Source organism: Acetobacter cibinongensis (genome assembly GCF_000963925.1).
Classification (GTDB): domain Bacteria; phylum Pseudomonadota; class Alphaproteobacteria; order Acetobacterales; family Acetobacteraceae; genus Acetobacter; species Acetobacter cibinongensis.
In genome coordinates this window covers 1-55,987 of record NZ_BAMV01000025.1, presented here as the reverse complement: position 1 = coordinate 55,987, position 55,987 = coordinate 1, and the positions used below count along the sequence as shown (strand labels likewise).

At 50.9% G+C, this 55,987-nt stretch carries 45 protein-coding genes and 1 pseudogene; 41 read left to right on the top strand and 5 right to left on the bottom strand.

The annotated features are described in order from the left end of the window. Window positions 1-789: 789 nt before the first annotated feature. The 11 genes from Abci_RS12670 (at window position 790) to Abci_RS12620 (ending at window position 14,560) form a co-directional block, all read left to right on the top strand. A complete protein-coding gene (locus Abci_RS12670; RefSeq protein ID WP_048839546.1) occupies window positions 790-1,701 on the top strand; it encodes a dihydrodipicolinate synthase family protein in 912 nt (303 codons plus the stop codon). Further along, window positions 1,694-3,187, top strand: coding sequence for an aldehyde dehydrogenase (locus Abci_RS12665; protein ID WP_048839545.1), 1,494 nt, complete (start codon window positions 1,694-1,696; stop codon window positions 3,185-3,187). Before Abci_RS12670 ends, Abci_RS12665 begins: the two co-directional genes overlap by 8 nt. A gap of 133 nt (window positions 3,188-3,320) precedes the next feature. Next, entirely contained in the window at window positions 3,321-4,640 is a 1,320-nt protein-coding gene (locus tag Abci_RS12660) for an NAD(P)/FAD-dependent oxidoreductase (RefSeq protein ID WP_048839544.1), read from the top strand. A gap of 52 nt (window positions 4,641-4,692) precedes the next feature. Beyond that, window positions 4,693-6,021 carry an MFS transporter gene (locus Abci_RS12655; RefSeq protein WP_048839543.1) on the top strand — a complete coding sequence of 443 codons (1,329 nt, stop codon included), beginning with the start codon at window positions 4,693-4,695 and terminating at the stop codon, window positions 6,019-6,021. Window positions 6,022-6,105: 84 nt separating this feature from the next. Continuing rightward, on the top strand, window positions 6,106-7,638 hold the full coding sequence (locus Abci_RS12650; RefSeq protein WP_048839542.1) for an alginate export family protein: 1,533 nt from the start codon (window positions 6,106-6,108) through the stop codon (window positions 7,636-7,638). Between the two features lie 192 nt (window positions 7,639-7,830). Then, window positions 7,831-9,084, top strand: a complete 1,254-nt coding sequence (locus Abci_RS12645; protein ID WP_048839541.1) for a sarcosine oxidase subunit beta family protein — start codon at window positions 7,831-7,833, stop codon at window positions 9,082-9,084. 23 nt (window positions 9,085-9,107) lie between these two features. Beyond that, window positions 9,108-9,401, top strand: a complete 294-nt coding sequence (locus Abci_RS12640; protein WP_048839540.1) for a sarcosine oxidase subunit delta — start codon at window positions 9,108-9,110, stop codon at window positions 9,399-9,401. Next, on the top strand, window positions 9,398-12,394 hold the full coding sequence (locus tag Abci_RS12635) for a sarcosine oxidase subunit alpha family protein (RefSeq protein ID WP_048839539.1): 2,997 nt from the start codon (window positions 9,398-9,400) through the stop codon (window positions 12,392-12,394). Before Abci_RS12640 ends, Abci_RS12635 begins: the two co-directional genes overlap by 4 nt. Next, window positions 12,387-12,917: a sarcosine oxidase subunit gamma gene (locus Abci_RS12630; RefSeq protein WP_048839538.1), complete on the top strand. Its 531-nt coding sequence runs from the start codon at window positions 12,387-12,389 to the stop codon at window positions 12,915-12,917. The genes Abci_RS12635 and Abci_RS12630 overlap by 8 nt, the downstream gene beginning before the upstream one ends. Before the next feature lie 27 nt (window positions 12,918-12,944). Further along, entirely contained in the window at window positions 12,945-14,060 is a 1,116-nt protein-coding gene (locus Abci_RS12625; RefSeq protein ID WP_048839537.1) for an S-(hydroxymethyl)glutathione dehydrogenase/class III alcohol dehydrogenase, read from the top strand. Next, the gene (locus tag Abci_RS12620; protein WP_048839536.1) at window positions 14,060-14,560 is read left to right on the top strand and encodes a prolyl-tRNA synthetase associated domain-containing protein; all 501 of its coding nucleotides are present in this window, start codon (window positions 14,060-14,062) and stop codon (window positions 14,558-14,560) included. The genes Abci_RS12625 and Abci_RS12620 overlap by 1 nt, the downstream gene beginning before the upstream one ends. A gap of 343 nt (window positions 14,561-14,903) precedes the next feature. On the opposite strand, the gene Abci_RS12615 is transcribed toward Abci_RS12620, so the two are convergent. Beyond that, the gene (locus tag Abci_RS12615; protein ID WP_048839535.1) at window positions 14,904-15,983 is read right to left on the bottom strand and encodes a hybrid-cluster NAD(P)-dependent oxidoreductase; all 1,080 of its coding nucleotides are present in this window, start codon (window positions 15,981-15,983) and stop codon (window positions 14,904-14,906) included. Next, a complete protein-coding gene (locus Abci_RS12610) occupies window positions 15,984-17,228 on the bottom strand; it encodes an aromatic ring-hydroxylating dioxygenase subunit alpha (protein WP_048839551.1) in 1,245 nt (414 codons plus the stop codon). 175 nt (window positions 17,229-17,403) lie between these two features. Between Abci_RS12610 and Abci_RS12605 the strand changes: the two genes are divergently transcribed. From Abci_RS12605 to purU, 5 genes are all read left to right on the top strand, one after another. Then, window positions 17,404-18,306 carry a LysR family transcriptional regulator gene (locus Abci_RS12605; protein ID WP_048839534.1) on the top strand — a complete coding sequence of 301 codons (903 nt, stop codon included), beginning with the start codon at window positions 17,404-17,406 and terminating at the stop codon, window positions 18,304-18,306. 338 nt (window positions 18,307-18,644) lie between these two features. Then, entirely contained in the window at window positions 18,645-19,937 is a 1,293-nt protein-coding gene (gene glyA, locus Abci_RS12600) for a serine hydroxymethyltransferase (protein WP_048839550.1), read from the top strand. 21 nt (window positions 19,938-19,958) lie between these two features. Beyond that, window positions 19,959-21,329, top strand: coding sequence for an L-serine ammonia-lyase (locus Abci_RS12595; protein WP_048839533.1), 1,371 nt, complete (start codon window positions 19,959-19,961; stop codon window positions 21,327-21,329). 285 nt (window positions 21,330-21,614) lie between these two features. Next, the gene (locus Abci_RS12590; protein ID WP_244877683.1) at window positions 21,615-22,607 is read left to right on the top strand and encodes a GlxA family transcriptional regulator; all 993 of its coding nucleotides are present in this window, start codon (window positions 21,615-21,617) and stop codon (window positions 22,605-22,607) included. A gap of 17 nt (window positions 22,608-22,624) precedes the next feature. Next, window positions 22,625-23,479 (top strand): formyltetrahydrofolate deformylase, encoded by an 855-nt coding sequence (purU, locus tag Abci_RS12585; RefSeq protein WP_048839532.1) that lies wholly within the window; start codon window positions 22,625-22,627, stop codon window positions 23,477-23,479. Window positions 23,480-23,624: 145 nt separating this feature from the next. On the opposite strand, the gene Abci_RS12580 is transcribed toward purU, so the two are convergent. Then, a complete protein-coding gene (locus tag Abci_RS12580) occupies window positions 23,625-24,281 on the bottom strand; it encodes a TetR/AcrR family transcriptional regulator (RefSeq protein ID WP_048839531.1) in 657 nt (218 codons plus the stop codon). A 252-nt stretch (window positions 24,282-24,533) separates the two neighbouring features. Here Abci_RS12580 and Abci_RS12575 point away from each other — a divergent pair, with 252 nt between their 5' ends. The 14 genes and pseudogenes from Abci_RS12575 (at window position 24,534) to Abci_RS12510 (ending at window position 42,490) form a co-directional block, all read left to right on the top strand. After that, window positions 24,534-26,033 carry an aldehyde dehydrogenase family protein gene (locus Abci_RS12575; RefSeq protein WP_048839530.1) on the top strand — a complete coding sequence of 500 codons (1,500 nt, stop codon included), beginning with the start codon at window positions 24,534-24,536 and terminating at the stop codon, window positions 26,031-26,033. Then, window positions 26,030-27,625, top strand: a complete 1,596-nt coding sequence (locus Abci_RS12570) for a GMC family oxidoreductase (RefSeq protein ID WP_048839529.1) — start codon at window positions 26,030-26,032, stop codon at window positions 27,623-27,625. Before Abci_RS12575 ends, Abci_RS12570 begins: the two co-directional genes overlap by 4 nt. Window positions 27,626-27,748: 123 nt before the next feature. Then, complete coding sequence (locus tag Abci_RS12565) at window positions 27,749-29,320, top strand: acyl CoA:acetate/3-ketoacid CoA transferase (RefSeq protein WP_048839528.1); 1,572 nt, start codon at window positions 27,749-27,751, stop codon at window positions 29,318-29,320. Between the two features lie 92 nt (window positions 29,321-29,412). Continuing rightward, window positions 29,413-30,555 (top strand): acyl-CoA dehydrogenase family protein, encoded by a 1,143-nt coding sequence (locus Abci_RS12560; RefSeq protein WP_048839527.1) that lies wholly within the window; start codon window positions 29,413-29,415, stop codon window positions 30,553-30,555. Then, a complete protein-coding gene (locus Abci_RS12555; protein ID WP_048839526.1) occupies window positions 30,552-31,319 on the top strand; it encodes a 3-ketoacyl-ACP reductase in 768 nt (255 codons plus the stop codon). Before Abci_RS12560 ends, Abci_RS12555 begins: the two co-directional genes overlap by 4 nt. An 8-nt stretch (window positions 31,320-31,327) precedes the next feature. Next, window positions 31,328-32,479 carry a dihydrodipicolinate synthase family protein gene (locus tag Abci_RS12550; RefSeq protein WP_048839525.1) on the top strand — a complete coding sequence of 384 codons (1,152 nt, stop codon included), beginning with the start codon at window positions 31,328-31,330 and terminating at the stop codon, window positions 32,477-32,479. A gap of 2 nt (window positions 32,480-32,481) precedes the next feature. Next, window positions 32,482-33,339, top strand: coding sequence for a sugar phosphate isomerase/epimerase family protein (locus tag Abci_RS12545; RefSeq protein ID WP_048839524.1), 858 nt, complete (start codon window positions 32,482-32,484; stop codon window positions 33,337-33,339). 15 nt (window positions 33,340-33,354) lie between these two features. Continuing rightward, a complete protein-coding gene (locus Abci_RS12540; protein ID WP_048839523.1) occupies window positions 33,355-34,116 on the top strand; it encodes an electron transfer flavoprotein subunit beta/FixA family protein in 762 nt (253 codons plus the stop codon). Further along, window positions 34,116-35,051, top strand: coding sequence for an electron transfer flavoprotein subunit alpha/FixB family protein (locus Abci_RS12535; RefSeq protein ID WP_048839522.1), 936 nt, complete (start codon window positions 34,116-34,118; stop codon window positions 35,049-35,051). The genes Abci_RS12540 and Abci_RS12535 overlap by 1 nt, the downstream gene beginning before the upstream one ends. 401 nt (window positions 35,052-35,452) lie before the next feature. Further along, window positions 35,453-36,976, top strand: a complete 1,524-nt coding sequence (locus Abci_RS12530; protein WP_146806942.1) for a carbohydrate porin — start codon at window positions 35,453-35,455, stop codon at window positions 36,974-36,976. Between the two features lie 91 nt (window positions 36,977-37,067). After that, window positions 37,068-38,324 (top strand): MFS transporter, encoded by a 1,257-nt coding sequence (locus Abci_RS12525; protein ID WP_048839520.1) that lies wholly within the window; start codon window positions 37,068-37,070, stop codon window positions 38,322-38,324. A 161-nt stretch (window positions 38,325-38,485) separates the two neighbouring features. Next, window positions 38,486-39,159 (top strand): annotated as a pseudogene (locus Abci_RS14225) (IS5/IS1182 family transposase); the annotation flags it as partial. A gap of 181 nt (window positions 39,160-39,340) precedes the next feature. Beyond that, complete coding sequence (locus tag Abci_RS14220; protein WP_306302106.1) at window positions 39,341-39,556, top strand: alpha/beta fold hydrolase; 216 nt, start codon at window positions 39,341-39,343, stop codon at window positions 39,554-39,556. A gap of 681 nt (window positions 39,557-40,237) precedes the next feature. Further along, window positions 40,238-42,490 carry a TonB-dependent receptor gene (locus Abci_RS12510; RefSeq protein WP_244877682.1) on the top strand — a complete coding sequence of 751 codons (2,253 nt, stop codon included), beginning with the start codon at window positions 40,238-40,240 and terminating at the stop codon, window positions 42,488-42,490. Between the two features lie 127 nt (window positions 42,491-42,617). On the opposite strand, the gene namA is transcribed toward Abci_RS12510, so the two are convergent. Next, the gene (namA, locus tag Abci_RS12505; RefSeq protein WP_084597667.1) at window positions 42,618-43,688 is read right to left on the bottom strand and encodes an NADPH dehydrogenase NamA; all 1,071 of its coding nucleotides are present in this window, start codon (window positions 43,686-43,688) and stop codon (window positions 42,618-42,620) included. A 122-nt stretch (window positions 43,689-43,810) separates the two neighbouring features. Here namA and Abci_RS12500 point away from each other — a divergent pair, with 122 nt between their 5' ends. Then, entirely contained in the window at window positions 43,811-44,161 is a 351-nt protein-coding gene (locus Abci_RS12500) for a winged helix-turn-helix transcriptional regulator (protein WP_048839518.1), read from the top strand. A 30-nt stretch (window positions 44,162-44,191) separates the two neighbouring features. Here the strand turns inward: Abci_RS12500 and Abci_RS12495 are convergent, their stop codons facing one another. Further along, the gene (locus tag Abci_RS12495; RefSeq protein ID WP_048839547.1) at window positions 44,192-45,595 is read right to left on the bottom strand and encodes an aminotransferase-like domain-containing protein; all 1,404 of its coding nucleotides are present in this window, start codon (window positions 45,593-45,595) and stop codon (window positions 44,192-44,194) included. A 442-nt stretch (window positions 45,596-46,037) separates the two neighbouring features. On the opposite strand from Abci_RS12495, the gene Abci_RS12490 reads away from it, so the two are divergent. The 10 genes from Abci_RS12490 (at window position 46,038) to Abci_RS12445 (ending at window position 55,583) form a co-directional block, all read left to right on the top strand. Further along, window positions 46,038-46,520 (top strand): MSMEG_0572/Sll0783 family nitrogen starvation response protein, encoded by a 483-nt coding sequence (locus tag Abci_RS12490; protein WP_006559294.1) that lies wholly within the window; start codon window positions 46,038-46,040, stop codon window positions 46,518-46,520. Between the two features lie 23 nt (window positions 46,521-46,543). After that, window positions 46,544-47,527: a Nit6803 family nitrilase gene (locus tag Abci_RS12485; protein WP_048839517.1), complete on the top strand. Its 984-nt coding sequence runs from the start codon at window positions 46,544-46,546 to the stop codon at window positions 47,525-47,527. Further along, window positions 47,524-48,633, top strand: coding sequence for an MSMEG_0568 family radical SAM protein (locus Abci_RS12480; RefSeq protein WP_048839516.1), 1,110 nt, complete (start codon window positions 47,524-47,526; stop codon window positions 48,631-48,633). The genes Abci_RS12485 and Abci_RS12480 overlap by 4 nt, the downstream gene beginning before the upstream one ends. Next, window positions 48,630-49,193 carry an MSMEG_0567/Sll0786 family nitrogen starvation N-acetyltransferase gene (locus Abci_RS12475; protein WP_048839515.1) on the top strand — a complete coding sequence of 188 codons (564 nt, stop codon included), beginning with the start codon at window positions 48,630-48,632 and terminating at the stop codon, window positions 49,191-49,193. The genes Abci_RS12480 and Abci_RS12475 overlap by 4 nt, the downstream gene beginning before the upstream one ends. Continuing rightward, entirely contained in the window at window positions 49,193-50,164 is a 972-nt protein-coding gene (locus tag Abci_RS12470; RefSeq protein ID WP_048839514.1) for a sll0787 family AIR synthase-like protein, read from the top strand. The genes Abci_RS12475 and Abci_RS12470 overlap by 1 nt, the downstream gene beginning before the upstream one ends. Next, on the top strand, window positions 50,161-51,333 hold the full coding sequence (locus Abci_RS12465; protein ID WP_048839513.1) for an MSMEG_0565 family glycosyltransferase: 1,173 nt from the start codon (window positions 50,161-50,163) through the stop codon (window positions 51,331-51,333). Before Abci_RS12470 ends, Abci_RS12465 begins: the two co-directional genes overlap by 4 nt. After that, window positions 51,326-51,613: an MSMEG_0570 family nitrogen starvation response protein gene (locus tag Abci_RS12460; RefSeq protein ID WP_048839512.1), complete on the top strand. Its 288-nt coding sequence runs from the start codon at window positions 51,326-51,328 to the stop codon at window positions 51,611-51,613. Before Abci_RS12465 ends, Abci_RS12460 begins: the two co-directional genes overlap by 8 nt. A 14-nt stretch (window positions 51,614-51,627) precedes the next feature. Continuing rightward, window positions 51,628-52,875: an MSMEG_0569 family flavin-dependent oxidoreductase gene (locus tag Abci_RS12455; protein WP_048839511.1), complete on the top strand. Its 1,248-nt coding sequence runs from the start codon at window positions 51,628-51,630 to the stop codon at window positions 52,873-52,875. A 13-nt stretch (window positions 52,876-52,888) separates the two neighbouring features. Continuing rightward, a complete protein-coding gene (locus tag Abci_RS12450; RefSeq protein WP_048839510.1) occupies window positions 52,889-54,664 on the top strand; it encodes an AMP-binding protein in 1,776 nt (591 codons plus the stop codon). A gap of 475 nt (window positions 54,665-55,139) precedes the next feature. Beyond that, window positions 55,140-55,583, top strand: coding sequence for a hypothetical protein (locus Abci_RS12445; protein WP_048839508.1), 444 nt, complete (start codon window positions 55,140-55,142; stop codon window positions 55,581-55,583). The last annotated feature ends 404 nt before the right edge of the window (window positions 55,584-55,987 follow it).

The following is a 55,987-nucleotide window of genomic DNA, read 5'->3' as shown; positions in this document are numbered from 1 at the left end:
CTTTTCCCCGCCATATCGGACGGACAAAAGGCGGTATGAACTCGAAACTTCATCCGTGTGCTATGATCAGGGCCTGCTTGTCCGCCTTCACCTGACTGCTGGACAGGTTAGTGATTTCAAAGGTGCTGCTGTGCTGCTGTGCTGCTGGCGCACCTGTCAGATAAGGCAGAGGAAGTGATGGTGGTGAGACAGCGATAAAATCAGACAGTCTTTCGCAGGCCGGAACATCACCGCCTGTATTCCACCAAAGAAATACAGGAAATCAAAGCCACCTTATAATTGGCATCTGTAAAAAAATGCCATCTGATCGAAAACATGTTCGCAAAGCTGAAAGACTGGCAACACGATATGACCGCTGAACTCACACATTCATGTCCGCAATCTATATCGCAGCAAGCTTCATCGTCTATTTTAAAGAATGAGTTCTGAGCCTAGTGTGGAGAGAAAGCTTCAATAAACCTAAAATTTAGTTCTATTTCTCTTTGGCACAAGAATATTGGCCGCAAAAACAAAAAATAAAATAATAGATTGCACAACTAAGACATTCTATTTGAATAGATCCGACAAAATTAAAAATATAAAGTATGAACGAAAATTTGTATTGACTTACTTGTTACGAAATCAACATGATGAGGGACAAACACACGAGATATGTTTCGGAAAGGCGTTATATAAAACCGTGTAACTTGACTGGTAGGTGCTTGCCTAGTGTGAGCACAAATCATCCTGAACCTACTGGTGGACCGGAATGCTTTTTCGCAATCTAATATTTTAAGGAGTGAGCGTCTTATGAAATTTCATGGAATATACACCCCGGCAGTAACCCCCTACCATGATGATGGAAGCATAAACTGGAAAGGATTTTCGGACTGTATTGAGCATCTTGCCGCGTCGGGTGTGCATGGCATTATTCTTGGTGGGTCCACTGGCGAATACTACGCCCAAACCGCGCAGGAACGCTATGACCTCAACACCCGCGCCAAAGATATCATCAAATCCACAACCAGCCTTATTGTTGGCACTGGTGCTATTCGAACAGAAGACTCCATAGAATATGGTAAAGCGGCTAAAGCTGCTGGCGCAGACGCCATTTTAATCACAACACCACCCTACGCCCTGCCTACAGAAGAAGAAAACGCAATCCATGCGCTTCGTGTTGATGAAGCAACTGGTTTGCCAATCATGCTTTATAATTATCCCGGTCGTATGGGTGTTACTATGGGTGAAGATTATTTCACCCGCGTCAGCAAATCACCTAATGTTCAGGCTATCAAGGAAAGTACTGGTAGCATGGAAAGCGTGCATATGCTGGCACGCCAGTTTCCAAATATTGCTCTGTCTTGTGGGTGGGATGATCAGGCTTTGGAATTCTTTGCCTGGGGGGCAACAAGCTGGGTCTGCGCAGGGTCCAACTTCCTGCCGTCCGAACATATTGCCCTCTACGAGGCCTGTGTTGTCGAAAAGAATTTTGACAAGGGTCGCCGTATTATGTCGGCATTTCTGCCTTTTATGAACTTTCTGGATGCCGGGAAATTTGTGCAGTCTATCAAGTTCGGTGTGAGCCTTGTTGGCTTGGATGCCGGCCCCCCGCGTGCGCCACTTCAGCCCCTCACTGGGGAAGAGCAGGAAAAATTGAAAGAAATTGTTCGTACCGTCAAAGCAGAAATTTCCGATATTTTGAAAGATACAAAAAATGGCTGACTCTTTAACGGCTTCTGAGTGTAAAGCCTTAGCAGAAAAACTAGCCGGTACAGTGCGTAATCAGGCCTTTATCAATGGTGAGTTTACACCGGCTGCATCAGGCCGTACTTACACCACAACCAACCCGGCAACTGGTGCGGTCATTACTGAAGTCGCTGGTGGAGATACCGCTGATATCGACCGTGCAGTTCTTCACGCCCGCAAATCCTTTGAAGATGGCGTGTGGAGTAAGCGTTCCCCAAGCGAGCGCAAAACGGTATTGCTGAAGTTCGCTGCCTTGCTGGAAGCGGAAGCAGCGTCTCTGGCGGTTCTGGAAAGTCTGGATAGTGGCAAGCCCGTGGGTGAGTGTCTGGCACTGGACGTACCAGACACCATTAATACCATTCGCTGGCATGCAGAGCTCATAGACAAAATTTATGACAGCACAGCTCCTTCTGGGTCTGATGCCATGACGTTAGTTGTGCGTGAGCCGATTGGTGTTGTCGGGTGCGTGCTACCCTGGAATTTTCCCCTCATGATGATTGGGTGGAAAATTGGCCCTGCTCTTGCGGCTGGTTGTTCTCTTATTGTTAAGCCCGCTGAGGATACATCTTTAACAGCACTTCGTGTTGCTGAGTTGGCTTATCAGGCAGGTATCCCCGCAGGGGTCTTTAATGTCGTGCCAGGGCTCGGGGCCGAGGCTGGTGCAGCACTGGGCCTCCATAATGATGTGGATATGGTCACCTTTACCGGGTCCACGCAAACCGGCAAACGCTTCCTGCGCTATGCGGCAGATTCAAACCTCAAGCGTGTCGTGCTGGAGTGCGGCGGGAAAAACCCGGCAGTTGTTCTAAAGGATGCACCAGACCTTAGTGTTGTCGCGGGTCATATTGTCAACGGCGCATTCTGGAATATGGGCGAAAATTGCTCAGCGACATCCCGTTTGATTGTACATGCATCTCTTAAAGATGAATTGCTTAAACATGTTATTGAACAAATCTCCTCCTGGAAAATGGGGGATCCACTTGACCCCTCAAATCAGTTGGGTGCACTTGTCAATAAAGCTCACTTTGAAAAAGTATCGTCCTATCTTGATATTGCCAAACAGGAAGGACTTACTGTCCTGACCGGGGGCAAGACACAAGAAGGCGTTTATGTTGAACCCACTATTATTGATAACGTCACACCTGAGAGTAAACTTTTCCGGGAGGAAATCTTCGGACCAGTCCTGACTGTGACAACGTTTGAGACTGTGGAAGAGGCAATTAGACTTGCCAATGACACATCTTACGGTCTGGCAGCATCTGTTTATACAGAAAGCTTAAGTAATGCAATTAAAGTTTCTCGTGCTATTCGGGCAGGATGCGTAACAGTAAATTGCTTTGGTGAGGGGGATGCCAGTACCCCATTTGGCGGCTATAAACAATCTGGCTTTGGTGGGCGTGATAAGTCCATTTTTGCCCATGACCAATATACTGAAATAAAAACGATCTGGTTTAGCGTGTAAAAACTAAAAATAAGTATAAACGCTAAGAGTCCATAAAAAATAATGAGTTTCCTCGGGTGAGGTGTGTGAAACACCTTGCCGGGGGAAATTTGAAAAGTATTCACTGCTGTTTAGCAGGGTCTGTGAGGTCGGAATGCTGAAAGTAAACTTCCTCCCCAATGATGATGCTGAGTGTGGATGGTACCATACCAGCAGAAAACGGCAGGTCACGGCCAGTGCATCAGGTGTGTGCAAAACACGCTGGACCATTATTGGCGCGGGCTTCACAGGTCTTGCCGCAGCGCGCCAGTTGGCGCGCAATTTCCCAAACGATAAAATTGTATTGGTCGAAGCACAGGAAGTAGGTTTTGGCGCATCTGGCCGTAATGCCGGCTTTGCCATAGATCTCCCGCACGATATTGGTGCCGAAGACTATATTGGGGATCTTGCGACCGCTAACTTGGCCATGAAGCTCAATCATCTTGGGCAGACGACCTTAAAAACTGAGGTCGAAAATAACAATATTGACTGTCACTTGCGGCAATCAGGAAAATATCAAGCCGCTATAGAAAATAGAGGTATGGCTGTTCTTGAGGCTTATCAGCGCGGGCTGGATAAACTGGGGCAGCCATACACAGTGATTGATGGTGAGGATTTGCCAGATCACATCGGAACATCATTTTATAGAAAAGCACTTTTTACACCGGGTACCATTCTGGTTCAGCCATCAGCCTTGGTAAAGGGGCTTGCTGACACGTTGCCTGAGAATGTCACTTTATATGAGCATACAGTCATTAGCGGTGTAGATTACGGAGAAAAAACAACTCTTTTTCATGAAAATGGTTCAATCGTTACAGACAAACTCATTTTAGCCAATAACGTCTTCGGCCCTCAGTTTGGATTTTTACAACGCACGTTACTGCCAATATTCCTGTATGGAAGTCTGACGCGCCCCCTTACAGAAGACGAAAAAAGTAAGCTGGGTGGGAAAGAGTTCTGGGGGGTTATTCCCGCAGATACATTTGGCACAACGCTCCGCCGTACGCATGATGACCGGATTTTTGTTCGCAATACATTCAGTTTTAACCCAAACGGGCAGAGTAACCCAAAGCATTTCAAGCGTGCTTTGAAACATCACAGACTATCCTTTTCAAGGCGCTTCCCCATGCTGGACGGCGTAGGGTTTGACTATAGCTGGAGTGGGTGTCTGGCTATGGCGCAGAACCATGAAGGATTTTTCGGTCAGTTGGCTCCAAATGTTTACGGTGCTTTCGGCTGTAACGGTCTTGGCGTAACCCGTGGCACAGCGACAGGAAAGCTGCTGGCAGACTGGTTGGCTGGTGAGACAAATGATCTCACTGCATATCTTCTGGCCTCTCCGGGGCCATCAAAAGTGCCTTCAGAGCCATTTTTGTCTTTGGGGGTCAATGCAACGCTCCGCTGGGGCGAATTCAAGGCAGGAAAAGAAGCCTGAGTCTTTCATGTAAAATCACACAAGAAAAACAAACACTAGAGAGAGGTAGGCTATGACGCATAACGCAATGTCAATCGAAGACGTGCCGATCAACAGGTTCCATCAACTTCTAACCCTTCGTTCAGGAGGGGGATGGTTTTTGGATGGTTATATTCTTAGTATTATAGGAATTACTATGATTCCTATGTCGGACTCATTACATCTCTCAAGTGAAGCCCAGGGGTCTATAGCCGCTGCGGCATTGTTTGGTATGTTTTTCGGTGGGTTTGTGGGTGGGAAATTAACAGATTATCTGGGGCGTAGAAGACTTTATTTCGTTCCCCCCATCATTTTTTGTATTTGCTCATTATTGCAATTATTTTCAGTATCGGTATTTGATTTTTTTTCATTACGATTTCTAATAGGGTTTGGTGTAGGTATAGAATATCCCGTTGCAGGCTCTTTGCTGGTTGAATTCCTGCCGCGTGAAAACCGAGGCCCCCGCTTGTCTATGTTGACAATACTTTGGTTTATTGGTGCTGCAGTTTCCTATATTTTAGGAACGGTTGTCATTGATTATGCGGGTCCGTCTTCATGGCGTTTGATATTGGCAAGTCCGGCCGTCCTCGGTGCGTTACTGTTTGTCCTGAGATTGGGTACGCCAGAATCACCACGCTGGCTTATTAAAAAAGGTCATAATAATAAAGCAGATACCATTATTAAAAGTATATATGGCCCTAATTTTTCTGTTCTCAGCATACCAGAAGGCAATAGTGAGCAGAAGGTCTCCATAACGTCGTTCCTCAAAGCTGGATATGGTGTGCGGCTCCTGTTTGTTTCACTGTTCTGGACATTGTCTATTATTCCGGTCTTTGCTGTATATGCCTTTGCACCTCAGGTGCTTATGTCTTTAAATTTTGGCGGAAGCTGGGGGCGTTACGGTGCCATCTTAATTACAATCATGTTTGTTGTAGGGTGCGTTATTGCAACATGGCTAATTAATGTTATGGGCAGACGCCCCATGCTCATTCATAGTTTTTTGTGGTCAGGGCTTTCTCTCGTAGCAGTGGGCTTTTTCTCAGCACAGTCAAAGTGGCTCATACTGGGGTGTTTGGCGGCATATGCCGTATCCATTGGGGGAGCGCAGGTTCTTTCCATAGTATATTCACAAGAATTATTTCCAACAGAATTCCGTCCGTTAGCATCCGGAATGGCAGCATCCTTATCAAGGTTAGGCGCTGCTGCGGGAACATGGCTTGCGCCACTTTCCCTGGAACAGTTTGGTGGTACATACACCATGTTTATTGCGGGATTTCTTTGTTTTCTGGGTTTTTTGTTGTCATATTACCTAGCGCCGGAAACACATCGGCTTAATCTTGATCAAGCATCATCCTTAAAATAGAAATTTTTTATCTCATTTTTCTAAATTAACCGTGTTGTGAGCAGAAAAGCGACAGTTTGTGCGTAGATAACGAAAGAGAAAAAAATGTTAAGATATAATTTTTTTTGTATCTTGTTGTTATCAATGTTTTCAGAAATTTATGTTTCTAACAGTATTTATGCTGATCAGAATATTTTTTCGTATAATAATTTCAGTATAAAGGGTGCGCTGGAAGTGGGGGGAGCTGGTTTTTACCTCCCCGATACCAATTTCGGTGTTGGATCTTATTCCCACTCTAAAACCCGCTATAAAAGCGATAAAAATACAAGTTTTGGTGAACTTTACGGAAAACCAATTCTTACAGCCCGTTGGAGAACACCTTTGGGCTATACTGTATTTGCGGAAGCATCTGCTGTTGGGTCTACAGAGTTAGGACATGGGGATGCTGAGGTTATCTCTCAGACATCCGGTACGCCCCGTATGGTCACGTTGGAAGATCTGCATGGGGGTGTTGAAATACCTGTGCAGTTTTCTCAGCAAGAGGGAAATATTATTGTAGATGGTGGACGGCAGAAGTTTGTTATTGATGATGGATTTTTAATAGGCCGCGGTGCGTATAGCTCCGGTAATCGCGGTGTCTGGTGGTATGCGTCTCGGTATGCATTTGCGGGGCCTGGCACAATAAGATTTGAGGGAAAATCTATCAGGTCCGACATTTTTATGTTGGAAAGCGATAGCGATAATGATGCTAATAGACAATTTGATAGACCTAAAACAAAGTTTGCAGGATTTGATGTAAGTTGGTTTCGTAGTAAGAAAGGCGGACATGGTGGTGCTGACTACGGTGACCGTTCAGCTTATGTCACGTTAACCTACTTCCATGTGCTTGAGTCCGATACCTCATCTCATTATGACTATAATACGAGGGGAAACCGGACGGGCGAGAATGTTCTCTCTTTAAGCTGGGGAGGAAATATTATCCCCATCAAAAAATATAATATTTCAAAAGATGTAACGTTCTACGGAAATTTTGTTGGGGAAAAAAGTAACCATTCAGGAAATGGTTATCAATCTGTAGAAGCCTATGGCTTTTATGTTGAACCAGGATACACTTTTTCCAAGCTTCCTTGGTCGCCCCATATTTTTTACCGCTACACAAAATTCAGTGGCAATAAAGATCAAAAGAGCAAAGTTAAAAGAAACTATGACCCTTTCTTCCTGATGGATGGCAAACGCGCTTTTTACGGAGGCTACTGGCCTGGTGAAGTTGAGTTATATCTGGTTTCGCTTTCTAATCTTATCATCCATCAGTTTGACATAACGGCTGTTACACCTTTGCATCTTTTCAGCAAAACTGACCAGCTAAAGATTGGAGCGCATTTTTACGATCTCTCTTTCGTGCACGCTTCTGGGTTGGGGTATCATTCCCCGTCAGGAAACCATATTTCCGATGAGGTGGATTTTACGACCGAATACGCTCTTGACTCCCAAACTTCCGGGGCATTGGTGGGCGGCGTAGCATGGGCAGGCCCAGCACAGCGTGCAATTTTGGCAGGGAGTGTGCCTGCGGGAGAATCTGTGTCTCGGGTTCATAATGCATCAGGGATTATTGAGGCTTTTTTCTACAAAAGGTTCTGATCAATTTCCTCTTAATATGTATCCGGTCATGGGCATGATTTTTCGCTAAAACAGCGTTCAAAACATTCCGGTATTAAAACAATGGCGCTTTTATACCGAAGAGATGTCCGGTTTGGCGGAGTATCCTGCAAGAAACAATAGCATCATCCTCCTGTTGTGCGCTGCAAGTTATAAGACCTGATAGGGATTGATATGCAGAAATTCTCCGCGTTTTCCTTGGCCCGTCAGGCGCTGGGGCGTCATCTGGGATGGACCCCCCAATGGCGCTCCGTTGCGCCTAAGCCAAGTTATGATGCCATTATTGTAGGTGGTGGTGGCCATGGCCTTGGCACTGCCTATTACCTGGCCAAACAACACGGCTTGCGTAATATCGCCGTTGTTGAAAAAGGCTGGTTGGCGGGCGGTAATACCGCGCGTAATACCACTATTATCCGGTCTAACTACTTGTTTGAGCAGAGTTCATCTTATTATGAACACGCGCTTAAATTGTGGGAAACCCTCTCTGAAGAGCTGAACTATAACGTCATGTTCAGTCAGCGCGGCTGCCTTATGATTGCACATACCGTGCATGACGTGCAGGTTTTCAAGCGCCATGTTTACGCCAACCGGCTTAACGGTATTGATAACGAATGGATGACACCGGAAGAGGCAAAGGCATTTTGCCCCCCGCTGAATATTTCCCCCAATATTCGTTATCCTGTGCTTGGGGCGTCCCTGCAGCGCCGTGCCGGCACCGCCCGTCATGATGCCGTGGCCTGGGGCTTTGCCCGTGCCGCGAGCGATATGGGCGTGGATATTATCGAAAACTGTGAAGTCACGGGTATTGACCGCGATGCCGCAGGCAATGTGACAGGCGTGCAAACAACCCGTGGGCCTATCCGCTCCAAAAAGGTTGGTGTGTCTGCGGCGGGTCATAGCTCTGTCGTGCTGGGTATGGCGGGTATTCGTCTGCCGTTGCAGGTCAACCCACTTCAGGCTCTGGTGTCTGAGCCGGTTAAGCCTGCTTTTCCCTGCGTTGTGATGTCCAACACCATTCACGCCTATATCAGCCAGTCTGATAAGGGCGAAATGGTAATTGGTGCTGGTACGGACTCGTATGTGTCCTACACCCAGCGCGGCGGTATGCACGTGCCCGCCCACACACTGGAGGCAATTTGCGAACTGGTGCCAGATTTCCGCCGCCTGCGTATGCTGCGCTCATGGGGTGGTATTACGGACAACACGCCAGACCGCTCCCCCATCACAGCCAAAACTTCCGTGCCGGGCCTTTACGTCAACTGTGGCTGGGGCACGGGCGGGTTCAAGGCAACACCGGGTGCTGCCAACCTGTTTGCATGGACCATTGCGCGTGATGAACCGCACCCCATCAATGCTCCGTTTACCATTGAGCGTTTCCGTGACGGCGCGCTCATTGATGAAGCTGCGGCAGCCGCGGTTGCCCATTAAGCCCTGAGAGCCGGAGAAAGATCATGTTGCTGATCGAATGCCCATATTGTGGCCCTCGGGCCGAGATTGAATTTTCCTATGGGGGCGAGGCCCATATTGACCGCCCCGGACCAGAGGTGAGCGAAGAGGAATGGGCAAGCTTCCTCTACCTGCGTGAAAACACAAAAGGTGTGTTGGCTGAACGGTGGCGCCACGCGCATGGCTGTGGCCGCTTCTTCAATGCCCTGCGTGACACGCGGACAGATGAATTCAAGGCCTTTTACGAGATGGGCGAAAAACGCCCTGATGCAGAGAAAAAGGAAGGGGAAGGCGCATGAGCAAGACCTTCCGGCTTAGCGGGTATGGGCGTGTTGACCGCTCTCGCCCGGTTACATTCCTGTTCGATGGCAAGCCAGTCAAAGGCTATGCCGGGGATACAGTCGCCTCTGCCCTGTTGGCGGATGGTCGCCACCTTATGGGGCGTTCCTTCAAATATCACCGGCCGCGTGGTCCGGTGTCCGCCGGGTCGGACGAACCAAACGCTCTGATTGGCGTTGGTGAGGGGGCACGTCACACGCCAAACCTGCGTGCAACACAGGTTGAAGTGCATGAAGGCCTAGTTGCCATCAGCCAGAACCGTCTGCCCAGCTTGCGGTTTGATGTGGGTATTGTGAACACGCTGGCTTCCCCATTTCTGCCAGCAGGTTTTTACTACAAGACCTTCATGTGGCCGCATGGGTTCTGGGACAAGGTTTACGAACCTCTTATCCGCCGAGCCTCTGGTCTGGGCAAAGCCCCAACCGCGCCCGACCCGGATGAATACGGCCTGCATTATGCACATTGCGATGTGCTGGTGGCAGGCGCAGGCCCAGCCGGTCTGGCTGCGGCTCTGGCCGCCGGGAAAACCGGCGTGCGGGTTATTCTGTGTGATGAAAACCCGGAATTTGGGGGGGCTCTGCTCAGTGACTCTCACAGCCTTATTGATGGCGTGGCCGCTGCCCAATGGGTGGCACGAACAGTGGCGGAGTTGGAAAAACTTCCCAACGTCCAGCTTCTGACACGCTGCTCTGCCTTTAATTACGGCCCCCATAACATGGTGGCGTTGAACCAGCGCCTGACAGACCATCTGGCGTCAGCGCCCGTTGGCATGCCAAGAGAGCGCATCTGGCAGGTCCGCGCCAAGGAAGTGGTGTTGGCTGCTGGCTCCCTTGAGCGGCCTCTGGTGTTTGAAGGCAATGACCGTCCCGGCATTCTGCTGGCCAGCGCAGCCCGTACCTACCTGCAACGCTATGGCGTGCTGTGTGGCCGTAAGGCCGTTGTCATGACCGCTGATGACGCAGCCTACCGTGTCGCCATTGAAATGGCTGAAGCAGGGCTGAAAATTGTTGCTGTGGCAGACCTGCGTGCAAACCCCGACAGCGCGGTTGTGGCAGAAGCACGGGCGCGGGGCATCAAGGTTCTGCCCTCAACCACCATTCAGCGTGCGCATGGTCATTACCGTGTGGGTGCTGTGGAACTGGCTCCCGTTAGTGCTGATGGTGCTGTGGGGAAAGGGCGCACCGTCTCCTGTGACCTTGTGCTGATGTCCGGCGGCTTTACGCCCAGCCTGCACCTGCACTGTCAGGCACGGGGTGCCCTGACCTATGATGATAAGCTGGGTGTTTATCTGCCGGGTGACAGCGTGGAACATGTGCGTTCCGCAGGCTCCTGCCGTGGTGTGTATGCTCTGGATGCCGTGCTGCGTGATGGTGCGGAAGCAGGATTAAACGCTGCGGGCGGTGAAGGTGACCTGCCAGTCTGGACTGTAACCCGGCAGGATCAGCCCGGAGAGGGCGGGTTTGCAGGGGCTCTGCCCCGGCGTGGCCCCGGCCATCTGGCACTGGCCTTTGTTGATTTCCAGAACGATGTGACGGCAAAAGACGTCAAACTGGCCGTGCGTGAGGGCTTCCAGTCTATCGAGCATGTCAAGCGTTACACCACGACCGGCATGGCGACCGATCAGGGCAAGAGTTCCAACGTCAATGCTCTGGCCATTGTGTCCAAAACCTTGCAACGCGCACCGCAGAAAGTGGGGCTGACAACATACCGCCCACCTTACACGCCTGTGACGTTTGGTGCCTTTGCAAGCCATGCACGGGGTGATCAGTTTGACCCGCTGCGCCTTGCCCCAGCAGATGGCTGGGCACGGGCGCATGGCGCTGTGTTTGAAGATGTCGGCCTATGGCGCCGCGCCCGGTACTTCCCGCGGGCGGGGGAGGATATGCTGGCCGCCGTTACGCGTGAATGCCGTATGGTTCGTAAGACGGCGGGTATTTTTGACGCGTCCACACTGGGTAAAATTGAAGTCGTAGGGCCAGATGCCGCCGAGTTCATGAACCGTTTTTACATTAATGGTTGGACCAAGCTTGGGGTTGGCAAATGCCGCTACGGCTTGGTGTGCCGTGATAACGGGTTTGTTTATGACGATGGTGTGGTGGGGCGTGTGGCAAAAGACCGCTTTCACGTCACCACCACAACAGGCGGTGCTGCTGGCGTTCTGAACATGATGGAGGACTACCTCCAGACAGAATGGGCAGATCTGGACGTCTGGCTGACCTCCATTACCGAGGAATGGGGCGTTATCGCCCTCCAGGGCCCCAAAGCACGCGAAATCCTGGCACCCTTGGTTGATGGTCTTGATATTTCTGCTGAAGCCATGCCGCATATGTTCCTCAAAGAAGGTACAATAGGCGGTATTCCCATGCGCCTTTTCCGTGTCAGCTTTACCGGTGAGCTGGGGTACGAAATCAACGTTCCATCCGGTCGGATGCGGGAAGTATGGGACCGGGTATGGGCTGCGGGGCAACCACATGGGCTAACGCCGTATGGCACGGAATCCATGCATGTTCTGCGGGCTGAAAAAGGCTATCTGATTGTGGGTCAGGAAACTGACGGCACAGCAACGCCGGGTGACGTAGGCTGTGGCTGGGCTATCAGCAAGATCAAGCCGGATTTCATAGGCAAGAAAGCCTTGGCTCTGCCTGCACTCAACGCACCTGACCGTTTGCAGATGGTTGGCGTGTTAACCGATGACCCGCACTATGTGCTGGAAGAGGGCATGCAACTGGTGGCAGCCCCTCAAATGCAGGCTCCGGCCTCGGCTGACGGGCACATTACGTCCTCCTACTTCAGCCCGGCGCTTAACCGCTCCATTGCCATTGCCATGGTTAAAGGCGGGCGGAGCCGTATGGGAGCAACCCTGTATGCCCCGCGTCTGGATGCAGCGGCTGTGCGCGTAACACTGGTTGACCCTGTCTTTTATGATCCTGAAGGAGCGCGAGTAAATGGTTGAGATTACCGAAGGCTGTGTTCTTTCCCGTCTTCCGGCATCAACCCGTTTGATCTTGCAGGGCCGCCAACCGGCCCTGCAAGCGGCGTGCGGTGCTTTGGGGGTGGAAACAGTGCCAGAAATGCTGTGTACCGCTGAGGGGGCAGGCGGGCATGCCTTGCGTGTGGGGCCATTTGAGCTGGCCCTTCAGCCAACAGGTGATGGGCTTGCACCGCTTGAGGCCGCATTGGCCTCTGTTCCCCACAGCCTGGTGGAGGTGAGCAACAGAAACGTGTCCTACACGCTTCAGGGCTGGCAGGCTGCGGATATTCTGGCTGCCCTATGCCCGCTGGACTTCTCTCTGGCGGCTTTCCCTGTGGGGATGGCAACGCGCAGTATTTTGGACAAGGCTGGCGCATTGATCTGGAGAACAGCAGACCAGACTTTTCATATTGAAGTCTGGCGTTCGTTCGCACCATATGTTGAAGGACAGTTGCATGAGGTTGCAAAGAGCATTTCATACAATATTCTGACGGTGCAACACTAAACCCAAAGTCGCTGGGAAGGACACAGAATGGACGTTATGGCAGCTCTGGCTCTAGAAGCCGGTCAACCTCTTGTTGTTGAAACAGTGCAACTTGAAGGCCCGCAGGCGGGGGAGGTTCTGGTTGAAATCAAGGCAACCGGCCTCTGCCATACCGACAAATTCACCCTCTCCGGTGCAGACCCGGAGGGGCTTTTTCCCGCAATTCTGGGTCATGAAGGCGCTGGGATTGTCAGGGAAGTGGGGCCGGGCGTTACATCCCTAAAACCGGGTGACCACGTTATTCCCCTCTACACGCCTGAGTGCCGGGAATGTAAGTCCTGCCTGTCCCGCAAGACCAACCTGTGCACATCCATCCGGTCCACGCAGGGTAAAGGGCTTATGCCTGACGGCACATCGCGCTTTTCTTACAAAGGGCAGATGGTCCATCATTATATGGGCTGCTCCACCTTTGCCAATTATACGGTTCTGCCGGAAATCGCTTTGGCAAAAATCCGTGATGATGCCCCATTTGATAAGGTTTGTTACATTGGCTGCGGTGTGACAACAGGGATCGGTGCGGTCATGTTTACGGCAAAAGTGGAACCTGATTCCACGGTTGTTGTCTTCGGGCTTGGCGGTATCGGGCTGAACGTCATTCAAGGGGCCAAAATGGTGGGTGCACGCCAGATTATTGGCGTGGATCTTAACCCTGCGCGTGAGGCGATGGGCCGCAAGTTCGGCATGACAGATTTTGTTAACCCCTCAGACCTCGGCCCGAATGGCGATCTGGTCGGTCATCTTGTGGAATTGACCGGCGGCGGTGCGGACTACACCTTTGAATGTGTCGGCAATGTCAAGCTGATGCGTCAGGCACTGGAATGTGCCCATCGTGGCTGGGGTGTCTCCTGCGTTATTGGTGTTGCGGGTGCCGGGCAGGAAATCAGCACACGGCCCTTCCAGCTTGTTACGGGCCGTCGTTGGATTGGGTCCGCCTTTGGTGGCGCACGCGGCAGGACAGACGTGCCAAAAATTGTTGATATGTACATGGAAGGCCGGATTAACATTGATGACCTGATCACCCAGCATTTAAGGCTGGATCAGATCAATGAGGGCTTTGACATGATGGCCCGCGGTGAAAGTATCCGTTCTGTGGTGGAATTTTAATGCGTGATGACCTGAAAGCTGTTCTCGCCCAGATCGGGTTTGAGCCCCATACTCTCTCTCACCCTCCTGTGCACACAGTTGAAGATGCTCACCAGTATTATGCCGGTCTGGAAGGCGTGCACACCAAAAACGCTTTCCTGAAAGATGCCAAGGGTAAGCTGTTTCTTGTCACAGTCCCGGCAGAGCAGCGCCTTGATATGAAGGCGCTTCCCCAGCTTATTGGCTCCAAGCGGTTATCCTTTGCCAGTGCAGAGCTTATGCGCTCTGTTCTGGACACGGAGCCGGGGTCATTAGGCCCGCTCAGCCTGATTGCGGATAAAGACAAGCAGGTCACGTTTGCCATAGACAGCGCTTTGCTGGCTGCGGAAAAAATAACCTGTCATCCACTTGATAATACGCAAACGTGGGTTATTCCGCAAAAAGATCTTCAGAACTTTCTGGGCGCTCTGCACATTGAACCTGTCGTGTTTTCATGGCCGGAAGAAACAGTAGCAAGCTAAGAGGCTGTTTGAAAAGTTATCTAAGTCGGTCTGGCGCGCCTTAGTGCGCCAGACCGTATTGTCTTTTTAGCCCGGCGTTACAACACCATGGCGGCAAGAGCACCTGTTTAGTCACACTAATGTCCTGCCAACCCGCAGAACTGAACTTTTGAAACAGTTTCTACACATGTTGCGTAACGATGAGACACACGACAGCGCTCATCGTTACGGCAATGTGACTGATTTTTGGAAAATGCTAAAGAGAGTTTATTTTAAATAGTTTCTCAGCGTTTTAATCGTAACTTTATAAAACAAAAACACCCTGTTCTCCTGCAAAGCCTATGCAGAAGAACAGGGTGTTTAATTAGCGATCAATAACCAGATCGCTCAAAGGTTTGGAGCAGCAAGGTAGAAACATGCCAGCATCAATTTCACGCTGGCGGATGCCACCACCATGCTTCATATCCACACTTCCGCTTACCAGTTTAGACTTGCAGGTACCACACATGCCATTGGCACAGGAGGACGGAAGGCGCACCCCATTTTTTCTGGCGGCTGCCAGAACAGATTGGTCGGGCAGACCGGGAATAGTCTTGTTCTGCTTTGCAAAGGTAATGGTAAAGGATGTTACGTCATCAACGGGTGCGCTCTCAATTTCGTCCTCCAGAAGAATAGCCGCATCAAAGCTTTCTTCCAGATAACAGTCAGATGGAACACCAACTGTTTTACACAGGCTTTTTGCTGCGGCCATAAAAGGGGCTGGACCACAACACATCACCAGACGCTCTTTAATGTCTGGCACAGCCAGTGTTAGTAACTCTTGGGAAAGACGTCCTAACATACCAGCATAGGATGTGGCATTCCCGCGGTTTTCAGGTAGGAAAAACAACCTGAAATTTGGGGAATATTTTGCCAGTAGCGCCAGTTCCTGCGCAAAGGCAAAGTCGTTGGGTGTGCGTGCTGCATGCAGGAACACAACATCCGGATACCGTGCGGCATCTGCCAGCGCCTGACTGATGGAGGCCAGAGGCGTAATGCCAGATCCCCCAGAAAGGAACAGGTATTTCTCCGGTCCAGTTTTGGGGAGGGTAAATGTACCGGCAGGGCCTTGGGCCGCCAGAGTCATACCTGGTTTCAGGGTGTCGTGTAGCCAGTTGGAGACAAGGCCGCCCGCAACACGTTTTACTGTGATGGAAAGGGTTTGCGGCCGCAGCGGGGAGGAGGAAATACTGTAACAGCGCTGTTCCAAGCTCTCTCCCATGGGGACTTCAAAAGCAAAATACTGTCCCGCTTCAAAAGAAAAATAACGGCCATTTTTTGCTTTGAACGTGAATGTTTTTATGTCGTGCGTTTCCTCCCGGACATCAACGCACACAAGTTCTGTATCTTCATCTCTGTCCCAATACAGGCCAGAAGCATGGCATGAAAGAGTGTTGTCCATCATTCAGTACCCGCTTGCTTTCATCAGGTCGATATACCACACAGCAAACTTGTCCAGTTCTTTCTCTGTGTAGTCTGAATACGGACCCGGTATGTAGCTGGGGTCTTCCACGCCTGCCTGAGAGCGCGCAACCAGGTCAGCATCCTGCTGGGTTGTGGCAATCCAGACACTGGTCAACTTGTCCAGATCGTAATCAACGCCTTCAACAGCATCTTTGTTGACCAACCATTTGGTACGAACCAATGTTTTACCGGAAGACAGCGGAATGGCGGTTGCGGTTACAGCATGGTCCCCCATGAAGTGGTTCCAGCAGTTATGCCCCCATAAATGTACATCGCCCAAGTCTTTACGGGTCATTGTGCCCATCAGCTTCTTACTGGCCGCCGTTGCGTCTGGTGTCTGAGATTCTCCGGCCCCGCCAATAATGAGGCGCTGGGTCCGAAAGTTGGTATTGCAGTGCTCTAGCTGCGCAACCACGTTGGAAGAATAACCAGCTTTCTCCCATTCCTGTGTGCGTTCATTGTAAAGAGCTTGCTGTTCAAGAGCAATTTCACGCTCTTCGTCATTTTCGTATTCAGTATCAAAACGAAAGTCGATAAAAGACACACACAGTTCCGGATGGCTGCCAGCACAATGGTAGCATTCACGATTATTTTCCATCGTGAGTTTCCAGTTGCCGTCCTCAATAATATCCATCTGGTAAGCAATTTTTGCGTTACGAATATCGTATGGGGCCAGGCGGTCTTCCATGGCGTTAATCAGGCTAGTAATATCAGCAGGTGGGTTGTCACCCAGACACACATAAATAAGGCCACCCACAGAAACAAAATTGACGGTTTTCAAACCTCTACACGACGTATCAAAATCTTTTCCCATACGGGGTGCGTGTAGTAAGTCCCCTGACAGTTCATAGGTCCACTGGTGATAAGGGCAGACCAGTTTTGCCACCATATGCTGCCCCGGATCCAGAATACGAGTGCCACGGTGACGGCACACATTATGCAGAACACGAATCTGGTTATCGTCATCCCGCAGGACGATAAGGCTGGTTTTTCCAACGTCTACAACATAAGTGTCACCAGGTTCCGGCACATCGCAGTCAAGCGCAATGTTAATCCACTGGTTCTTGAAAAAGACCTCCATGTCCGCCTCAAACACATCGTCTCGCGTGTAGAGGCCAGCCGGGAGAGAATGGCCGGGCTTACGGCTATTGAGCAGGTCCGAGATTGAAGGTTTGGAAATTTGCATAGGGGGCATCTCCCATTTTTTGGAGGTATTGCGTATCGTTAAGCTACTGTAATGGTGTGTGTTTTATTGAAAAATTCAACGATAAAAAATTTCAATTTCCCATAACAAAAACTTATGACAAAAATGTGCTTACCTTATTATCCCTATCGCTCTTGATTTACCTGAGGCCCGAACGGTGAAGAATTTCAGGAAAAATGTTCCGTCTCTGAATGCATTGGTCACCTTGGAGGCTGTAGTGCGGCACCGGAGTTTTACTATGGCTGCTGGAGAGCTAGGGGTCTCTCAAGCCGCCGTGAGCCGCCAGATTACCGTTCTGGAGCAGGATTTGGGTATTCCCCTTTTTATCAGGGGCTACCGTACTATTGATCCCACGCCCAATTGCCTGGTTCTGGTAGAAACGCTTTCAAAAAGTTTTTCTGATATTATGCAAGTTGTTGATTATGTAAGGGTGTCTGAACGCAAGGCAAAACAGACAGTGACCATCAGAACAAGTGCTGCGTTTGCAACACTCTGGCTGTTGCCCCGGTTGGGCACCTTGCATGCGCTTTTTCCCACAACACAAATCCGTCTTGCGTCTCAGGACTCCCGTGCCGCACTGAACATGGATGGGACAGACGTTGCCGTATGGTTCGGTTTGCCCCCATTTGAAAAGGGAAACGTTGTCGGTACCAGAAAGGACACGGTGTATGCTGTGTGTTCGCCATCTTTCCTATCACGTGTCCCTGATCCTGACGCCTTTTTATCCGCTCCAGCACATTTGATTGAACACGATAACACAAACCGGGAATGGGACTCCTGGCGGCAATGGTTTATAGATGCAGGTATCAAAACTAAAAAGACAGAGCCAGACTTAAGCTTAAGCCATTATGCAGATGTCCTGGCAGCGGCAAAGGCAGGGCAGGGGGTCGCTCTGGGCTGGCACGTTCTGGTAAGGCAAAGTCTTGAAGACGGAAGCTTAACCCGTTTGGGAAGCCGGGAGGTGAAGTGTAGCGGGTGCTATAACGTTATCACCTCCCTACAAGATACTTCACATGGTGTCGGGGAAGCCATCGCTCTGTGGATTTTACAGAACCTCTAAGCAGTACTAAAAATAATACCTATGAATTGATATACTATCTAACAGAATCATACATTTTCATGCTGCTCAAGCAGCGATATTTTTTGCATGTGGGGCCTACTTTTGTCGGGTCAAAATGCAAAACTGTTATTTTTTAGAAACGATTGAGTGCGATGTCGTAAAAATTACGATCACCCTTCGTGTGCATGCCTTTTAAAACCCGATACTTCTTCTACGCTGCCTCAATCAGACATCCAAATTCTGTCCGCAAAATACCGTTAACTAAAGCTGCTATCAGAGACTATCTGATGACGACTGGCTGTGGGGTACGGGCAGGCATCTATCTTACGGAGCGCAAAATGGGTCAGGCAGAAAACGCATTTTTTCATAACTCTCTTCAGCAAATAGACCCGGAAGTTTCTGCCATTCTTAATGATGAACTTCATCGCCAGCAGGATGGTATTGAACTCATTGCGTCTGAAAACATGGCATCTCTGGCCGTTATGGAAGCGCAGGGTTCTGTTCTGACCAATAAATACGCAGAAGGCTTGCCCGGAAAACGGTATTATGGTGGCTGTGTCGAGGTAGACCGGGTGGAAGATCTGGCGCGCACCCGGCTTAAGGAACTTTTTTCAGCGCAGTTCGCCAATGTGCAGCCACATTCTGGCGCAAATGCCAATCAGGCGGCTTTCATGGCGCTTGCCAAGCCGGGTGATACCATTCTGGGGCTAAGTCTGGCGGCTGGTGGTCACCTTACGCACGGTGCTGCCCCAAACTATTCTGGCAAATGGTTTCATTCCGTTCAGTATGGCGTGCACCGCGATACAGGGCTTATTAACTATGAGGAAGTTGAGCAGCTCGCAAAAGCCCACAAGCCGCGTATCATTGTTGCAGGCAGTTCAGCCTACCCACGCGTTATTGACTTTGCCCGCTTCCGTGCCATAGCCGATGAGGTTGGTGCCTACCTTATGGTGGATATGGCTCATTTTGCGGGGCTAGTTGCCGCGGGTCTCTATCCTAACCCGTTGCCGCACGCGCATATTGTCACCAGCACAACGCACAAAACACTCCGTGGGCCACGTGGCGGGGTTATTCTGACCAATGATGCAGACCTGTCGAAAAAGATAAACTCTGCCGTCTTCCCCGGCTTGCAGGGCGGGCCTCTCATGCATGTGATCGCGGCAAAAGCCGTCGCGTTTGGGGAGGCACTGAAGCCGGAATTTAAACTCTACCAGCAGTCTGTTTTAAAAAATTCTCAGGTTTTGGGCGCAGAACTGCTGAAGAGAGGGTTTGATATTGTTACAGGCGGCACGGACAGTCACCTTATTCTGGTGGACTTACGACCCAAGAAAGTGACAGGCAAAGTGGCAGAAGCCGCATTGGAAAAAGCAGGCATTACAGCTAACAAAAATGCTGTGCCTTTTGATCCGGAATCTCCTTTCGTGACCTCCGGTATCCGTCTGGGCAGCCCGGCAGCCACGGCGCGCGGGTTTGGTGTTGAAGAATTTCAAGAAATCGGTCGTTTTATTGATGAAGTGCTGACAACATATGATACTCCCGCCGAAGCTGAAGTCAGCCAGCGCGTTCATGCAGAAGTTCAGGAACTCTGCCGCCGCTTCCCTATCTATAATGTGGCTTATCCCGGCGCGTAAGCCACTTTTGTCGAGAGCAACATGATCAGCCTGTTTGACCTTTTTAAAGTTGGTATTGGTCCGTCTTCCTCGCATACGGTTGGCCCCATGCGGGCGGCTAACCGTTTTGCGGACTCCCTTGCCGGCCGGAGCGATGTCGCACAGGTACGCGTAACATGTTACGGCTCGCTGGCCTGGACAGCGCAAGGCCATGCAACGGACAAGGCCATTATTTTGGGTCTGTGCGGGGAAAGCCCGCAAACGGTCAATCCCGATGCGGCTGATCACATGGTGGCGGATGTTGCCACACGGCATAGCCTGACCTTCTGCGGCAAAGTTATTCCGTTCAACCCTGACACAGATATTATTCTAGACAAGGACACCGTTCCTCCTGTTCACCCGAACACACTACAATTTGAGGCCCTTGATGCAGACGGTCAGGTGCTTGAGTTGGCACGGTTTTGCTCCGTGGGTGGGGGCTTTATTGTTCATGAGGAGGTGACGGAAAAAGCAGGATACAGCCAGCCTGATGTTCCGTTCCCTTTCACCAGTGCCGCACAACTACTCGATCTTACGGAAAAAACCCAGTTAAGCATTGCAGAAATTGTCATGCGCAATGAAACTGCTTTTCGCCCCCGTGCGGAAACGGAAGCCTATATTGACCATGTCATTGACGTGATGATGGCCTGTATTGAGCGGGGTATGACCCAAACAGGCACGTTACCAGGCCGCTTAAAGGTGAGGCGGCGCGCTGCGGCCTTGAGCCAACGCCTGCAGGAGAGAGAGCGCGCCAATACAAAATCCGCCCACGGCATCATGGACTGGATCAGCCTTTTTGCCATTGCCGTGAATGAGGAAAATGCGTCAGGCGGCCGGGTGGTCACCGCACCGACTAACGGTGCAGCCGGTATTATTCCAGCCGTTATTCGATATTATCGAGATTTTTGTGAAGATACGCCGTCAGATTCAACCAGACAGGGCCTGCATGACTTTGTTTTGACGGCGTCCGCTATTGGCGGGCTGTTTAAACTGAATGCCTCTATTTCAGGTGCCGAGGTGGGGTGTCAGGGCGAGGTTGGGGTTGCGTCTTCCATGGCAGCCGCTGGTCTGGTCGCGGCCTTGGGTGGCACGCCAGCACAAGTTGAAAACGCGGCTGAGATTGGGATGGAGCACCATCTGGGCATGACGTGTGACCCGGTTGCAGGTCTGGTGCAAATTCCCTGTATTGAACGTAATGCCTTTGGCGCCATTAAAGCCATTAACGCAGCCTCACTCGCTATGCATGGGGATGGCAAACATCATGTCTCCCTCGACCACGTTATTCGGACAATGGCTGAAACTGGCAGAGATATGAGTAACCGATACAAAGAAACATCGTTGGGCGGATTGGCGGTGAATTTCCCGGAGTGCTGACGTCACAAAGCCCTTTCTTTCTTACCCGGAGAGGGCTCGTATTCCCGACTTTCACAAAAATGTAAAACAACGCCCATGTCGGATACATCCAAAATCAGTGTCGGAATTGGCCTTGATTAAAGCTTTTTTTGCTTTCTAATGATCGTTGATAGGGCGGAATGTAAGCAGGTTTGATTTTTTGATGGCAAACTAACCTTTGCACGATGGGGAAGAACGATGAGAGGAATAGCTGGAGCTACTAAACCGCGGTTGCGTGTAGGTTTTGTCCTTGCGGAACATTTTACGTTGTCAGCTTTTTCCCTGTTCGTTGACCACTTGCGCCTTGCTGCCGATAAAGACGACCGGAGCCGCCCTGTCCATTGCACGTGGCAGATTGTTGCATCCGGTGTTCAAGCCATACGGTCAAGCTGCGGTGTGTGCGTAATGCGGGATGCTCCGTTGGGTGAGCCACGGGCATTTGACTATATTGTCGTTGTGGGCGGGTTATTGCATGGGCACCAGCAGGTGGACGCCGCAACACTCCAGTGGCTACAGCGTGCCGCAGCAGAGGGTATTCCCCTGATAGGGGTATGTACGGGCACCTTCATTCTGTGTCGTGCCGGGTTGATGAAGCATCGACCTGTGTGCGTAAGCTGGTACCATCGTCAGGATTTTATTGAAGCATTTCCCGATCATGACGTTGTGAGCGATCGTATGTTTCTGGATGATGGTGACCGTATCACCTGTTCCGGTGGCAGTGGTGCGGCGGACGTTGCCCTCCATTTAATAGACCGTAGCCTTGGCCGTTCTGCCGGTATGAAAGCAAGCCATATTCTGTTGATGGAACGCTATTTGCGTCCGGAAAAACAGGCCCGTCTCCAACCACGGCCCCCCACGGTCAGTGATGCAACCATGACCGTTGCCAATCAGCATGTTCAGCGTGCAATTCTGCACATGGAACAAAATATGGACCGCCCGCTGTCTGTGGCGCAGTTGGCAAGCCAGCTTGGTATTTCCAGCCGTCAACTTGAGCGGCTTTTTCATAACAATCTTGGCCGTAAGCCGCAGGATTTTTACCGGATGCTTCGTCTGCGCTATGCACGCGCACTTCTTGAATCCGGGCAGGCAAATGTGACAAACGTTGCTATTGAATCCGGTTTTTCTGACTGTTCACATTTTTCCCGCCATTTCAAGCTTGTTTACGGCATTAGCCCCAGCAAATGCTACCGTGACGCTATCCAAAAGCAGTCCTCCCAAGAAGACTTCATATCACCTGTCGGTGTACGTGTTTTTTCTTAAACCTTAAGAGACCATAAATGTTTTCTCATAACTCAACGCATATTCTTATTGTAACATGCGATGCGCAGACCGGGTTAGTAGCGGCATGGACAACATGCCTTTCTGCCGCAGGAGGAAACATTCTAGAGCTTAATCAATATACTGATTTAGAAAACAACAAATTTTTCATGAGAATTGCTTTTATTTCTGACACTTTGCCATCTTCTGCAGGAATGGAGACGCTGGCCAGATGCTTTAATGCACAATGGCATTTGTACCCAGCCGGTGTCCGGCAGAAAGTGGTTATTCTCGTCTCAAAATTCGATCATTGTCTTGCGGATCTTCTTTATCGCTGGCGCATTGGGGAATTGGCACTCACACCAGTAGCCATTGTATCCAACCATCCAAGAGCGGATACACAGGCGACAGATATTGGGTCCGTACCATTTTATCATTTACCAATTACAAAGAGTACGAAGCCAGAGCAGGAAAAGAAACTTCAAACCATTATAGAAAATACAGGTGCTGATCTGGTGATACTGGCACGCTATATGCAAATTCTATCAGATGAAATGTCTAATTGGATTTCTGGAAAATGCATTAACATTCATCACTCTTTCTTACCGGGTTTCAAAGGAGCTCGTCCCTATCATCAGGCCTATACCCGGGGCGTCAAGCTTATTGGCGCAACGGCACATTACGTGACCACAGATCTGGATGAAGGGCCTATTATTGAACAGGATGTTGAGCGTATATCTCACGCGGATACGCCGGAAGACCTCATCCGCAAAGGTCGTGACGTTGAAAGACGCGTACTGTCGCGCGCGGTGAATTACCATTTACAAAGGCGCGTTATTCTCGACGGAAATCGCACAGTTGTTTTTCCAGATTAATTGTAAATGCTGTTGAGAGAGTAAGTTCTGCACGAAGTAAGCGATTGGCAGACTCAACCTGTAAATTCTTATCGGGCGGTACACAGAAACACCCATTATGGACAGTGCTATGCGCTGGATAAAACTAGTTTCAAAATCAGGAGACTTAAAGGCAGAGAAGCCGTAAGATGGTGTCTATATTAAAAGCCAGCCGTTCTTGTAGAGCCTTTTTTGAAAGGAAATCTCTATTGAATATGACTGAGCCTGTGTGGCTGTTTGTCAGATAATAATAACCAATTGAGGCAATGGTAATATTGACCTGAACGGCATCCAGTCCCGCGCGGAATGTTCCATCCTGTGTGCCTTTGTCCAGTATGGCCTGAATACGGTCAACAAATTTCTTACTGACCTCCCGGAGTATGGAAGAATCTTTGATGTGCCGGGCTTTGTTAAGGTTTTCGTTATTAACCAGAGTAATAAATTCCGGGTTTCTGAGATAATAATTCCACGTAAATTTTACAAACTCAGTAATGGCGTCTTTTGGCGTGAGGCTCTCCAAATTCAGAAGTGCTTCTTCAGAGCGAATATCAAGGTAGGCTTGCTCTATAATAACCTTGAAGAGATTCTCCTTGCTTTCAAAATAATGATAGATCATGCGCTTGTTGGCCTGTGCTTCAAGCGCAATGGCATCAACGCGTGCGCCTTCCAGCCCGTTCTGAGCAAATTCCTTCTTGGCGGCCTCCAGAATACGGAGCTTTGTTGCCTCTGCATCCCGAATACGGGGGGAGGGAGGAGTGCTTACGGTTTTGGTCGAGCGCGTCACTGAATCTGCCTGCTTACTCAAAAGGAAAAAACTTACCCTCAACAGAAGGTGAAGGTTTCCTGGTTTTTTTGCAATAGATTTAAGTAACCAACTGGTTCATTTCTCGTTTAAGAGTGAGAACCCTTTTTGCTTTGTTCTGGCAAGGCAACCACAACGGAGAGGCAGAATGCCCCCTCGCACCCTCTTTTTCTTCGGAAGACCACCATTTTCTTGAAGAAAAATCAGTGCGATACGAATGGAAGGCTCAACTGGATGACTGTGACAAAAGAGTGTTTATCTGCGCCGGTTAAACCGCGTGATTTCGGGTTTTTTATAGACGGGGCATGGCATCATGGGCGGGAGATGTATGAACGGTCTTCACCTTCCCACAACCAAAGCGTTACCCGCATTGCCTGTTGCACCACGCAGGATCTCAATGCTGCGGTAGCCGCAGCCCGTATTGCTTTTGATCAGGGAAATTGGGCCCAACAGCCGGGGGCAGAGCGTGCTGAGGTGCTATCGCGCACGGCAACACTCCTTCGTGAGCGCAAAGACGAGATCGCCTATTGGGAGGTATTGGAGAACGGAAAACCACTGAGTCAGGCCAAAGGCGAAGTTGACCATGCTATTGCCTGTTTTGAAACTGCGGCAGGGGCCGCCCGTTTGCTGCATGGTTCCACATTCAACACGCTTGGGCCTTCACTTTTTGGCATGGTTCTGCGGGAGCCAATCGGAGTGGTGGGGCTTATTACCCCATGGAACTTCCCTTTTATGATCCTGTGCGAAAGGCTGCCGTTTATCCTGGCGTCAGGGTGTACGGTTGTTGTGAAGCCTGCCGAGGTAACAAGTGCGACAACCCTGCTTATGGCTGATATTTTGGCTGAGGGAGGGCTGCCAAAAGGCGTTTATAATGTTGTGACCGGGTCCGGAAGTGTTATCGGCCAAGGTATGGCGGAGCACCCGGATATTGATATGCTGTCTTTTACGGGGTCAACCAAAGTTGGCCGATCCTGCATTAAGGCTTCTGCCGAGAGCAACCTCAAAAAACTGGGATTGGAGCTTGGTGGCAAAAACCCGATTATTGTTTTTGCTGACAGTAATTTGGATGATGCGGCAGACGCGGTCGCTTTTGGTGTAAGCTTTAACACGGGGCAATGCTGCGTTTCTACCAGTCGTTTGATTGTTGACCAGTCTGTAGCAGATGACTTTGAGCAACGCGTTTCTGAAAAAATGGCCAAAATTCGGGTTGGTAACCCGTTTGATCCCGAAACACAGATTGGCGCTATTACCACCGATGCACAATATAAAGTCATTCTTGACTATATTGATAAAGGAAAGGCAGAGGGCGCTGTTTTGCTGTGTGGCGGACACCAGATTATGCGTGAAAGAGGGCGTTATATTGCCCCAACCCTGTTCACACATGTAACGCCCGATATGGCGATTGCGCGTGATGAAATCTTTGGTCCCGTGCTGTCTTCTTTTCGGTTTAAAACGGTGGAAGAGGCAATCGAGTTGGCGAATGATACCGTCTATGGTCTTGCAGCCTCTGTCTGGACGCAGGATATCAGCAAGGCTTTCCGTGTAACCCGGCGGGTAAAGGCGGGGCGCTTCTGGGTCAATACCATCATGAGTGGTGGGCCGGAAACGCCAATAGGCGGGTTTCGTCAGTCCGGGTGGGGGCGGGAAGCTGGCCTTGCCGGGGTTGAAGAATATACACAGCTTAAGACTGTTCATATTGATACCGACAAACGGTCTCACTGGATCGCATCATGACACCACGCTTTGACTATATTGTTGTAGGCGGTGGGTCTGCCGGATGTGTTTTGGCCAGCCGCCTGTCTGAAGACCCAACGGTAACAGTCTGTCTGATTGAAGCCGGGAAGCGGGATGTGCACCCTTTCATTCACATTCCTGCAGGTTTTGCAAAAATGACAGCAGGACCGTGGACTTGGGGTTTGCACACGGTCCCGCAAAAACATGCCAATAACCGCAGCATTGTTTATGTTCAGGGGCGTGTGCTCGGGGGTGGCTCCTCCATCAATGCAGAGGTTTTTACGCGCGGGCATCCGTCAGATTTTGATAGATGGGAGCAGGAAGGCGCAACAGGCTGGGCCTTTCAGGACGTTCAGAAATACTTTCTGCGGTCTGAAGGAAACAGCATATTGTCAGGGCTGTGGCACGGCACCACGGGGCCTCTAGGTGTTTCCAACCTGGCAGAGCCCAACGTCACCACGCGGGCTTTTGTGCAAAGCTGTCAGGAGAGGGGGCTGCCGTATAATTGTGACTTCAACGGCCCACAGCAGGAAGGGGCGGGGCCATACCAGCTAACAGTGCGTAACCAGAAGCGGTGTTCAACCGCAGTTGGCTACCTGCGGCCTGCTCTGTCCCGTAAAAATCTGACAGTTGTGACCAATGCGTTTGTTTTACGTCTGCTCTTTGAGGGGCGGAAGGCGTCAGGCGTTCAGTATAGTGTGGGCGGTAAAGTCAAGGTAGTCGCAGCAGAGCGCGAAATTCTGGTTACATCCGGGGCGATTGGTACTCCAAAACTGCTGATGCTCTCTGGCATTGGTCCGGCGGAGCATCTCAAGCAGCATGGTATTCCTGTCGTGCAGGATCTGCCGGGGGTAGGGCAGAATTTACAGGACCATTATGGCGTTGATATTGTTGCAGAACTCAAGAAAAATATAAGTCTGGATAAATATAATAAACTACACAACATGGCATGGTCCGGCTTGCAATATGCCGTATTTGGTACCGGGCCAGCGGCCTCCAATATTGTTGAGGCAGGGGCTTTTTGGCGCACAAGCCCAACGATAGAGGTTCCGGATATTCAACTCCATTTTCTGGCCGGAGCAGGAGCCGAGGCTGGGGTTATGACTGTGCCCAAAGGGCAGGCAGGGATCACGCTCAACAGTTACCTTCTGCGGCCAAAATCGCGCGGGACGGTGCGGCTTAACTCGGCAGATGCGCGTATTGCACCGCTGGTTGATCCAAATTTTCTGTCTCACCCGGATGACCTGCGGCTGGCTGCAAAAGGGGTCATGCTCAGTTATGAGATATTTTCTCAACCCTCCCTTCAAAAACACATTCGCGAGATTTGTTTTTTCAACACGACCAAGCCTTCTTTGGAGGACTGTGAAGCCTACGTAAGACAGTATGGACGCACATCTTATCACCCCACCTGTACATGCCGTATGGGGTCCGGCCCGGATGCCGTGGTTGACCCGTTTTTGAAGGTGTATGGTGTAGAAGGACTGCGGATTTGTGACAGTTCAGCCATGCCGTCTTTACTGGGGTCAAACACCAATACGGCCACGGTTATGATTGCCGAAAGGGCCGCCGAGTTTATTAGAGCATCAGCCTGATACCGGCTGATGCCCAGAAATTTACCACATGCCTGAAACTGGCTCTTGCATAGAGCCAGTTTCTCGTATTCACTTCATTAAGTAACCAACTGGTTAGATAATAATAAAAACGGACCGGATTCCATGAGTAAAGTCAGAACTGCCGCGGAAGCTGTAAGCCTCATAAAAAATGGCGCCACCATTGCGGTCAATTCATCCTCCGGGCTGTTGTGCCCTGATGCCGTGCTGGAAGCGCTGGGCCAGCGTTACGCCGCAGAAGGTGCTCCCAGAAACCTGACAACCATTCACCCTATTTGCGCGGGGGATATGTTTGGCACAAAAGGGGTGGATCATCTCGCACTCCCAGGGATGATCAGCCGTATTATCGGCGGCTCCTATCCCTCTGGCCCAAGCAATGCGGAACCGCCACTGATCTGGCAGCGCATTCTTGGTGAGGATCTGGCAGCCTATAACGTACCTTCTGGCGTTATTTTTGATATGCTGCGTGAAGGCGCGGCCTTAAGGCCCGGCGTGCTGACAAAGGTGGGTATGGATACCTTTGCAGACCCGCGGCGCGAGGGCTGTGCCATGAATGAAACAGCCAGGCAGAAGCCTGTTGTGCGCGTTACGGAGTTTGAAGGTGAAGAGTGGCTTTATTTCCCTGCGCTGAAACCGGATGTAGCCATTATCCGCGCCAGCACAGCGGATGAAAAAGGAAATCTGACGTTCGAGCAGGAAGGTGCCACCCTGGGGGCTATGGAAATGGCCTTGGCTGCGCACAATAATGGTGGCCTTGTTATTGCACAGGTCAGGCGTGTTGCTGCGCAGGGAACCCTGAAGCCGCATGATGTAAAAGTGCCTGGAATTTTGGTGGACTTTGTGGTGGAAGCGCCAGAACAACTGCAAACAACAGCCACATTGTACGATCCTGCAATTTCCGGCGAAATTTTCCGGCCGCTGTCCAGCTTTGCCAGTCCTGACTTTGGGCCATCCAAGGTCATGGCGCGGCGTGTCGCGCAGGAATTAAAAAAAGGGTGGGCTGTTAATATCGGTTTCGGAATTTCAGCAAATGTCCCGCGTATAGTGCTTGAAGAAGGGCAACATGGTGCCGTCACGTGGGTGATTGAGCAAGGGGCCGTGGGGGGCGTGCCGCTGCTTGACTTCAAGTTTGGGTGCGCGAGCAATGCGGAGGCCTTTGTGGCATCGCCCCACCAGTTTTCCTACTTTCAGGCCGGGGGGTTTGACTGCTCCCTCCTCTCCTTTTTGGAGATAGGGGAGGACGGCTCAGTCAATGTGAGCCGTCTGGCTGCAACGCCCCACCGTACAGCCGGTGCAGGTGGTTTTGTTGATATTACTAGTCGCGCAAAACGCATCATTTTCTCAGGTAATTTTAATGCCGGTGCCAAAATGCACATAGAAGATGGTCGGCTTGTGATTGATAAGGAAGGTAAAATTGCAAAAATCGTTCCTGACGTGGCGCAGGTGAGTTTTTCAGGCCGTAAGGCAACGGAGAACGGGCAGGACATTACCTACGTCACCGAACGCTGTGTCCTCAAACTTGTGAATGGAAAACTGACTGTTACAGAAATTGCACCCGGCATTGATGTGCAGCGCGATATTCTGGATCAGGCTTCAGGCACCCTGCATGTGGCATCAGACCTCAAACAAATGGATGCTGCGCTCTTCACAGAGGCTCCAATGGGTTTGACGCTTTAAGCCGGTGATTCCGTTTGGCGTGATGTTCGGGAAAACTCGTTTTTTATTTATCTGAAAAGTAACTATTTAGTTATAAGAAGAGGAAGGCAGATATGTTCCTTAATGAAACACAGGAAGAAGTGCGGGCAACAACACGTTCTTTCGTCAATGCCGTTGTACGTCCGGCAGCTGAAGCTTTGGACCGCGAAGAACGCTTCCCCACTGAAATTTATGATGAAATGGGCAAGCTGGGTCTGTTTGGCATTGCCGTGCCGGAAGAGCTGGGCGGCCCAGGTTTTGATACGCTGACCTATGCCGTGGTGATGGAAGAACTCTCCCGTGGCTATGCCAGCGTGGCGGACCAGTGCGGGCTGGTCGAACTTATTTCCACACTGCTCGTGCGTCATGGCACCCCGGAGCAGCAGAAAATGCTGCCCGACGTCATGTCCATGAAGCGCAAGGTGGCCTACTGCATTACCGAACCGGAAGCCGGAACCGATGTGTCAGGTATTCGTACAACCGCTGTCAGGGATGGCGAGGGCTGGGTTCTGAATGGTGGTAAAATCTGGATTCATAACGCACCCGTTGCTGACACAGGGTTTGTGCTGGCCCGCACGGACAAAGAAGCGGGCAACAGGGGTATGTCCATTTTTATTGTGGACCTACATGCCAAAGGTGTAGAGCGCGGGCCCAAGGAACATAAAATGGGGCAACGTGCCAGCCAGGTGGGGGCGCTGGACTTTCAGGATGTGCGCCTTGGTCCGGATGCCCTGCTGGGTGACATGAACCGCGGTTTCCACATGATGATGAGCGTGCTGGACAAAGGTCGCGTTGGTATTGCGTCTCTGGCAGTTGGTATTGCTCAGGCTGGCCTCGAAGCCGCTGTGGACTATGCAGGCACACGCAAGCAGTTTGGTAAACATATTTCCGAATTCCAAGGCGTGCAATGGCTTCTGGCTGACATGGCGAAGGATATCGAGGCAGCGCGTCTTCTGGTTTATTCCGCTGCTATGAAAATTGATCGTGGCCTTGACGCCACACGCGCCTGTTCAATGGCAAAATGCTTTGCCGGGGATATTGCCGTTGCCCGTACGGCGGATGCCGTGCAGGTGTTTGGTGGTTCAGGGTATATTCGCGGTTTTGAAGTTGAGCGCCTGTACCGTGACGCAAAAATTACGCAGATCTATGAAGGAACAAACCAGATCCAGCGCATGATTATTGCGCGTGAACTGCTGCGGAAAGGTGCCACTGCATGACACAGGTTGCACTTGTGACCGGGGCATCAAGAGGTATCGGGCTGGCGGTAGCCGAGGTACTGGCAAAAGAAGGGTTTTCTCTTGCAGTGAACGACCTCAATGATGATGAAGAACTGGCGGCAGCCGTCCGGCATCTCTCCTCTTTTGGCGTGCCTGTTATGCCACTCCCTTTTGATGTTGCAAAACAGGAGTATCATAGTGATATTTTCGCAAAGATAGAAAACGAACTCGGGCCTGTTACAACCTTGGTCAATAATGCAGGCGTGGGGGTAATGCAGCGTGGAGACATGCTGGATGTTACCACTGAAAGTTGGGACCGCTGCTTTGCCGTAAACGCAAAGGCTGTTTTCTTTTTATCGCAAGCCTTTGCCCGTTATGTTCTTGCGCGGCCGCGCGTGGCGGATGCTTTTTATGCCGTTGTCACAATCACGTCTTCCAATGCCGTCGCAGTGGCTACGGCCCGGTCTGAATATTGTGCCTCCAAAGCGGCAGCGGCCATGGTTTCAAAAACTCTGGCAGTCAGGCTGGGCCCGGAAAATATTGCCGTTTATGATGTTCAGCCAGGCCTTATCGCGACAGAAATGACGGCACCCGTTATTGAGCAATACCGGAAACGGGCCGCCGATGGTCTCACACTGTTCCCCCGTGTGGGGAACGCTGTGGAAATAGGCCGTATTGTCGCCACCCTTGCACGGGGCGACCTTCCTTACACAACTGGACAGGTTATTGCGGCTGACGCCGGAATGCTTGTGCCACGATTTTGAGATCAGCCATGAAAATACTTCTCCCTGATAGTGAAGGGCTGAAAACAGCGTATCAGTTAAGTGGCAAGTCCGCCCCGCAAGAGAAGCTGCCCGCTGATCCAGCCCGCATTGTGTATTCAGCGGCACACGTCACTGCTGATCCATTCAGTGCATCAGCCCCTTCCGGCCGCGCCGCAATCGACTGGGAGACCACACTGGCTTTCAGGCGGTATCTTGATGGTCTCGGGTTAGGTATTGCGGAAGCCATGGATACCGCCCAGCGCGGCATGGGGCTGGACTGGCGCAATGCGCTGGAACTGATCAAGCGGACGAGGGAAGAGCTGCCCCACGCCCGCGTGGTTAACGGCTGCGGTACAGACCATCTGGCCCCGGAGGACGCCCGCTCACTGGATGATGTGAGTGACGCATATCTGGAGCAGGTAGACGCCATACAAGGGGTAGGGGCGCGTATTATCCTCATGGCCAGCAGAGCGCTAGTGCGTGTGGCAAAAAGCCCTGACGACTATAAGGCAGTCTATGCAAAAGTTCTGTCTGCCTGTGATCAACCCGTTGTGCTGCACTGGTTGGGCAGCGCGTTTGACCCCGCTTTAAAAGGCTATTGGGGTGCGCCTCACTTTGAGGACGCTCTGGAGGTTGCGCTTGAGGTCATAGAACACAACAAGAGCAAAGTTGACGGCATCAAAATTTCTCTTCTCGATAAAGAGAAGGAAATTCTCATGCGGCGGCGTCTGCCTGCTGGCGTGAAAATGTACACAGGTGATGACTTCAATTACCCCGAGCTTATTGCGGGAGATGAGCAGGGGTATAGTCATGCCCTGCTGGGAATTTTTGACCCGATCGCCCCGCTGGCTGCGTCTGCGGTAAAACGGTTGGGAGAGGGTGATAAAGCCGGGTTCCATGCCCTGCTGGCCCCCACAGTGCCGCTGGCTCGCCTCATGTTTCAGGCCCCCACACAGTATTACAAAACCGGGGTTGTATTTCTTGCGTGGCTGAACGGCTTTCAAAAGCACTTCATCATGTTAAATGGTGCACAATCCATGCGTGCACTGCCCTATTTTACCGGCATCTTTCGCCATGCGGATGCATGTGGGCTATTGCGTGACCCTGAACGTGCCATTGAGCTGATGCGTAGTTTTCTGGCCCTGTACGGGGCAGACTGACCATGCGTGATTTTAGCCAGAACAGATCGGCCTTAGCCCTGAACACAGCCACTTTGGGGCATAATATGCCAGGGGCCGGGGCGGGCTGGTCTGCGGAACAGACTGTGGATGCCTGTGCCCAGCGTGGCATTGGTGGCATTGTCTTCTGGCGGCCGGAAATAGCAGGGCAGGCAGCGGTAATAGGGCGTTACGCCCGGCAAGCAGGTGTTAAAGTGGTGGGGCTCTGTCGCTCCCCATTTTTAACCGGTCCCCTGTCGCTTCAAAATCCTCAAGACATTCAAGATGATTTCTACAAAGCGATTGATGAGACAGCCGCTTTGAGTGGGGACGTTCTGACAATTGTTGTGGGGGGTGTGGAAGCCGGAACGAAAGGTATTCAGGAGAGCCTGAAGCATGTTGCGGAGCGGGTGGCGGCTGTGTGCGACTACGCCGCCCAGTGTGGTGTCCGCCTTGCGCTGGAGCCTCTGCACCCGATGTATGGGGGAGACAGATCCTGCCTGACAACCACGCGTGACGCGTTCGACTTATGTGACCAGATCGCAGCATCGAATTTAGGTGTCGCGATAGATGTTTACCACGTCTGGTGGGATACAGACCTGCCAAATCAACTGAAGCGTGCCCAAGGTCGTATTTTTGGCTTTCATTTATGTGACTGGCTGGGGCACACCACAGACTTCCTGCTTGACCGCGGGATGATGGGGGATGGTGTGGCAGACCTTAGAGGCCTGCGCAATGCGGTAGAAAATGCCGGCTATGCAGGTTTTTGTGAAGTTGAAATTTTTTCTGCACAAAACTGGTGGAAACGCGACCCGAATGACGTGCTGGATGTCATGGTGGAACGCTTCCACTCAGTATGCTGAGAGCTGGAGAGTGTTATGAAAATTCTTGTTCCGGTAAAACGTGTTTTTGACTACAACGTCAGGGTAAGAGTGCGGTCTGATGGCTCTGGCGTAGAACTTGCCAATGTTAAAATGTCAATGAACCCTTTTGATGAAATTGCGCTGGAAGAAGCCGTGCGTCTTAAGGAAAAAGGGGTGGCGACGGAAATTGTTGCGGTCTCCATTGGTGTGCCTCAGGCCAAAGATACATTACGCACGGTGCTGGCTATGGGGGCAGATAGAGCCATATTGGTGCATGCGACCGATGATGTGCAACAGGATATAGAACCGCTGGCCGTTGCCAAAATTCTGGCGAAAATTGTCGAGGCTGAAAACCCTCAGTTGGTGATTGCCGGAAAACAGGCCATTGATAATGACATGAATGCAACCGGCCAGATGTTGGCGGCAGCGTTAGGGTGGGGGCAGGGCACTTATGCCTCGGCACTGGAGGTGAGTGAGGGCGCTGCGCTGGTCACCCGGGAAATTGATGGCGGCCTGCAAACACTGCGTCTAAAACTTCCGGCTGTCGTAACGACTGATTTGCGACTAAACCAGCCGCGCTATGTTGCCCTGCCTGCCATTATGAAAGCCAAGAAAAAACCCCTTGAAGAAGTGGCGCTTGCAACATTGGGAGTGGACATCCAGCCTCGCCTGACTGTGCTGAGCACGGTTGAGCCTCCCAAAAGACAGGCTGGCGTTAAACTTCACTCAGTCGATGACCTTATCTCCAAACTGAAAAATGAAGCAGGAGTTTTGTGATGTCTGTTCTGCTTTTAGCTGAAATACATAATGGCCACCTTCAAAAAGACATGCTGGCCCGTGCCCTGACAGCACTTGCGCCACTTGGAGAGGTCGATGTGCTTCTTGCAGGCCAAAACTGTAACCAGGCCGCGGAGGAAGCAAGACATCTGAAAGGCGTTGCCAAGGTAAGTGTTGCTGATGATGCGTCCTTGCTGCATGGTCAGGCCGAGCCACTGGCTGCGCTCATTAAGTCGGTTGGTGCGGCATATGAGCATATTGCGGCAGGCGCCACAGCTTTTTCACGGAATGTTCTGCCCCGTGTGGCAATGATGTTTGACGTGATGGTACTGGCTGATGTGACCTGTGTAAAAAATGCGGAGACGTTCGAGCGCCCAGTCTATGCAGGGAATGCGATACAGACAGTGCAATCGCATGACAGGGTAAAGATTTTTACAGTGCGCACAGCCGCCTTTTCTCCAGCAGGGCAGAGGGAGGGAGAGGCTGCCCCTGTTGAAAGTGTTCCGGTTCCCGTAGACCCTGCGTTGTCAGTCTGGGTAGAAGACAAAACCATCGTTTCTGAAAGACCAGATCTGACATCGGCAAAAATTGTTGTTTCAGGTGGTCGAGGGCTTGGGTCTGAAGAAAATTTTCATCAGATCGCCGCTTTGGCCGATAAACTGGGAGGCGCAGTGGGTGCCAGCCGCGCTGCTGTGGATGCAGGATATGCACCGAATGACTGGCAGGTTGGGCAAACTGGCAAAATTGTTGCACCGGAACTTTATGTTGCGGTCGGAATTTCTGGTGCCATACAACACCTTGCAGGGATAAAAGACTCCAAAGTGATCGTTGCAATCAACAAGGATGAAGAGGCCCCCATTTTTCAGGTTGCAGATTATGGCCTTGTAGGAGATTTGTTTAAACTTCTGCCGGAGTTGACAGAAAAAATCGGCTAACCCGTATTTTTCTTAAGGTCAGGATAGAGCGTTCCCTTTTGGCCAGCTTTCCGAGTCAAAAAGGGCGAGAAGACGTCGGTCAAAAAAATGCGAATAAGGATGAACGTGATTGACGTTCTTTTGTTAACGCTCTATCCAGTTACTTAATAAGTGGCGAGGTAAAATCTACTTCGCTTATGCAGATCCAATACTGGTTAACAAAAAAAGAAAGATGGCCAGATGACTGTAACGAACCACGATATGACCGTGTTAACGGCTGACTGAAACGGGAAGACCGTTTTGTCGGGTTGTATGAAAAGGCCGGAGCGCTTTTTCTTTGAAATAACGCAAAGCTATACAGGTAAGCCTATACGGAAGTAGTGCTGCTTGCGGTATAACTATGCTCCTGATTGGTGTTCATTATGAAGGCCATCTTTTGCTCCAAAGCAGCCAGCCTGCTGTTCTTGATACTCATACACCTAAACCTTGTCTCCTGGGCGTATGCGCAGGCGCTTTCCGCGGGGCAGGACGCCTCCCTAAAAAAGCCGGAAACAGTCATTGTCAATCCTACACCCAAAAGCTTTTGGGAGAGTAGCAGGCTGCCGGCTTTCTTGCAGGATACGGTGCCAGCGTCTCCTCAACAGAAAGAGCAAACAGGCATGTCGGCAAGTGCCTTGGGCTCTGCCTGGCGCGAGGTACGTATTGTTCCCAAAGATGACCGAATTCTCGGTAATCTGGGTGGGTTCCGCACCAACATGGAGCGGCACGGGGTGGCTTTTACCCTGACCTATCTGACAGAAACTCTGGGCGATGTTGCCGGGGGCAGAAAACAGGGGGTGACCTATACCCATCAGATTGTGATGGGAACAGATCTGGATTTTGAGAAAATGCTAGGCTGGAAAGGGACATCTTTTCATATGCTCGGCATACAGCGTGCAGGTCGGAATGTTGCGACCGATTATATGGGCGTAACACCCCTGACACAACCGCAGGAAGATTACGGGGCAGGGGGGAATGTTCTATACAAGCTCGTTTATATGTATATGGAACAGTCTCTTTTTAACAAAAAGCTGATTGTTGATTTTGGGCGTATGCCCGCTAACATGAAATTCGGCACGTCCTATCTGGGCTGTTATGCCCTGAACATGATTACCTGCGCCCATCCATCCGGCCTTTCAAATGTCACAAAATGGCGGTCTTGGCCTTTTTCCCAGTGGGGTATAATGGCGCGTGTCAATCCGGGTGATCACCTCTATGCACAGGCAGGCCTTTATGAAGTTTCCCCGACTGAAGGCGGAAGAGCCGGATTTAACTTCTCATTTGCACAGCAGGGGTTTGTTGTTCCTGTAGAGCTCGGTTGGGAACCAACGTTGGGCCGCAATAAATTGAACGGACATTATAAACTGGGAGGATATATTGATACATCAGACCACCCAGATCCTTTCACCTCAGTGGATGGCAGGCCCAAACTTGTGTCTCACCTGCCCGGGAAAACGGAACGGCAAAGAGGTGCGTGGTATGTTGGGGCAGATCAAATGGTGTATCGTTATGGTCCGGCGGCTAACCAGGGGATTATTCTTTATGGTCTTGCTGGCTGGAACATGGGGGCGTCACTCCCTAATCAAAGCCAGTATACGCTCGGAATTATCTCACAGGGTATGTTCCCAAGCAGAATAACCGATGCCATCTCCTTTTTCTGGACACGGCAGACAGTGAACAGAAAAATTACACGCCAGCAGGAAATGCAGGCAGACATGGGTTTGCCCCTGCTCAATGGTGTTGCCGCCCCTCAGTCCAGCTTTCAGGTTCTTGAGCTTACATATACAGCCTTTATTGCCCGTGGCATGAAGCTTTTGCCAGACCTGCAATATATTATTAATCCTGATGCGAATAAGGTTTATCCTAATGCGCTCTTGGCCGGGTTCCGGTTTGTTGCACAGTTCTAGCAAGTGCTTGTCTTACCCTTAATGCGCGAGAAGTCTGTGCGTGCCTTCAGACATTTTGCATCTCCTACAAAAAGAATAATCGGAGGTTGTAATGGTTGGTAAATATCGATGGATAATATGCGGACTTCTCTTTGCAGCAACAACAATCAACTATGTTGACCGTCAGGTTCTAAGTTTGCTCAAGCCCTTGCTGGAGCAGAAATTTCATTGGACTGAAAAAGATTATAGCTATCTGGTTATTGTCTTTCAGGCTTGCTACGCCTTGGGCTTTATTTCTTTTGGTAAGTTGATTGACAGAATTGGCACACGGCTCGGCTACGCATTCTGTATGTTCGTATGGAGTATTGCGTCCATCAGCCACGCTTTTGTTGGCGGGACAGCAACCTTTGCAGCCGTGCGAGGCCTGCTTGGGTTTGGAGAGTCCGGTAATTTTCCATCAGCTTTGAAGGCTGTTTCAGAGTGGTTCCCGTCTACGGAGCGTTCTCTTGCAGTGGGAATTGTCACGGCTGGCACAAGTATTGGTGCCATCATGGCGCCTGCAACAGTGCCGTGGCTTGCCGTTACATATGGCTGGCAGGCTGCCTTTATTATTACAGGTCTTTCCGGGTTTGTCTGGTTGCTCATCTGGTTGCGTATTTACCGTGTGCCGGAAGAAACAGCATCTCTGTCCACCGAGGAACGAAACCATATCGCGCAGGACGCAGGTATACTCCACACGCCGGAATTTAAAGGCCGGTGGTTGGATCTCATGAAAATGAAGGAGACATGGGCGTTTGCACTCGGTAAGTTCATGACCGACCCAATATGGTTCTTCATTCTTTTCTGGTTGCCATCTTATTTTTCTGATCGCTACCACCTTGATCTTCAGCACCTTGGGTTTCCATTGATTGCAGTATATTGCTCAACATCTGTTGGGAGCGTCGGCGGTGGCTGGATTTCGTCTTTTCTAATTGGTCGTGGCTGGAAAGTTGTAACTGCACGGCGCTTCACTATGCTGATGATGGCGTTGCTTGTGATACCTCTTTGCTTCTCTGCACAGATTGGTACTATGTGGGGCATGGTTGCGCTGTTGAGCGTAGCTGCTGCCGCGCATCAGGGGTGGTCCGCAAATATCTATTCTATGCCAGCAGACTATTTCCCCAAAAGCATGATCGCTTCTGTGCAGGGTATTGGCGGTATGGCAGGGTCTATAGGGGGAATGCTGTTTCCGGTTTTTATCGGGATTATTCTCGACCACTATAGGTCAATGAACAACATTAACGCTGGCTATTACGTTCTGTTTGCTGTTTGCGGAAGCGCCTATATGCTTGCATGGGTGTTGATTCAGATATTGATCAGGAAAAAATAGGCGTCCCTATTAAGGTATTGCCGGAGTTGGCGTTGTAATTCACAGGCTTACTGAAGGAGAGTGGCCTGTGCATGAGGTATTTTATACGAACGGCAGTTGGAGGGGTCGCCCCCCTGGTTTCGGGGTTCTCTATTCGTTTATCTCTTGAGTGGTGACTTGGAATTGCTCATGACGCAGCCTTTTGTTTTGATGTTGAAGAGCGGCTGGCGCGGTTGAGTGGGCTCGGTGCTCAACTTGAAGCGTTTTCCCGGACTGAGGATTTTGAGGTGCTCAGCTCGGAGCTGAACAAAGGCACTGGCCTATTCAGACGGAAACACGGGCGGTGTTCCACGTTTGATCCAGACGATGAACAATTTGTCCTACGGACTGACTACCTGACCCAGGCGGGTGCCATTGAAACACCGTGAGAGCGCCCTAATGTCACCACCATGCGGAACGCTGGTTACTGCTGATGTCAGGCAGATCCTGGCTGTCTGGCTCGCAGGCAGCGCAATGTCAATGGGGAGAAGGCCGGTGTGCGTGAAGGACATATTCCACAGGAGCGGCAGGACAAGCCGTCCAAGATGTCCCATAAAGATCGTTATGTGTGATGGAAGCTGAAGTTCACAAAAGGAAAGCTTTACGATGGCGGGAGGACCCCGCCTACGGATCTCGCTCCCCCTTTCTTTTGCTATAAATCGCATGTTTCCATCGACCGAAAGTTCGGCTGGTCCGCAAATGGAAGATGACGGAGCCTGCCGCCAGTGAGGGCACCAGACTGCGCGAAGAACCTCTGGATAAAACCAATACGGCCTCACCTGTCTGGGCCGACACGGCCTACCGCTCAAAGGCCAATATCGTCTATAATATGCCCTGCTTCCTCTTTCTGGAGCTGAGGAGCGCCGACATGTAGGTAGCAATCTGGAAGATGGTAACTCTCTATCTGCGATAAACGCAAAGCGAACATTACCAAGGCGACCGTCAACAGCACGCCATAAGCCCAAAATCAAGAGAAAGGCACATCAATCAGCGGTTCTTTGATTTCCCCAGATTACAGGTTGATTGCTATTGATACGCGCGGGCATGGGCGATTAGTTATCGGGACGTATCCCCTGAGATATCGGCAGCTTCAGGAGGATGTAACCGCAGTTTTTACCACGTTAGGGCCACAGAACTTTGGTATTATTGGACACAGTGATGGCGGGGTTGTTGCGCTGCGTCTCATGCTGTCCAACCGAAGTTCGTTATTGTGATCTGTGCGCACTGGGTATTGCCGGTAAATGATCCCACCCGGCAGATTTATAAAACCATCACCCTTGAAAAATGGCGTGACATGTTTGGCAATCAAATCGCAACCCCGTAATGCGGAAACTCCCTAAGCGGATTTTGAAAAGTTATTTGAGCCAGCTATTTCTATGTGGGTCAGATGTGATGAGAATTCTTATCCTGGCGCATCTGTAAAAAATATTCAGTGTTCTTTACCCGTGGTGAATGGTGACAATGATATGCTCGTATCACGGCAACAGGCGTTTGATCTTAAGGAACAGGTCAAAGATGCCAGATTGCTGCACCTTCTCTTCGCCACGCACACGCTCTGACTTTTCCGCTCAATTTACAGAAATAATACACCCAGCAGAAGAGTGCAGGGTGCGCTGCATGCAAATTGCACCAACAGAGCGTTTGCAGAAACTATATGGTATAGCATATTGCATATATTGAACTGCAAGTCTACTATCTTCCCCTGTCCGTCCCCCTGCCGTCATGAGTCTTAAATTTTCTTTCCCTAAGATTTTCTAGAGTCACTCGCACACACTCACCCTTCGCAGAAGAAGTTGCTCGTTATGCCTATCCAACAATATAGCAAATGCTATTTCTTAAAGCACAGGTATTCTAAAAAGATCACCAGCCATAAATGCGCTCCATCCAGTTTGGGTTTGCGTGCCACACTATGTTCCTGCGTAGTGGTGGGATTAGGCTGGAGCAGCATAAATGCAGCAAAGGCTGACGAGACTGTACCCCACGCTCCTCGGGCCGCCGTTAAGAACCCGGCAGCAGCGGTACGGAGTGTCGGGGCTGAAAACCGCCAGAACCCAAAGGCCACACAACGCCCCACTTCGCCCGGCACGCATGAGGCACCTGCTCCTGAGAAAATCAATGTCGTTGGCCACCTCAATCAGGAGCGCACGCGCATTTTTCCTGGGTTAGGGGCAGTCGATTACCACATAGACCAGCGCCAAATCACCACGACGCCTGGGGGACAGAACGCGGCTTTTAGCCAAATTCTTCTGCGTGTTCCGGGCGTTGTGCTGGATAGCTATGGAGAGGTGCATGTGCGCGGTGAACATGGCGGCCTCACCTATCGGGTCAACGGCGTATTGCTACCTGAGGGCTTGAACGGCTTCGGGCAGGAGCTTGATAGCCGCATCATCCAGTCAGTGGATCTGTTAACGGGCACTCTCCCGGCTCAGTTTGGCTTTCGCACGGCCGGGGTGGTGGACGTTACCACCAAAACCGGCAACAGCCTGAAACATAATCAGGTCTCCCTTTATGGCGGGAGCTACAATACGTTCGTGCCATCCGTGCAGTTTGGCGGGCAGCATGGAAAGCTGGACTACTTCACAACCGTATCGTTCACACGCAATGCCATCGGCATTGAAAACCCAAGCAACACATTCCGGGCCGTGCACGATGTGACAGAGCAGGAGAAAGCCTTCTCCTATCTGTCCTACCATATTGACGATATCAGTCGGGTCACGCTGCTGACCAGCGCCTCCTACGCGGATTTTGAAATTCCGAATTCATTTAAGACGTTCGATACCAATAGCCCGGACTACTCCACCATCTATGATGTGGCTGGCTTGAACCCGCATGATCCGTCAATGAACTGGGCCAAGATGAATGACAGCCAGACGGAGCAAAACTACTACGCGGTGCTCTCCTATCAGCGTACAACGGACAAACTGAATTTCCAGGCCTCCCCCTATTTTCGCTATGGCCGGATTGATTACACCCCTGATCGTGACCGGGACCTGATTTATCAAGGTGTGTCCGAGCATGAGGTCAACGATTTCACGACCGGCGGCATGCAGTTTGATCTGTCGTATGAGGTCGCCCCGCACCATACGTTGCGAGCCGGTCTTTTGGGGCAGTACACGTCTGAACGACTGGATACCAATACGCTGGCCTTTCCTGTCGATGCGCAGGGAAACCAGAAATCAAATGTGCCCGTGCGCGTGATTGATAATACGGGAAACTGGTCTGTTGAAGCCGGAGCGTATATTCAGGATGAATACAAAATTACCAAGAACCTCACATTCAATTACGGCATCCGCTACGACCGGTTCGCCTCCTCATTTGGTAACGAGGGGCAGCTCAGCCCCCGCGCCAACATGGTCTGGAAGCCCACACGCAGCACTACCCTTCACATCGGCTATTCTCGCTATTTCGCGCCGCCTTCGCCTCAGTATGTCTATCCCTCAACACTGGCCAAATTTGTGGGCACGACCAATGCTGCCGCCAATATGATCAATGACGCGACGAAGGTCGAAAAATCGAACTATGTGGATGGCGGTATTCTCCAGCGCATTACGCCAGAGTTCCAGATCACGCTTGATGCCTATGCCAAATGGGCGCACGACCTTACGGATCTCGGGCAGTTTGGCCGTGCAGTAATTCTGGCTCCGTTCAGCTACAAACGTGGCCGTGTTTATGGTGCTGAGTTTGGAAGTTCATGGAAGCATGGCCCTTGGTCAGTCTTCGGGAATTTTTCTTATGTAAAAACGTCTGCACGGGACATCAATTCCGCGCAGTACCAGTTTGATATGGAGGAGCTGGCCTATATTAAAAATCACGCCATCCAGCTTGACCATCAGGGAGAATATACCGCCACAGCCGGTGCTTCATGGTCTACAAAACACGATATGGCCTATGTAGATTTCGTGTATGGCTATGGACTGCGCAGCGGCTTTGCAAACCTTGAGAAACAACCGCAATATGACGTGTTCAACATTGGTTACCAGCACAGCTTTACAAAGGTACCTTTCGGACACGCCATCAAGGTACGCGCTGATGTCGTCAATTTATTTGATAAACGCTATCAGCTCAGAAATGGCAGCGGTGTAGGCATTTATCAGGCACAGTATGGCCAGCGGCGAGGAACATTTTTCTCTGTTGTATCTGAGTTCTGATAACACTGCTCGGTCATAGCTTGTGGGTATGCAAGCCTGACTTGCGACTTTGAAAGCCTTTGCGGCCAGAGTTAGCTTTTTATAGGAGCTAACTTTGGCCGTTGTAACGGCTCACGGTAAGCGTATTTTACCCGGCAGTTGTATGAGGAAGTGCTGGTGTGGGGCGGGGCTGAGTGTTAAGCCACCACGCACCATAGCGGGTATATTGATCTGGCACTGGGATGCTGACCCGTAATTCATCAGCCGCAGTTCTTGGCCAGAAAGGGTCTCGTAGAAGTGCCCGGCCAATAAAAACCAGATCGGCTCGCATATTGCCAATAATGTCGGCAGCCAGATCTCCGGTTTCAATCAGCCCAACGGCACCTGTCATAATGCCTAATTTTTCTCGGAGCAGCGTTGCAGCAGTGACTTGATACCCCGGAAAACTCTTAACGTCAGCAGGCGCAATGCCGCCAGATGAACAATCTATAAGGTCCACACCCTGCTCCTTCATCCACTGACTATAGATAACAAAGTCCTCTGGTGTGTTTCCACCATGAGCATAATCTGTAGAAGATATGCGGACAAATAACGGGCCATTCCATTCCTGCCGGACTTCATCAAGAATATGTCGCACGATACGGTAGCGGTTTTCGTGACTTCCTCCCCACTTGTCAGTCCGTTTGTTGGCCAGTGGCGATAAAAATTCATTCAGAAGATACCCATGCGCTGTGTGGATTTCCAGAATATCGAAACCTGCCAGCCGCACCCGTTTGGCCGCTGCTTTGAAGCTGTGAACAATGTTCAAAATTTCTTCGTTGGTAAGTTCGTGAGGAACCAGAGTATTTTCTGAAAAAGCAATGGCAGATGGTGCAATTGCCGTGTAGGCCTGCGTACCTTCCAGTCGTCCTGCATGTCCAATTTGTGCACCGGCTTTAGCACCCATTTTTTGTACAACCTGCACAAGGCGATTTAGACCATCAATATGGTCATCGCTCCAAATGCCAAGATCTCCTGGCCCAATCATACCGTTCTCAAGCGTTGCCAATGTTTCAAAAAAAACAAGCCCCACTCCGCCAAGAGCGCGTGCCCCATAATGGACAAGATGGAAATCGCTTACAAACCCGCCAGAAAGCGCTGAATGCATACACATTGGTGACATGACGATACGATTGCGGAGTGTAACATTGCGAAGTGTCAGCGGTTCAAACAGTTTCACAAGAATCCTCGTAGTAGTAAAGTGAAAAATTTACTCTCGTGAAAAGTAGCGTTCTAAGTTAGAAAATAAAATACTGTATAAAAAACCATATACTATACTATTGTATAGCGATGGAGGGCTGAATGAAAAAAGACAAAAGGTGGGAACGTATCCCTGGCTGTTCTATAGAGGCCGCTTTGAATGTTATTGGCGGTAAATGGAAAGGAGTTTTTCTTTTTCACCTTCTGGATGGAACAATGCGTTATAATGAATTTAGTAAGCTGGCTGTGGGCGCCTCTCCTCGACTTATCGTTAAGCAGTTGAGAGAACTGGAAGAGGACGGCCTTATTGAACGGAAAGTCTATGCCGTCGTGCCGCCAAAAGTGGAATACTCTCTCACTTCAGAAGGAAAAAGCCTTAAACCAATTCTGAAGAGTTTAAGTGGGTGGGGAGATCAGTGGATTGATAAGCGCCCCTGGACCTTAAATGAATGAAAATATAGCCTCATTACAGGGGGGTAAGTGCTACACAATGCTGTCAAACCCGAATGTCTTTTTATGATTCATTAAATCTACAATCCCTTTAAGAGAGTTTGTCAGATTTTCGCGGCTGGTTGCACTTCCCAAAGCAATGCGGATTCTTTGCGGCGGTTCGCCCTCTACGGTAAATACGCTACTGGGAACCAAGCCGAGCCCCTGCTTTCTGGCATAAGAGACAAAATCTATACTGCTCCACCATTCAGGCAGCTTAAGCCAAATATGGGGGCCTTCGGGGTGGGTGCAGTGCGTATCTCCTAAAATATCCTTTGCAATTTTTTGACGCTCTGACAACTCTTCGCGTATAGCAGAAAGAATTTGTGTAGCAGTCCCTTTTTCAATCCATCTGGTTATAAGGGCCGTCATTAACCCGGAATTGGTCAGGGTGGTGGCGCGTAAGGCGGCTGTTATTCGGGTGGAAAGCTCTACATCCGGGGCACACATAAATGCCAGCCTTAAAGACGGTGAAATAACCTTGGAGAGAGACGCAACATAGAAAACTCGATATGGGTCTAATTGCGCCAAGGCGGGGAGAGGGTTTTTCAAGAGCAAGCTGTAAGGATCATCTTCCAGAATATACGCATTATGTTTTCTCGCGATAGAAAGGATCCGTTTGCGTCGCTCAATGGACATGGTGGATGTGGTTGGGTTTTGTATTGTGGGCGTGCAGTAAATCAAACGGGGTTTGAGGCGCGAACACGCATCCTCCAGTTGATCCGGCACCATGCCCTCAGCATCGCTGTCTATGCCTTTTATAAGAATATTAAATTGGGCACACACGGTCCGTATGCCCGGATAGGTAAAGCGGTCAGTTACCAGCACATCGCCCGCCTTCAATAGCGTTGTCACAATTGCAGCAATCGCGGCTTGTGCTCCGGGTACAATTAAAATGTCGTCCTCATTGCGTGACCCAATAACGGGAGACACCCAGCGGCAGGCCTGCTTTCTTTCATCCGTCGTGCCGCCCGTCAGGCGGTAAGAGAGCAGGGCGTGCAGATCTTGTTGCCGCAATATGCTGCTAAGTTCGGTTTGGATGAGGTTTTTTATGGAAGGGTCTTCAGGAATTGGTGGCAAATTCATTGTAAGATCAACCACGGCCTGGTTTGTATTTTTCCAGCGTGTTTCTGATGCACCGATTCTAATGAATGTACCGCGCCCTACAGTTGCTTCAATAAGACCCTGTTTACGCGCTTCTGAAAAAGAACGTGTAATTGTTGTCAGGTCAGTGCCTAATTCTTTCGCTAAACTGCGCTGTGGTGGCAGTTTATCGCCCTCTCCAATCACACCTTTATTGATGGCTTCTATAAGAGCATTAGGAATGGAGAGGTAAATAGGGCCGGGATTATGCTCGATAAAAAATTTCATGATTTTTATTAGTTCATGCGTGTTCATTTTTTTTCTCATACAACCCGGCTACGGTTCTTCTCTAGCACAGGGGAGAAGGAAGGTCTGCCATTAAATCCATACATACTGAAAATCGTTGCATACATTTTTAGAACGAACGTAATTTTTATTCAGTTTCAAGGCGTTATGGAGGTTAATCCTACCATAATATAAGGTGCCACTGATCATCTCGGGTGAGGTCTGCGCCGGATAAATAGAAGATATAAGCATTTTATTTCGAGAATAAAAACTAAATCATATCAAACGCTTATCTAATTGTCTTTATTCCCACCGCTAATTGTCTTTATTTGCTTGCCTGAAAACTTAGTATATCTGGGTAAATGAATGGATATGTATGTATTTCGTGGTTCGACAATTTAAAATGTTCATGTCATGTTTTTGAGTGCGAGGCAGGCTTGACTGTATTCTCGAAACGAAATGGAAACGTATCATGCCAGAAATCGAACACGCACCCCATAAAGATGGTGACTGCTTTGTTAACTATGAAAACAAAGTTTTCGAAGATGTTAAGGCCAAACCCGGTGAAAAGGCACTTATCACCTTTCATACCGTTGCCAACGAAGGGTCAGTCGGGTTTGTAAACCTGCTTCAGGCAACTCGTCTTATTCGTAAGGGGTTTGAAACCTCTGTTCTGCTTTATGGGCCGGGTGTTACCCTTGGCGTGCAGCGCGGTTTTCCACGGCTGGGCGATGAAGCATTTCCCGGTCATATGAACTGCAACAAGCAGATTGCAAAAATTATTGAAGAAGGCGGTAAGGTTTATGCTTGCCGGTTCGCACTTCAGGCTTTGTATGGCTACGGTGAGCATAACCTTATTCCGGGTATTACCCCTATTAACCCGCAAGATGTGCTGGACGTCATTCTCCTCGCCCGGCGTGATAACGCCTTTATTCTGAATACCTGGACGCTCTAAGAGTAGAGGGGAGGGCTGCCATCATGTCCCGTATCGTTCGCGCTGCTGCTATTCAAATTAGCCCTGTGTTGGGTGATGATGGTTTGGGTACAGCCCGGAAAGTCTGTCAGGCCATCCGCGATGCCGCCGAAAAAGGCGTAAAGTTGGCGGTCTTTCCCGAAACTTTTATTCCCTATTATCCATATTTCTCATTCATCCAGCCCGCTTTTCGTTTTGGCGCGGAGCATTTGGCGCTTTATGAACGCGCTGTTGTGATCCCCGGTCCAGTAACGGATATGGTGGCAGAAGCCGCACGGGCAACCGGCATGGTTGTTGTGTTGGGCGTTAACGAGCGTGATGTAGGCACGCTTTACAATACGCAAATCATTTTTGATGCCACTGGCGAAATTTTGCTCAAACGTCGGAAAATCACGCCCACCTATCATGAGCGGATGGTCTGGGGGCAGGGAGATGGCGCAGGGTTAAAGGTGGTGGACACTGCCGTGGGCCGCGTAGGCGCTCTGGCCTGTTGGGAACACTATAACCCATTGGCCCGCTACGCACTTATGACGCAACATGAAGAAATTCATTGCGCCCAGTTCCCGGGGTCTCTTGTCGGTCAGATTTTTGCAGACCAGATGTCCGTAACAATCCGTCATCATGCGTTGGAATCCGGCTGTTTTGTTGTCAACGCCACAGGTTGGCTGACAGAAGAACAGATCAAGGAAGTCGCGCGTGACCCTGCATTGGAAGGTCCGCTGCGTGGTGGCTGCTTCACCGCCATTGTCTCACCAGAAGGTAAGTTTTTGGGGGATCCGTTAATGGAAGGGGAAGGCATGGTGATAGCTGACCTTGATTTTGCCCTGATAACCAAACGCAAGCGCATGATGGATTCCGTTGGGCATTATGCAAGGCCAGAACTTCTGAGCTTGCTGCACAACACACAGCCTGCACGCACGGTGCACTATGTTGGCGAACGCGACGAAGAAGGTGCTACGGCATTCGCCAAGACAGGAGCCGCGCCATGACAGTTCCAACCCTTGGCACGCTGTCTGGCCGTAAACTTGTGACAGATTTGCAGTCTTTTGGCCTGCAAATTGGTGAGGAAACGGGGGGTATTTCCCGTAAAGGTGGGGCTGGTCCTTCCGACCATAAAACCATCACCATTGCGGGTCAGACCATTATGGTGCCGGTCTATACCTCAGGTGCCCGTCATTCTCCCTTTCAGGCCAGCAAGCCTAATAGCAGCGGGGCGAGTGTTTTGGTTAAGGATGGGCAGGCTCTTGGCACGATCCATTTTCCAGCCGCGCCACGGTTTTATGGCTTAAGCACTGCGGACGGTATTCCTTACTGGAAAATTGCCCTCCTGCATGGGCGGGATACCTTGGCGACGACAGTGCACCAAACCTGCATTCGCTACGCTGACAGGCGTACGTCTTGCCAGTTCTGTGCCATCGGCCAGTCGCTGGAAGCAGATCGTACCATTGCATATAAAACACCTGCGCAACTGGCAGAGGTCGCTAAGGCGGCGGTGGACCTGGATGGTGTGCGTGACATGGTGCTCACAACCGGCACGCCGAATGTGATTGACCGGGGTGCAGCCGTATTGGCTGAGTCCGCCCGTGCTATTAAGGCTGCGGTCGCGCTGCCTTTGCAGGTGCAGTGTGAGCCACCGCGTGACCATACGTGGTTCCAGCGGCTGCGTGATGCCGGAGCCGATAGTCTGGGTATGCACCTTGAAGCAGCAACGCAGACCGTGCGTGAAAAAATCATGCCGGGCAAAGCAACTGTCAGCGTTGACCGTTATATGGATGCGTTTGCCAGCGCGGTGCCTATTTTTGGTCGTGGGCAGGTAAACACCTACATTTTGGCAGGCTTGGGGGACAGTGCTCAGGATATTCTGTCTCTGGCTGAACGTCTAATCGCACTCGGAGTTTATCCCTTTGTGGTGCCGTTTGTCCCCATTTCCGGCACACCTCTCGAAAATCATACACCGCCATCGGCTGACTTCATGAAATCAGTGTTGGCACCCCTTGGTCAGATGTTGCGGGCCGTAAACATGAAGTCCACCGACATCCGGGCGGGGTGCGGGCGGTGCGGGGCATGTTCTTCTCTGTCGGCTTACGAACAATGAAGGACTTGATTGAAGGTCTGGAAAGCCGCCCCTTTATCCCGACCGAATACGTGGTGCGCCTTGCCCGCACACCGTGGGAGCGGGCAGGCTACCATGCTTTGCGCCGGGAAGTTTTCTGTAAAGAGCAAAAGGTGTTTGCTCAAGACGACCGGGACGGGATTGACCAAACCGCCATACCCATCATTGCAGCCTGTTGTATGGCGGGTATGCCAGACCGGGTTGTGGGGGCGGTGCGCATTCACGAGCCAGAACCCGGCGTATGGCGTGGTTCCCGTTTAGCCGTGCAGGCGGATCATCGCAAACTTGGGCGTATTGGCGCAGAGCTGATCCGTATGGCGGTCAGCACGGCGCACGGCTTGGGAGCCACGCAGTTTCTGGCGCAGGTGCAGGAGCAGAATGTCCTGTTCTTTCGCCGTTTGCACTGGAAAAGCCTGGGCGCCATCACCCTGCACGGCTTGCCACATCATGACATGCAGGCTGATTTGTCACGCTATCCGCCGCATGGTCTGGAGCAGACATGGCTGCTGCGCCCGCAACCTCGCACTCGGCAGGTGGCGTAATGGCACAAGGTTTGAAAGCACTACTGAGCACGCTAAGGCAGAGCCGCGCCCTGACTGCCAAGCAGGATATTGCGGCAGTCGCAGCCCTTTTGCCACAGGCAAACACCACAGCAATCCGTTTGGGAGATGACTGCGCTGCTATTCCGGATGGTGATGGTTATTTGTTGCTGGCCAGCGAGGGCTTTCAAGATAGCTTTGTGCGGGCCATGCCATGGTTTGCGGGGTATTGCGGTGTCATGGTCAATGCCAGTGACATTGCCGCTATGGGCGGGCGGCCCATAGCTGTGGTTGATGCAGTGTGGAGCGAGACTTCTGAGGCCGCAGCCTTGGTCGTTCGGGGCCTGCAAGATGCTGCGTCTACTTATGGTGTGCCTGTTGTTGGCGGCCATACCAATATGCGCAGCACTCACAATTCGCTCTCGGTTGCCATACTCGGCCGCGCACGCCGCCTGCTGACCAGCTTTGATGCGCAACCCGGTGAGGTGCTGATTGCCGCGATAGATTTACGTGGCCACTGGCATGACCCGCATCCGTTCTGGGATGCGAGTTCGGCTCTATGCGGCACAGAAGAGAGCGCCCGTTTACGGGGGGATCTGGAAGTTCTACCGCGTCTTGCAGAAGACGGCCTGAGCCATGCAGCTAAAGACATTAGCATGGCAGGGCTTTTGGGGACGGCCCTTATGCTGGCAGAATGTTCGGGTATTGGTATGAACATTACGCTCGATAGCGTGCCCCGACCAGACGGCGTGCCTATGGAGCGCTGGTTATCAGCGTTTCCCAGCTATGGTTATATTTTAACGGCCCAGCCCGAAAACGTTTCTGAAATTCTTAATCGCTTTCAGGAGCGCGGTATTGCCGCACAGGCTATTGGACAGTGCACCACCACAGAGCGCCTAGACGTACGGTGGGGCGATGACGCGGAAACTTTTTGGGACCTGACCCAAACGCCGCTCATGGGGTGGGGCGCATGAGACTGTCCGTTGGTATTCTCACCCACTCCACCAACCCGCGTGGCGGTGTTGTGCATGGCATGGCTCTAGCCGAAGCCCTGCATGATGCCGGGCATGATGTTACCCTTATTGCCCCGGATGATACTGGCAAAGGTTTTTTTCGCACACCGCGTTGCGCCAGCTTATGTATTCCTGCCGTACCAGAGCCCGATTTAGCTACGCTGGTAGAGCGCCGCATAGGCGAGATAAAAGACGGCCTGCGTGGTAGATTTTTTGATGTGCTGCACGCCCAGGATCCCATAAGCAGCAACGCTTTGGCCGATTTGCAAGAAGAAGGTCAAATAACAGCTTTTGCGCGCACGGTGCATCATCTGGATAGCTTTACAAACCCTCTTCTTGCTGCCCGGCAAGGGCGTGGGTTTACAGCAGCGACATGCCTTTTCAGTGTCAGTGCTGTGTGGGAAAAACACCTGCACGTGCACTATGGTTTAAAAGCCCCCGTAGTGGGTAATGGGGTTGACCCCGTAAGTTTTACAGCACTACCCACAATTCAAGATGCCACTCTTCGCGCACGCTACCATTTACCTTCAGGTAAACGCCTTATCTTGGCTGTCGGTGGGGTAGAGCGCCGTAAAAACACAGTGCAGCTTCTGGATGCTTTTATCGGGCTACGCCAACAGGGCGCAGACCTTCATCTGGTTGTGGTAGGTGGCGCATCCCTTCTGGATCACTCTTCCTACCGCACACTGTTTGATACCCGCCTGAAGGAGAGTGGTCAGAGCGCGCATGTCACGCTCACCGGCCCCGTGGCGGAGGAGGATATGCCCGCCTTTTACCGGCAGGCTTCGGTTCTGGCCTATCCGTCCAGCACAGAAGGGTTTGGTTTGTGCCCGCTGGAGGCCTTGGCCTGTGGCACACCCGTTATTGTGCCAGACATGCCCCCCTTTACGGAGCATTTTGCACGAGACGATGTGCTGTGGTGCCGCTCAGGCCATCCCGACACTCTACTTTTGGCACTGTATGACGGCCTGACACCCCAAAGCCAAGAGCGCTTTAGCGTGAAAGGCCCTGCAACGGCCAGTCGCTTTACATGGCAAGCGGTGGCAGCGCGTCATCTTCCTGTTTACCGGCATCTGGCGGCTTTCTCTCACGCCAATGCCTCAAATGAAGAAGTTTCTACCCATGCCTGAAATGACATTTCGTGTTCGCTGGCCTGATGGAAAAGAGGCTGAGTGTTACTCCCCTTCTTTGGTTATTCAGGACTACTTTACGCAAAATCAGGATTACACACTGCCTGATTTCTTACAAAAAGCGCATGACGCATTAACCGAAGCCAGTGAGAGGGTGCGTGCGCGTTATGGCTTTCCCTGTAGTCGCGCCCTCGGGCAGTTGCACAGTATCAAACAAGCCTGCGCGCAGTTTGTAAACATACCAGACGCGCAAGTGCGCGTTCTAACCTTCACTTTCTAAAAACGGATCTCACTATGACACAGACCGAAAAGAGCATTCCTGTTGTGATTGTTGGCGGTGGGCAGGCTGGCCTTTCCATGAGCTGGTACCTTTGCCGGGAAAAGATAGAGCATATCGTTTTTGAAGCCAAAACTGCCTGTCATTCATGGGATGATGAACGGTGGGATAATTTTTGCCTTGTAACCCCCAACTGGCAATGTGAGTTGCCAGGCCACCCGTACACAGGAAAAGACCCGCACGGGTTTATGGTGAAGCAGGAAATTATTGAGTATGTAAAAGGCTTCGTAAATTCTTTTGCGCCACCCTTGCATGAGCATACGCCCGTTACGTCTATCACGCGGCAGGAGGGTGGTGGATATCGTGTTGTGGCGGGCGGTGCCGTATGGATCGCGCAACACATTGTAATTGCCTCTGGTGCGTATCAGGATGCGGTTATTCCTGGTTATGCCAGCGCAATCGAGTCTTCTATTTATCAGGTGCATTCACAAGATTACCGTAATGCAGATCAACTGCCAGAAGGCGCTGTGCTGGTTGTAGGTAGCGGTCAGTCTGGAGCGCAGATTGTGGAAGATCTGTTTTTAGAAAATCGTAAAGTACATCTGTGCGTTGGCTCAGCGCCGCGTGTGTCCCGCTTCTATCGTGGGAAAGACGTTGTAGACTGGCTGGCAGACATGAAGTTTTATGATTTAACGGTAGAAAATCACCCCTTGCGTGATGGTGCGCGTGATAAAACAAACCATTACGTAACAGGCCGAAACGGTGGACATGATCTGGACTTACGCCTTTTTGCCAAAAACGGTGTAGGCCTGCACGGAACACTCCAAACCATTAGGGATGAGGTGGCACATTTTCTGCCAGACCTGACAGAAAACCTTGATGATGCTGACAAAACAAACGCAGATATTAAAAAATCTATTGATGCTTACATCGCGCGTGAAGGCATAAGCGCACCAGTTGAAGAGCCTTATGTTCCCGTGTGGAAACCAGACGGCAGTAATATGCCACTGGATTTAAAAGCGGCTGGTATTACGTCAATCATCTGGTGTATCGGCTTCCGTCCGGATTATCGCTGGATTGATGTTCCTGTGTTCAATGGCGCAAATAAGCCCGTGTGGCACCGGGGTGTGACAGATATGCCGGGCTTCTATTTTCTCGGCCTGCCTTGGCTGCATACATGGGGGTCTGGGCGTTTCTCCGGTGTCTCGCGTGATGCTGCGTGGCTGGCAAGCCAGATTACCGGAAAAGATGTGCCTGTAGCTTAAGGAGCGTAGCATTATGCTGCCATGGACAACATACGAGGCAATGGCGGATGCGGCTCTAAATCAACCAGAAGCGTTCTGGTTAGAAGCCGCACAACGTATTACATGGCAGCAGGCTCCTACCATTGCCTGCCAGCACCGCGCAGATGGCTGGTATGACTGGTTTGCCGGTGGGGTCCTTAATACCAGCTACAACGCGATAGACCGGCACGTTGAGCAGGGGCGAGGGGCACAGGCGGCTTTTATCTGGCATTCCTGTGCCAGCAAAGAGCAGCAGGTTGTCACGTATAAAGAGTTGCAGGACAGGGTAGCCCGGTTTGCTGGCGGCCTGCGTGCCCTTGGTGTGGGAAAGGGGGATCGTGTCCTGATCGCCATGCCCACACTGGTTGAGACTGCAATAGCCATGTTGGCCTGTGCTCGTCTGGGTGCTGTGCATGTTGTGGTTTTTGCCGGGTACGCAGCGGCAGAACTGGCGCGCCGGATTGATGATGTTGCTCCTAAGGTTATTATCATCGCCAGTTGCAGCTTTCAGGGGCAAACGCCTCTTCCAGCCATGCCGATTTTAAATGACGCTTTGCGTATTGCTGCGTATAAGCCCAAGGCTTGCGTTATTGCACAGCGTGAGGCCTGCCCAGCGCCTTTGATGCCCGTACGCGATCATGATTTTTATAGCTTGGAACAGTCTTCTCCTGTAGCGCCTGTCCCCGTCTATGCTGAAGACCCGCTTTACATTCTTCATACTTCTGGCACCACTGGTAAACCCAAGGGCATTGTGCGCGAGAATGGTGGCCATGCGGTTGCCTTGGCGTTGTCCATGCCGTTAATTTATGGCTGCAAACCGGGTGATGTCTTTTTTACAACGTCTGACTTTGGCTGGGTAGTTGGGCATTCTTACGGTGTTTACGCTCCGTTGTTGAGTGGATGCACCAGCGTAATTGTAGAAGGTAGCGTTTCAGCATCAGCTATGCGCATGCTGTGTCAGAATTACGCAGTAAAGTGCCTGTTCACAACACCCACTCAATTGCGGGTTATACGTCAGGAAAGCCGTAATCTTGCAGGCGTGCTTTTACCAGCACTTGCCCGCATTTTTGTTGCTGGCGAATATGCTGAGCCCACGTTGTTAGAATGGGCGCGCTCGTACTTTCAACGGGCCGTGGTCAACCATTGGTGGCAGACAGAAACCGGGTGGAGCATCACAGCCCATTTTTTCGGCCTGCCGGAACAAGAACCAAAAGCACTCATGAATGATATTGGGCGACCAGCACCTGGGTTTTCCCCAGCGCTTCTTTCCTCCATGCCAGACGATCGGTGTGGGGAAGTTGTCCTGAGGCTGCCTCTGCCACCGGGTTGCCTCGCCGGTATTTGGCAAAATGGGACCACCAAAGTTCCTGAAAACTATTTTGACAAATCTGGCGAATACTACCGTACGTTTGACGAAGGGATGATCACATCAGATCGTGCAGTTCATATGCTAGGCCGTTCTGACGACGTGATTAAGGTGGCGGGACGCCGTATTTCAGGTGTGCAGATTGAAGAAATTATTTTGTCCCACCCAGCTGTTTACGCCTGTGCGGTTGTCGCTATCTCTGATGCCCTAAGAGGGCAGCGGCCTGCTGCTTACGTTGTTGCCACGGCACAGTGCACAGCCAATATGAGTGTAATGCGCTCTGAGATTATAGGGCAGGTTAACCAGGCAATAGGGAAGTGGGTAGGCCTTAAGGATTTACACTTTGTGGCGCAGTTACCAACAACACGCTCAGGAAAAATCCTAAGGAAGAAGATTTCTCTGTAGGCACTAAGACCCAGCTCGACGCATACCGATTATGATTTTTCTATCCAAAACGATGCGAACATCACAGGAGGCTTAAGATCTATTTTTTGTTAGTAGAGAGGGTAGCCTGCCGGAATGTGGCGTGTAGGCAAAGGCCGTAAGCTTTGGCTAGAATGTATCAGCCTGTCATCGGTCGTTTTACAAATTCATTATTGCTTGGCACCACGATAGTTTACACCGTGCCGGAGTTATGCGCCGGCTCAGAATATCATCCGCCACATTAGAAGACGCGCGAAGTTCTTCTTCATTCACGCACAACACATCTTGTTTGGGTTTTGGGGTGGCGTTAGCAAGCTTGAAATGACCGTAAAGAGGCGAGTGCCGTCCGTCTGGTTCCATCTTGCTGAGCGGATAGGGCGCTCCAAGGAAAAATGGAAGCTCGGCTTTCAATCTGGCATAGATAGTTAGCAGTTCGTCGGCGGAGGATGCTCGAATCATGGAACTAACGTTTGTAAAATGCAGTGGCAAATATGACGGACTAACCATCGTTCGGCATGATGGTACAACAGACAGTATCGCTTGCCCCAAACAAAGAATCATTCCGCACGAAATGGTGCATTACGCTGTTGAAAGCGTACTCTCTAATCGCGGTTTTCTTTCCTTGATAAGGGAGGGGCAGTCGGCAGCATTCACAACAGGCGGAGAGGATAGCAGCGAAGCAATAGAGCGGATGGTGGAGACGTTTCAGGCCGAACTGTGGGGTGAACGCGCTTCGGCGGCAGATCTAATCTCAACATATGAGCATGCATGTGAGGCCCGAGGACATTCTATTGCGACAGTTTCGGCAGACGACGTGGAGGCGATCAGAGATCGTCTCAGTGAGCTTACGCTACAATGGGATAGCTTACCGCAAAATGGAGCTCTGACCGTGCGTTTTTGATGCTTTTCGTAAGATAATCAGAAGTGTCTTGGTAAGCCGTTATATGCCTGTCTGTTCTAAGTCCATTCCCCTACATGATGGCGAAAATTTCCTGGAGATGACGTTTGAATTTTGTTGAGTAGAAAAAATTGTAATCCATCGGCCAGCCACTAACCATTGTGCTACGGTTCACGTAGTACTTGGGGTTATGAGAGCGTGCGCCGCGGAGCAGGGCCATTACCAGTTCATGGGATCAATGCGCTCGCGCATAACATCACCAGCACGAGGGGCATCGAATATGGTAAGACGCGTAAATGCTACTCACGATCGTATAAAATTGGTGCGAAAATTCATGTTTTTTGGAGAACAACGCCAAGATACCTTGAAAAAATGGTATCCCGTACGGGATTCGAACCCGTGTTGCC

Excerpts from the sequence above, each read along its gene's own strand:
- Abci_RS12475 (WP_048839515.1), top strand. The coding sequence starts at position 48,630 with ATGAAGGACTTGATTGAAGGTCTGGAAAGCCGCCCCTTTATCCCGACC.
- Abci_RS12445 (WP_048839508.1), top strand. The coding sequence starts at position 55,140 with ATGGAACTAACGTTTGTAAAATGCAGTGGCAAATATGACGGACTAACC.
- Abci_RS12565 (WP_048839528.1), top strand. The coding sequence starts at position 27,749 with ATGAGTAAAGTCAGAACTGCCGCGGAAGCTGTAAGCCTCATAAAAAAT.
- Abci_RS12485 (WP_048839517.1), top strand. The coding sequence starts at position 46,544 with ATGTCCCGTATCGTTCGCGCTGCTGCTATTCAAATTAGCCCTGTGTTG.
- Abci_RS12540 (WP_048839523.1), top strand. The coding sequence starts at position 33,355 with ATGAAAATTCTTGTTCCGGTAAAACGTGTTTTTGACTACAACGTCAGG.
- Abci_RS12545 (WP_048839524.1), top strand. The coding sequence starts at position 32,482 with ATGCGTGATTTTAGCCAGAACAGATCGGCCTTAGCCCTGAACACAGCC.
- Abci_RS12645 (WP_048839541.1), top strand. The coding sequence starts at position 7,831 with ATGCAGAAATTCTCCGCGTTTTCCTTGGCCCGTCAGGCGCTGGGGCGT.
- Abci_RS12595 (WP_048839533.1), top strand. The coding sequence starts at position 19,959 with ATGATCAGCCTGTTTGACCTTTTTAAAGTTGGTATTGGTCCGTCTTCC.
- Abci_RS12615 (WP_048839535.1), bottom strand. The coding sequence starts at position 15,983 with ATGATGGACAACACTCTTTCATGCCATGCTTCTGGCCTGTATTGGGAC.
- Abci_RS12460 (WP_048839512.1), top strand. The coding sequence starts at position 51,326 with ATGCCTGAAATGACATTTCGTGTTCGCTGGCCTGATGGAAAAGAGGCT.
- Abci_RS12660 (WP_048839544.1), top strand. The coding sequence starts at position 3,321 with ATGCTGAAAGTAAACTTCCTCCCCAATGATGATGCTGAGTGTGGATGG.
- Abci_RS12465 (WP_048839513.1), top strand. The coding sequence starts at position 50,161 with ATGAGACTGTCCGTTGGTATTCTCACCCACTCCACCAACCCGCGTGGC.
- Abci_RS12575 (WP_048839530.1), top strand. The coding sequence starts at position 24,534 with ATGACTGTGACAAAAGAGTGTTTATCTGCGCCGGTTAAACCGCGTGAT.
- purU (WP_048839532.1), top strand. The coding sequence starts at position 22,625 with ATGTTTTCTCATAACTCAACGCATATTCTTATTGTAACATGCGATGCG.
- Abci_RS12665 (WP_048839545.1), top strand. The coding sequence starts at position 1,694 with ATGGCTGACTCTTTAACGGCTTCTGAGTGTAAAGCCTTAGCAGAAAAA.
- Abci_RS12450 (WP_048839510.1), top strand. The coding sequence starts at position 52,889 with ATGCTGCCATGGACAACATACGAGGCAATGGCGGATGCGGCTCTAAAT.
- Abci_RS12555 (WP_048839526.1), top strand. The coding sequence starts at position 30,552 with ATGACACAGGTTGCACTTGTGACCGGGGCATCAAGAGGTATCGGGCTG.
- glyA (WP_048839550.1), top strand. The coding sequence starts at position 18,645 with ATGGGTCAGGCAGAAAACGCATTTTTTCATAACTCTCTTCAGCAAATA.
- Abci_RS12480 (WP_048839516.1), top strand. The coding sequence starts at position 47,524 with ATGACAGTTCCAACCCTTGGCACGCTGTCTGGCCGTAAACTTGTGACA.
- Abci_RS12550 (WP_048839525.1), top strand. The coding sequence starts at position 31,328 with ATGAAAATACTTCTCCCTGATAGTGAAGGGCTGAAAACAGCGTATCAG.
- Abci_RS12670 (WP_048839546.1), top strand. The coding sequence starts at position 790 with ATGAAATTTCATGGAATATACACCCCGGCAGTAACCCCCTACCATGAT.
- Abci_RS12495 (WP_048839547.1), bottom strand. The coding sequence starts at position 45,595 with ATGAACACGCATGAACTAATAAAAATCATGAAATTTTTTATCGAGCAT.
- Abci_RS12640 (WP_048839540.1), top strand. The coding sequence starts at position 9,108 with ATGTTGCTGATCGAATGCCCATATTGTGGCCCTCGGGCCGAGATTGAA.
- Abci_RS12620 (WP_048839536.1), top strand. The coding sequence starts at position 14,060 with ATGCGTGATGACCTGAAAGCTGTTCTCGCCCAGATCGGGTTTGAGCCC.
- Abci_RS12535 (WP_048839522.1), top strand. The coding sequence starts at position 34,116 with ATGTCTGTTCTGCTTTTAGCTGAAATACATAATGGCCACCTTCAAAAA.
- Abci_RS12490 (WP_006559294.1), top strand. The coding sequence starts at position 46,038 with ATGCCAGAAATCGAACACGCACCCCATAAAGATGGTGACTGCTTTGTT.
- Abci_RS12500 (WP_048839518.1), top strand. The coding sequence starts at position 43,811 with ATGAAAAAAGACAAAAGGTGGGAACGTATCCCTGGCTGTTCTATAGAG.
- Abci_RS12470 (WP_048839514.1), top strand. The coding sequence starts at position 49,193 with ATGGCACAAGGTTTGAAAGCACTACTGAGCACGCTAAGGCAGAGCCGC.
- Abci_RS12530 (WP_146806942.1), top strand. The coding sequence starts at position 35,453 with ATGAAGGCCATCTTTTGCTCCAAAGCAGCCAGCCTGCTGTTCTTGATA.
- Abci_RS12635 (WP_048839539.1), top strand. The coding sequence starts at position 9,398 with ATGAGCAAGACCTTCCGGCTTAGCGGGTATGGGCGTGTTGACCGCTCT.
- Abci_RS12525 (WP_048839520.1), top strand. The coding sequence starts at position 37,068 with ATGGTTGGTAAATATCGATGGATAATATGCGGACTTCTCTTTGCAGCA.
- Abci_RS12655 (WP_048839543.1), top strand. The coding sequence starts at position 4,693 with ATGACGCATAACGCAATGTCAATCGAAGACGTGCCGATCAACAGGTTC.
- Abci_RS12560 (WP_048839527.1), top strand. The coding sequence starts at position 29,413 with ATGTTCCTTAATGAAACACAGGAAGAAGTGCGGGCAACAACACGTTCT.
- Abci_RS12455 (WP_048839511.1), top strand. The coding sequence starts at position 51,628 with ATGACACAGACCGAAAAGAGCATTCCTGTTGTGATTGTTGGCGGTGGG.
- Abci_RS12630 (WP_048839538.1), top strand. The coding sequence starts at position 12,387 with ATGGTTGAGATTACCGAAGGCTGTGTTCTTTCCCGTCTTCCGGCATCA.
- Abci_RS12610 (WP_048839551.1), bottom strand. The coding sequence starts at position 17,228 with ATGCAAATTTCCAAACCTTCAATCTCGGACCTGCTCAATAGCCGTAAG.
- Abci_RS12625 (WP_048839537.1), top strand. The coding sequence starts at position 12,945 with ATGGACGTTATGGCAGCTCTGGCTCTAGAAGCCGGTCAACCTCTTGTT.
- Abci_RS12650 (WP_048839542.1), top strand. The coding sequence starts at position 6,106 with ATGTTAAGATATAATTTTTTTTGTATCTTGTTGTTATCAATGTTTTCA.
- Abci_RS12570 (WP_048839529.1), top strand. The coding sequence starts at position 26,030 with ATGACACCACGCTTTGACTATATTGTTGTAGGCGGTGGGTCTGCCGGA.